Source organism: Leucobacter sp. USCH14, from assembly GCF_037619215.1.
GTDB lineage: Bacteria > Actinomycetota > Actinomycetes > Actinomycetales > Microbacteriaceae > Leucobacter.
Map to the genome: position 1 here is coordinate 1 of NZ_JAQPZP010000008.1, position 57671 is coordinate 57671.

Here is a 57671-nt window from a genome sequence, read left to right on the forward strand (position 1 = left end):
GAGTACGAGGCCATCATGAACGAGCAGGTCGCACTCGCTGCCTGACTAATCTGTCACCTAAACGTGCAGCAGACCCGATGGACCGGATTCCCCTGCGTCCAGTTGTGTGCTCATCGCTTCCGACAACACGGTTGCATGCTCGTTCGGCTACCATCTTTCCCTCGAGCAGCCGCCAGAAGTTCATCTACTGCGTCTTTCGGACGGTGGTCATCAAAGCATCCGAATTGATGATGCGCTCGACTTTTCCACAGTTGCCGCTACGCGAAACTCCTTCGTCACGCTCACAATCAACTCGGGTAGCGGAGACGTCTCAGTGACCGCATTCGAGTCCTCCGGACAGCGAGGGTGGTCCCGCGTAATCGACGAGGTAACCTTCGCAGACGGGCAGCCCCGCGACGCCTACGGCAACTATGCACGTGATTCGTACGACCTCTTCGCTACTTCTGATCACATCGTGGTGTCTGGTGCGGGCAATCGTTCAGTCGTACTCGATGCTTCGACGGGAGAACCACGCACACCAGCCGACTCTTCGGGACTGAACTTCGTCGACGGGCGTGGAGTTCAAGTCAGCGCGAATGCGCTTGCCATAGAGACCGCGGCGACCAACGCAGCGACCGTATACGTCGATGGTCAGACCGCCCCCTCGCTCGTTGAATTCACCATCGAGCCAGGTGAAGGGCACTTCATGGACTCTGCGTGCGGAGGAAGTGGATCTGATGACGGCCCCATCGTCCTGTGCAGAACGAACTGCGACCAAACCGAAGTGGTGATGTTTCTGCCCGGAAGCAGCGAACCGATGCGACGCGTACTCGATTGGGGGAACGCCTCTTTGACAGACGTATCCGAGTTCGGGGTGCTCGTTTCGTCCCGTGAAGATGAGAGCCTAACGATCCGACTTGATCCGGTCACAGGCGAAACAACGGAAACCGCGTGCCAACTTCGAGCTCTCGGCCCGGAGGGAACTGCTATCGAGGATGAGCACGGGTCATATCCCTGGACAACGGTTGGAGGATGTGACCACAACGGTAACATCTGGGAGACTCGTCTCACCGGCCAGTGGTACCTCCAGTACTACGGCTCGCGCATCACCTTGTTCTCTGAAAATGAGTTTACGGTGCTGAAGTGACAGACTCGAAGTTCCGAGATTTGGTGAGTGGCTCTGACCCTCGTAAGCGATTGACTATCCGACTTGCCGAGGGCTCCCACCGCGAGTGCGATGGGAACGGATGAAGAAGGGCGAGCTGTAGTTGCATCTCGAAATCGAATCTCGCTGACCGCGCGGGCGCGGCGGTGCTGCGCTTATGGGCGCTTCCCGCGCCTTACGTATGGGCCCTCTCACTATTTCGCGTCTTCCTCACTGGGCCCTACGAAGTAGAGCACGACCAGTCCGATGAGGAAGATGCCGATGCCGGCGAGGCCCAGCGGGCTGCGCACGGCCTGCACCACGGCACCGAGGTATGGGACGGTGAATTGCAGCAGTCCGGCTTCGGCGACCGTGGAGGGCTGCGGATCTGGCGACGCATTCGCGTCGCCCTGCAGCTTGAGCTGGGTGCCTCCCTCGGCTGCGGGCTCGATAGCGATGATGCGGTGCGTCACTGGTCCGAGTCCATCGGGTCTCGGCACCGTCACCACGTCGCCGACGGCAAGCTCCGACGCGGGAACGGTTGGCGTGAGGATAAGTGAACCCGTAGGGATCCCGGGCTCCATTGATCCCGAGATCACCACGAGCGGGCGCAGACCCGATGCCAGCGTGATGACGACGAGCAGTATCGAGAGCACGCCGATGACCGCGGCGAAGTTGAGGAGGATGGAGCGCACGACCTCGAAGGTTCGCAATGCCCTGCTCGCTCGTCTGGCGCTCACCGAGGTCATGAGTCAGCAGTCGCCGTCAGCGCGATCGACACGTTAAGCTCGCCGGCTTCCTGCGCGTGCAACTCGGGAGTATCGAGCAGATGCAGAAAGATGCGCAACGTCGTAGCACTCTCAACGGGGCCGGACCACGTGGCACCGTCGGGAAGTGGTCCCGCCTCGCGGGCCGCGAGCGGCACCACCGGGACCGCCGCATCGGTCAGTGCGACCCCGTCCTCAGGCGCGTCGGGGTCGCCGATGAGCATCTCCGTGCTGCCGTCTTCGCGCACCAGCGCCGCCGACACCCGCACCTCGGTGCTGACGTCGGCGACTCCCGCGAGCTGAGCGGTGAGGGCCATAGGAACCTGGGCGCTGTTGTTCCCGATGCGCAGCGACGTCACCGCTGTCGCACCCGGAACAAACGGCTCATCACCGGTAAGTTCTGCCTGAAGCCCGTCCGAGCCGAACCCGGTCACGCTCCCGTCGTCGTCGATATAGACGGCGTCGAATCGTGCTTCTGCGGAGATGCGCAGATCAGCGCGGTCTGTGTATGCGGCGACCGTGGACCCGACGGCCGCCATTACGACCGTCGTTGCTCCGATCATCGTCAGCAGCAGTGCCCCGACGGCGATGCCGCTTCTGCGGCGTCTCGCCACAGTTCCCCCATGGCTGGCGTTCACGGTCGACCTCGATTCTCGCTGGATCGCCGTCGCTGCAGCGCGGCCAGAAGCACGCACCCCCCGGCGCCGATGGTCGCAGAGGCTAACCAAACGAAGTCGGCACCGCCGGTGGTGGGCAGGTAGGGAGCGCTGGGCGGGTCTGCCGGAACCGGGGTTCAGCCGGGGTTGGTGTGGGCTCCCCCGACACGAAAGCGGAGAACTTCCAGTCGACGACCCCCGCGGCGGTGCGGTACTCGTCGCCGGCCTCGCTCGGCAGTAGAACTGAGGCGCCCAAGGAGATGCTCTCACCGGGGTCGACCTCGTCGACCCCGAACACCGTGCCGACGACGTCCGCGACCTGTCTCTGATACAGCACGTCGTTTCCGTTGGTCAGCGTGATAGTGGCGGGCGTGTCACCGGCGAAGATGTCGCCGGTGACGTTCGTCACTTCGAAGGTCGGCGCCACGGGGCTCGCAGCGACGTTTCGCGCACCCATCGACCATTCGACATCGTGTCCGGGGCCGATGACGCGTACCTCGACGCTCGCGGGGCCGTCGGGCGCGAGTACCTCAGCAGCGTGCGCCGGTTGCGCTCCGGCTCCGAGCAGCGCAAGCGCGAGAATCGCGGATGCGACTACACCGTTGCGTCTCATTGACGTCACGGGTGCTTCCCCGGTCGATGCGTTCCAGTGAGCCGCGCACCGCCTCGTCGAGCGACGTGTCGGGCGCGCCACAGCGGTGAGCATCCGTCCGAGTCAGAGGTCTGAGTCGCCGCTCGGCAAGAGCTGACGGTGAGGAGGTGGCGGTCAGGTGACTGTCACGAGTACCCGCTGCCAACCGCTCGACCCGTCGGGCGCGATCGGTGCGCGCTCCTCGATCTGGGTCTCGCCGTTCTTGTTGATGGCCCGCACCTCGACGTAATGGGTTCCGGCGGTGGCCTCCCACGGCATCATCCACTGCACCCAGGTGTCGGAGTTGATGGGATTCGAGAGGGTGGCGGACTGCCAGTCGCCGTCGTCGATCCGCACCTCGACGCGATCGATGCCGACGGTCTGGGCCCACGCGACGCCCGCGACGGCGACTGTACCCGCCTCGACCGGCTTTCCCGTACGAGGGGTGTCGACGCGCGAGGCGAATTTGATGGGCGCCTGCGCGGCGTATCCGCGCGGTGTCCAGTACGCCTCGTCGGCGTCGAACGTCGTGACCTTCAGCTCGGTGACCCACTTGGTCGCCGATACGTAGCCGTACAGGCCGGGCACGACCATGCGCACGGGGAAGCCGTGCTCAGGGGGCAGCGGCTCGCCGTTCATCGCGACAGCGAGGATCGCGTCGAGCCCGTCGTCGGTGAGCGATTCGAGCGGGGTGGATGCCGTGTAGCCGTCGACGCTGCGCGAGAGCACCATGTCGGCTCCTGTTTGCGGCCCGGCCATGTTCAGGATGTCGCGGATGGGGACGCCCTGCCAGATCGCGTTGCCGACGAGCCCGCCGCCGACCTCGTTGGAAACGCACGTAAGCGTGACTGCATACTCGTCGAGCCCCATGCCGACGAGGTCGTCGAAACTCAGCTCCACCCGCTCGCGGACCATCCCATCGATCACGAGCCGCCATGTGGCGGGGTCGACCGCGGGCACCGTCAAAGCCGTGTCGACGCGGTAGAAGTCGGCGTTGGGGGTGATCAGAGGTGACAGACCATCGACCTCGAACTCGGCGCCTTGGGGGATCGTGACGGTCGTCCGCGGCTCGGGCAGCCGCAACTCGCGGCGGGCGGCGTCAATGGAGGCGCTCGTGGCGTTGAGCATGCGAGCCCCGATGCCGACGACCACGGCCGACAGGCCGACAGCGCCCGTGACGATCAGGAACCACCGGCGGCCGACCTCGCGTGCTGCGGGTGGCTCGGCGTCGGGCGACCCGGTCCGAGCCGCGGAATCCACGACCACGTCACCCGACCACCCGCGCAGCCGTGTGATGAGCAGGATGAGCACGGCGCAGCCGACGAGGGTGCCCAGGATCGGCGGGGCGGCGGCGAGCACCGATGCACCGGCACGGGTGACGATCGCGGCGGTCGAGAGCGCTCCGGCGATGACGATGACGACGAGCCCGAACGGGCGCGCGAAGAACTGCAGGATGCCACCGATCGCGGCGGCGATGATGACCGCCAGGCCGAGACTGCAGAGCAGCACGACCTTGTCAGCTTCACCGAAGGTCGCGATCGCGAACTCCTTCATCGGCTGCGGCACGATGTCGATCACAAACGAACCGACGGCGAGGATCGGGCTGCTCTCAGGGGCGACGAGCAGAGCGGCGAGTTCGGCGACGGCGAGGAACGCCGCAGCGCTCACGATGCCGGCGAGCGCGCTCCACAGGGCCCAGACCCAGCGGCGGTTCTTCGACTTGGTCGCTGGAGCTGTCGATTTTGCCATCGTCGTCGCCTCTCGATCGGCACATCAGTTTCGCCGTGCATAGTGTGTTCGTCGCCGAGCACGCAACGGATGGAATTTCCGAGGCGCACCCAAGGACGTTGACCATTTGACGCCCGCGCGATCAACCGGAAACGATGCAAGGCGGGTTGTGGGCCGGATTGGTTTCAGTTGACGTGCTCCCGAAGCGTCCGCGAAAGTAGTAGGCGTCGCGCCCCTGTTCCGACTCGAACTGCTCGAGAAGGCGAGCGCCGTGTAACTTGTCACGTCTCGTCGCCAGAGGAATCATCGCCCGAGGAGCCGTCACGGGCGATGAGCTCGGGGCCCGTGTCGAAGAGGCCGAGTCGAGTGTGTGCGACGGGGTCGACGGCCGTGACCGTCACCCATCCGTCGGCCAGATGGGCGGCATCCGTTCCGGGCTCGGGACGATTCGGGAGGTCTTCGACCGCCAGTCGGATGTACTGCGCATCGTTTTCAGAGAGTGTCGTCTGAACGATTCCGAACGGTGCCAGGGCGGTCTCCATGTAGCCGCGATGGCTGCCGGCGTTGGGCACGTTGACATTCAGCGTGGTCCCGACAGGCAGCCGCAGCAATTGCGGTAACAACCCCACAGCCGCTTCGGCGGCCGTCTCCCAGTGGAACTCCCGTGGCTGCATCCCCACGTCCAGCGACACGGCTAGGCCGCGCGCCCCGTTCAGCGCCGCGGTGAGCGCTGCTCCCACCGTTCCGGAATGAAGAATCGCGCGTCCGACATTTGCTCCGTGGTTGGCGCCCGACAGCACCACGTCGGCCGGTTCGCCGAATGCTCCGCGTGCCGCGATCATGGCGATGAGGCCGGGTCCGCCGTGGACGGCGAACGCAGAGACGTGCGGGAGCTCATCGAACCCACGGCGGTCGACGGCGATCCGTCCGTCTTCGTCCTCGGCCATGATGGACGCGCTCGAACCGCTGGACTGCGTCGCCGGCGCGGCGATGGTGACGTCGTATCCCGCTGCGACTGCGGCTGCGGCGAGAGCCAGCAACCCCGGAGCATCAATGCCGTCGTCGTTGGTGACGAGAACGCGCGCCATCATTCGTCCCCCTCCGCGCGGGTATCCGCATCGTCCGTGCTCTCCCGGTTAGAGCGGCCTTCCGCGCGTTCCTCCGCACCGTCATCTACAATGCGAGTGGTAATCAGTTCCTGCAGTTTGGCGACGGCCCCGGCGTCGGCGGTTCCCAGGCCGTGCCGGGTGACATTCAATGCGCCCGCGGCAGCTCCGAGGATGACGGCCTCGCGTGCGCTCTGACCTCTCGACATGCCGGCGACGATGCCCGCGGTCAACGAGTCTCCGGCCCCGTGGGTGTCAGTGGTCTCGAGCTGCGGTGCGGTCACCTCCAGCACACCATGCTCGTCGTGGAAGAGCGAAGGATCGGAGGCCCGAGTGACGATCACGCATTCTGCCCCGCGGGAACGCAACGACCGCATCGCCGCGCAGATCTCCTCCTCCGTGGGCTCGGAGATGAGTCCTGCGTCGAGGAGCTCCTCATGGCTCACCTTCAGAACGTCCACACCTCCCGCCACAGCCGCATCCATTCGATCTCCGGCGAGATCGACGACCACCCTCGCGCCAACGGTCCGCAGATCACTGGCCAGTCGGCGATAGGTTTCTGCAGGAAGGACGTCGTCGCCCGCGGGACCACTCAACACGACCAACTTCGTCTCCAATCCTTCGCGGATCATGACGCTGTACAACTCGTCGAGCTCGTGCCTGCCGAGCGGATCGCCCTGCTCGGCAACAATCTCGCGCCGCTCACCGGCTCGCCGGTCGTGCACGTAAGCCGCTCCCCGCCCCTCACGTGCCACGGATACCAGCCGGAGGCCTTCATCCTCGATCAGATGCCGAAGCACGCCGCCCGTCTCGCCGCTGAGGACAGCGCACAGTGTCACCTCCATCCCCAGCCGTCGGAGCATCCGCGCCTGCCAGACCCCCTGTCCACCCGCGTGCACGTGCACCTCATTACCAGATGGATGATCCTCGACGGTCACAGTGAGAATCGGAGAAGGCGCGTAGATCGTCACATCACTCATACGCGTACCATATGCCGAGCATCAGCGCTTCGCTCGCCCCTTGCGCCGAACGCCATCTCAGTGAATCGAGGCGAGGTCGCAGGTTCAGATTCCGCACGCCCTGCTTCACCTGCCGTGCTCGCGGCGGGAGGCTTCTCGGGTACTGGCCGAGCCATCTCGATCTGCTCACCGCTGCCGGAACGCCGGTGAACGGCGTTTCGGTCACGGTCAGCGACCGGGCCGGGAAATACCCGAGCGCCGTCCGCCGGCACCGGGCTGCGATGCGGGCCCTGCGGCAGGACCGCACTTTTCGACAGGCTCGTACTCACCCGCCGAAATGGGCGAACGCAATGCCGACGAGTCCGGCGATCCTCCCGTCCACCCGCAGGCAACCTTCGCGCTACTCTGCTTCCCTACGCTGACCTGAGCGTCCGGCGGCCATGCAATTCAGTCTGAATGGCCGCACGTGCATTCCACACTCAAGAAAGGTCTGCGGCAACTCGTGTCTGTAATTAGACGAACACCCCTGAAAAGAACGCTCGCAGCCGGGCTCTGTCTCGGCATCGCTGTGAGCAGCATCGCTCTCGCTCCCGAATCCACACTGACGGCCAGCTACGCGTCACCCGACACCGGGGGCCTCGACCTCAGCGGCAGCGATTCGAGCCTGCTTCGCGCAGATACGCGGCAGCTCGCCCCGGGCCTGAAGGCCACAAGCTTCGACCGGCTGCAGGGCGAGGGCTGGGTGACTGGTGACGTGCTCGTTGCCGACCTCTCCACCCCGACGCTGTCGATGGACGTGCGCGACTCGGGCAGCCTCACGAAACCTGCCCCCGTCACCGAGCACACCCTCGGCGATCACGCCGTGGCCGCGGTCAACGGCTCGTTCTTCGACATCAACAACTCGGGTGTCGCTCAAGGCACCAATGTCTCGTCGAGCGAAGGCGTGAAGTCCACGAGCGGGTCACCGGTCGAGAGCTTCACGATCACCGAGGGCATCGCCGCGATCCAGGCGCTTACCTCGGCCGCCACTCTCGAGGTGTCGGGTACCACGCACGATGTGAGCACCGTCAACAACATCGGTATTCCCGCCGACGGTATCGGGTACTTCACTCCCATGTGGGGTGAGTATCCCATCGCGCGCGCCATCGGCGGGCCTTCGAACATCGATCCGAAGTTCCTGCGCGTTGAAGTGAACGACGGGATCGTGACGCGCACGTCGGACGATCTCGCTGAGATCACGGGGCCGACCGCCATCGCTGCGGGAACGGGCGTCGTGCTCGCGCGCGGGTCAGCCGTCGATCTCTTCGCAGACGTGAAGCCGGGCGATCCACTGCCGGTTACGGTCGCCACGAGCGCCGACGTCGATCTCGCGATCAGCGGCAACCAACGGCTTGTCGCTGATGGCGCAGCCGTGGGTGCTCCTGACAGGGGCGAGCCCCGAACCGCCGTCGGCGTGAGCGAGGACGGCAGCGAGGTTATCGTGGTCTCCCTCGACGGACGCCAGAGTCATTCCCGCGGCATGGCTCTCGACGAGCTCGGGGAGTTCATGGTCGAGCTCGGCGCGCATAATGCTGTGAACCTCGATGGTGGCGGATCCAGCACCCTTCTCATGCGCGAGCCGGGAACCAGCGAGCTCAGCGTTGGCAACGCGCCCTCCGACGGTCACCTGCGCAGCGTGCCCAACAGTCTGGTGTTCTCGTCGACTGCTCCCGACGCGGGACTCGTCGACGTCTTGGTCGCTCCCGAGTCGAAACTCGACGACGCAGACGCGGTGTTCCCCGGTTTCTCACGGACGGTCTCGGGCATCGGCCTCGACTCGAACCGCGGTGCACGTGCTACCTCGGGCGAATTCTCGGTCGCGGGAGGAAACGCGACGCTCGCAGCAGTTGACGGAGACACGGCCAAGGTCATCGGAGCCTCCCCGGGCACCGAGCTCGTCACGTTCACCGCCGAAGGCAAGTCAGCGACGAGCGAGATACGTGTGCTCGGCGACCTCGACAGACTCCGCGCGAGCCAGAGCGTCATCGCACTCGCCGACGAGAACGGCAGCGGAACGGTGACGATCACCGGCCTCGACAAGGACGGCTTCAGCGCACCCATCGAGGCCGCAGATCTTACGGTCTCGGCAGGTGCAGATGTCGCCGTTGAATCGCTCGACGGAAATACGTTCACGATCACCCCGCGTGCGGCATCGGGGGCAGCGACCGTGTCGTTCTCCGCGGGTGACCGCCGCGTCGACGTAGCGGTGACGATCGGCCTGGAAGAGGAGCCGGTGTCAGACCTCGCAAACGCGAAGGACTGGACCTTCCGCTCAGACCGGGCGACCGGTCACATCGCTGAAGCAACCGGACCGAACGGCGAGGCAGGGCTGAAACTCACCTACGACTTCGCTTCGTCCACGGGCACGCGCGGCGCATATGCCGTCGCACCGGAGCCCATCGAAATCGCGGGGCAGCCGAAGGCGATCAAGATGTGGGTGCACGGGGATGGCAATAGCACCTGGCCGCGCCTCCAGATGAAGACCGGTGCTGGCACGACCATGAACATCGACGGCGCTCACACGAGCTGGACGGGCTGGCAGGAGCTCACGTTCAACGTGCCGGTCGGCACCGCCTACCCGCTGAAGCTCGAGCGAGTGCGCATGATGGAAACCTCGGCAGCGAAGCAGTACCAGGGCGAAACCATGTTCGCCGGCATCCGCGCCGTCGTCGCACCCGAGGTGGCACAGCCGCAGGCGCCGGTCGAGCATGATCCGCTCGTCGTCACCAACGGCACTGTCGACGAGCGCGCACAGCGCATCGCGGTGATGAGCGACGCACAGTTCGTCGCCCGCAATCCCGAGGGGCCGAACGTACAGGGGGCTCGGCAGACGCTGCGCGAGATCCTCGCCGCGAAGCCCGAGATGTTCGTGATCAACGGTGACTTCGTCGATGAGGCTGCTCCCGAGGACTTCGCGCTCGCACGGAGAATCCTCGACGAGGAAATCGGCGACAAGCTGCCCTGGATCTACCTTCCAGGCAACCACGAAGTGATGGGCGGCTCGATCGACAACTTCATCGCGGAATTCGGGCCGACGAAGACGAAGCAGCAAGTGGGCGGCACGCTCGTCATCACCCTGAACACCGCGAACGGCTCATTCAACGGCTCTGACAAGCAACAGATGCGCTTCCTCGAAGACGCGCTCGCCGAGGCCGAGAAAGACTCGACGGTCACTGGCGTGCTCGTGTTCGCGCACCACCCGGTGGACGACCCGAAGAGCAGCAAGGACAGCCAGATCAGTGATCGCATCGAAGCGAAGCGATACCAGGATCGCCTCGCGGTGTTCCGAGCCGACACGGGCAAGTCGATCGCCTCGATCAACGCCCACGCGGGGGTGTTCCATGCGACGAGCCACGAGGGCGTATCGACGTTCCTCAGCGGCAATAGTGGCAAGGGGCCCTCGAGCACGCCCGATAAGGGTGGCTTCACCGGCTGGACGATGCTCGGCATCAACCCGAACTCGGGTGTCGTAGGTCACGACCCGGCCCCCGTGGCGAGCCGCACGAACTGGCTGCAGGCCGAAGTAAAGCCCCGTGTCGACGAGCTCACGCTCGGCGCGACGGCGGCGATTCCGGCGGCGATGACCGTCGGCGAGGCGGTGACCGTCGACGCCACCATCTCGCAGGACGGCGGGCGCATCGTTCCCGTGCAGTGGCCGATGAGCGCGGTGTGGGGCGGCGACGGCGTCGTGGTCGACGACGGATCGGTCGAGACCGATGAGCGAGGTCGTGCAGTGAGCGCGAGCGCGAGCGAGGCAGTCGACGAGAGCGTGCTCCGATTCAACCCGTCGACCGGGGCATTGACCGCGACCGGGGCGGGGGATGCAACGCTGAGGGTGACCGTGAACGGCGTCACCAACGAGCACGCGATCACGGTCGCGGAGGACGCGACCGGCCCTGCGGATCCGGGCGACCCTCTCGAGCCTGGCGCCCCTGTTGAGCCGGGAGACCCGAACGCACCGGGCAACCCGGTTGAGCCAGGAGACACGGGAGAACCCGGCAACGGCGGAGTCACCGGAACCGGAGACGGGGACGAGACCGCCCCTGGTGCCGCTGCCGCGGCCGAAACTGCAATCGGCTCCGACGGAAATCGGGTCCTTGCCGACACCGGTGGTTCCGAGCTTCAGTGGCCGCTCGCGATCGCGCTCATGAGCGCGCTCCTCGCCGCGGGCAGTCTGCTCCTCTTCTCGCGTCGCCGCTGGTCGGCCCCAGCCGGGCACGGGCCAGAACACCGTTAGAGGTGGCCGTCGCCGCGGGTACCAGCAGAGCGTTGCGGCCCGCGGCGACGTTCCCGGCGGCGAGCCCTGAACCTGGCGACCTTCGCCGGGCCCCAGCGCAGCACGGCGGGACGCCACGGTCTTCCGCGGAGCCGGGCACCGCCCACGAAGATCGTCTCAGGCTGCTCGCGAGTTGGAAGGCCCCAGTCGTGACAGATGTTTTGTGACGAATCCCCTCCGCCACTCGTCTTACCTGCGTAGCCCAGTTCCGCCCCTGCGCCCCCAACCCGTAGGAGCGAGCTGGGCTACACCTGCGTCTCACTCGTGCAGTGCGTCGCCGGCAGGCCGGGTGCCGCCGAGAGGGTCGAGCGCGACTACCGTGCCTACCGCGCCTGCCGCGCTCACCGCGGAGACACCCGCGGCATCGTGCCATCGGAAGCCGGCGAGCTCGCGCGACACCCGCGAAGAGCGGGACGCGAGCCGGAGGAGGCCGTAGCCGAGCATTCCGCCCGTGACGTTCCAGATGAAGTCGTTGACATCTGCGATGTCGCCGCCGGCGAAGAAGGCCTGGGCGGCGAGCTGCGCCGCTTCGATGCAGAAACTCGTCGTCGCCGCTGCCACCAGCACCTTCCACGCGGAGGGCCGCCGCATGAGCAGCGGTATGAGCACTCCCAGCGGCACGAACACACCGATGTTCATGAGCGCGTCGCCGACCTCGTAGTCGTTGAACGGCACGAGCGCCACATGCGGCGTCCACGGCTGGCCGATCCGTACCGGGTCCAGGTGAATGGGAAACACTGTGTTGGCGAAGATGCCCGCCGCATATATGGCCACCGCACCTCCGACAGCGGCACGGGGCCAGGTGAGTCTCCTCCGCCTTCCCAGGTGGATCAGCAGCAGAACGAGTACCGCAGCCGCAAAGGGAACCGCCACTGGAAGCACCGGGACAGTCTCGAATGGGTGGTCACTCATAGTCACGACACTATCGAGCACGTGCGGCGGCCCCACAATCTCGGGTGTGCAGGAGGTGAGCGATGCGGTACTCGTGCTCTTGCACAAAGAGACGGTGGCGCGTCGGGCGCGTGACGCGATGCCGCGAGGATCGCTCGCCCGTGCTCAGCTCAGACGCACGACGGCCTGCACCACGTCGCGCACGTACGCCCGATCGAGGTCGCGGCGTTCGAAGTACCGGTGCATCGGCCACCCTTCGATGAGGGCATCGAGGGCCTGCGCGGTGCGCTCGGGGAAGTGCAGTGACAGGGCCTCTCGACTCAGCGTCATCCATTCGTGGCAGTAGGCACGCACCGTCGCGTTGAAGCTGCCGAAGGAGTACATCTCGAACAGCGCCCGCATCTGCCTCTCGTCCATGTAGTCGCCCGTGATGAGGTCGGCGACGGCGTCGATCGCCGCATCCGTGCTCGCGACCTGCTCGAGTTTCACTCGATACTCCCGAGACATCGAGAGGTACATGTGCTCGAACGCCGCCTCGAAGATCTCGTGGAGGCCGCCGAAGTAGTAGGTGAGCGAGCCCGGCGGCACCGACGCCCGCGAGGCTATCGAGCGATGTGTCACGCGATGCAGTCCGAGCTCGATGATGTCGTCGATCGCCGCATTCACGATCTGCGATCTTCTGTCGGATACCTCGTCGGCCATCGCTCTCCTCGTGTACATTTGAACACATTCTGTATGTACATTTGTACACACTCGTCGGAGCTCGCGCCACTCCGCGTGGAGCGCCACCACATCTGGGAGCCGCTTTGCATTCAGTCCTGTCCCGTCGTCGTCTCGCCCTCTTCGCACTGTTCTTCATCCCCGGCGTCACGATCGCATCATGGGTCACTCGCACGCCGGCGATCCGGGATCTGCTGCAGCTCTAGACCGCAGAGATGGGGCTCGTGCTCTTCGGGCTGTCGGCGGGCTCCATGATCGGCATCCTCTCGTCGGGTCCGCTCGTGGCTCGGTTCGGCGCGCGCCCGCTCATCCTCGTCGGCACTGTCGGAGTGATTCTCAGCATGCCCACGATCGGTTGGGGGTCGGCGACCGGCGCGCCGCTCGTCGTCACCGCCGGGCTGTTCGTGTTCGGCCTCGGCATGGGCGGGAGTGAGATCGCGATGAATGTGGAGGGCGCCGACATCGAGCGCGGCTTCGGTCGGCCGGTGCTGCCCGCCCTGCACGGCTTCTTCAGTCTGGGAACGGTCGTCGGCGCGACGGCCGGCATCGGGTTCACCGCACTCGAGGTCCCGGTGGTCTGGCATCTCGGCGCGGTCGGCGCGATCGCGACCGCTGCGCTCGTCGCCGCGATCCCGCACGTCCCGCCGGGCGTCGGCATCGCGCAGCGCGATGCGTCGAAGTCGCGCGGGCGGGACCGGTTGCGCTCGGCGATGGACGGACGGCTGATCCTCATCGGCGTCGTCGTGCTCGCCATGGCCTTCGCCGAGGGAACGGCGAACGACTGGCTGCCACTCGTCATGGTCGACGGGCACGGCCTCGATCCCGCCTTCGGATCGGCGGTCTACGCGGTGTTCGCCGCATCGATGACGGTCGGCCGGTTCGCGGGCGGACCGTTCATCGAGCGCTTCGGCCGGCCCGCCGTGCTCTGCGCGAGCGCTGTCTCGGGCGTCATCGGACTCGCTATCGTCATCTTCGTCGATCACCAGATCGCGGCAGGTGCTGCGGTGATCCTTTGGGGGCTCGGCGCCTCCCTGGGTTTCCCCGTCGCCCTGTCGGTCGCGGGCGCGTCGGGGCAGGATCCCGCCACCCGCGTGGCGATCGTCGCCACTGTCGGCTATGTCGCGTTCCTCGTCGGCCCACCGCTCCTCGGCTTCATCGGCGAGCACGCCGGGCTGCGCACCGCCCTACTCGCGCCGCTCGTGCTCATGGCGGTCGCGATCTTCCTCGCTCCCCGCGTCGCCGAGCGCCGCAGCGCCGAACACCGGCGGACGGCGACACGGGCGTGAAACGCACTCGCGTGCGGCACGGCACCAGCCGCGCGAGGGCTCACGATCGCCAATTCTGCAGAGACGCTACCGGCGCCGGAGCGCGTTGACGACGACGAGCCCGAGCGGCGCGAGAGAGCCGAGCATGAACGCCGTGCTGAGTACCGTGTCGGCGTCGCGGATCAGCGCGCCGCTGATCAGGAGCGACCCGAAGAGGATCGCGGGGGTCTGATTCCGGCGCCGCGTCTCGCCCCGCCGCAGGCGCTGCTCGAGCTGCGGCGCGCGCACTTCGAGTTCTCCGCTGTCGATGCGGTCGAGTGTGGCACCGATGCGCGACGGGAGGACTGTGAAGGCGCGCGCCGCGTCGATCGCGCGTCGCGTCGCATCGGCGAGCACGTTGCCGCGTTCCTCGCGGATGAGCCGCTGAGCGTAGGGCTCGATCGCATCCCAGAGATTGAATTTCGGATCGAGGGTGCTGCACACTCCCGAGGTGAGCGAGATCGCGCGGATGATGAGCAGGAAGTTCTCGGGGAGCTGGAACGGAAGCGTGCGGATCACGTCGCTGAACTCGTGGCCGAAGTCGCTGAGTTCGCGCGGGTCGACGTTCCGGAGCTCGGCGAACCCCATGCCCCCGAACCGGGCGAAGAGCTGAATCATCGCGCGCTCGAGTTCCGCGACGTCGGCCGTCGGCAGGAGAACGCCGACGTCGCGCATGGCGGCGACGAGCCCGCGCCCGTCGCGGGTGGCCGCTGCGATCAGCAGAGATCGCAAGGCTCCCCGAGTGCCCGCCGGCACCTCGCCCATCATCCCGAAGTCGATGAAGGTGAGTCGCCACTCCCCCGGATCAGCGGCCTGTGACGGAGTGACGAAGACGTTGCCGGGATGGGGATCGGCGTGGAAGAAGGAGTGCGTGAACAACTGATCGAACATGACGGCGGCGAAGCGCAGCGCTACATCATGAGGATCGATTCCCGCCGCACGCAGTGCCTCCGTGTCCGACACCTTGATCGCCGAGACATCCTCGAGCGTCAGCACACGGCGACTCGTGCGCTCCCAGACCACCTCGGGTATCGATACCCCGGCCTGCTCGGCGAAGTTCTCGCGGAAGCGCTCCGCGTTCGCCGCCTCCTGCAGGTAGTCGATCTCCTCGAGACTCGTCGCCGCGAACTCCTCCACGAGCGCCGGCATGTCGACGCGGCGCGACACGAGACGCACATGACTCAGCCAGCGGCCGACCTTGCGCAGGGCAGCGAGGTCGACCGCGACGATGCCGTCGATGCCGGGGCGCTGCACCTTGAGCACTGCCCTGGAGAACCCTACATCTTCCGCCAGAGCCGGGGCGAGGATCGCCGAGTGCGCCTGCCCGAGCGACGCCGCCGCGAGCGGTGACTCGTTCACCTCCGAGAACACCGTTCCGAGCGGCACGCCGAGCTCGGCTTCGGCGAGACGTCGGATATCGGCGAAGGACTCCGGCGGCACCTCGTCCTGCAGACCTTCGAGCTCCGCGGTGATCTCCGGCGGCAAGACGTCCAGCCGGGAAGACATGAACTGGCCGACCTTGATCATCAGGCCGCCGAGCTCGACCGCGAGTCCGTGGAATGCGCGCGCGAACCTGCGCATCCGTCGCGGTCGCGTCCGCTCGGTGATTCGGTGCAGCCCGAGCCGCGGGAGCACCAGCTCGAACCACCAGGCGTGCGCGAGGTGCCGAGATGCGAACCGGAGTATGCGGCGATACCGAACCCGGTCGATGTCGATCGGGAGGTCGCCGCTCGAAGTGATCTCGAACGACACCCCGTTCAGCCCTGGGCGAGAATGCTGTACAGGCGACGACGCGCGTCTTCGAGCACCTCGACCGCTTCGGCCACCTGCCCGGAGTCGCCCGAACGCCCGACCTGCGCAGCTGCCTGCGCGAGCTCGAACCCGGCCTGCGCGAGCGCCCCGTGGCGCTTCGGCCCGCTCTTCGACGCAGTCTCCCAGGGCGCCGTCGCCTCCCCGGCCGCCACCGCTTCGCCTCCGGCATCGGTCAGGGCATATGTCTTGCGACCATTGGACTCCTCCGCGGAGATCAAGCCCTCGTCGGCGAGCATCTGCAGCGTCGGGTAGACCGACCCCGCGCTGGGCTTCCACGAACCTCCACTGCGCTGCTCGATCTCTCGAATGATCTGGTAACCGTGCATCGGCTCCTCGGCCAGCAGCGAGAGCACCGCCGCACGCACATCGCCGCGAGCCATGCGCGACCCCGCTCGTTTCTCGAAGCCCGTGCGAAGCTGATCCATCGCCTCCCAGAGCGACTCCCCCGCCGCTCCCGCTCCGAACCCGAATGAATTGAACGACTGATGCATGGCTGCCTCCGTGTCTCTCATGACCGTGGTGAACGATACTGGGCAATATACGCCGACACCCTGAGCGATACGTGGGTATCGCGTTGCCCTGCTCCGGTCTGCACTACCCCTTCTTCCGGGCAGCGGTCTTCTTCGCAGCAGCTTTCTTCTCCGTTGCCTTCCTGGCTGCAGGCTTCTTCGCAGCAGATCTCTTCTTCGTCGTCGACGGCTTCGGCGACGACCGCTTCGCAGTAGTTTTCTTCGCGGGCGCTCGTCTCCGCGCCGACTGCTTCGCCGATCGCGACCGCTGCACGCTCTCCTTCAGCGCTGCCATGAGATCGATGACCTCGGCATCGCCGTCATCGTCGTCGCCGGACGACCCGAAGGTCGCCTCGGTGTCGAGCGCGTCGCCCTCGGCAAGCTTCGCCTGAACGAGCTTCCGCAGTTCCTCCTGGTACTCGTCCCGGAAGTCGGCGGCGTCGAAGTCGCTCGAGAAGCTCTTCACGAGCGCCGCCGACAACTGCAGCTCCTTCGAGGTGATCCGCACGCGCTCGTCGAGCTCCGGGAACTCGGCCTCGCGCACCTCGTCCGGCCAGAGGAGGTTCTGCACGACGAGTACGTCGTCACGCACTCGCAGCGCCGCGATCCTCGTCTTCTGACGGAGCGCGAACTGCACGATGGCCGTCCGATCGGTCTGCTCGAGCGTTCGCCGCAGCAGAACGTACGCCTTCGACGATTTGCCGGCCGGGCGCAGAAAGTAGCTCTTCTCGAACATGATGGGGTCGAGCTGATCCGTGGGCACGAACTCGACCACGGATATCTCGCGATTGCGCTCCTGCGGAATCGATTCGAGTTCCTCCTTGGTGAGCACGACCGTCTCGTCGTCCTCGACGTAGGCGCGATCGATATCGGCGTAGTCCACGGCCTCCCCGCATACCTCGCAACGCCGCTGGTACCGGATCCTCCCGCCATCACGCGCGTGCACCTGATGCAGCTCCACATCGTGATCCTCGGTCGCGCTGAACAGCTTCACCGGCACATTGACGAGCCCGAAGGTGATCGCCCCGGTCCATATGGCTCTCATACGTACAGTAGAGCCGAATCGGATGTCAACGGGCTACGCCTTGTGCATCGGTGCGGGGATGCTGTAGCCCATGGCCGCTGCACAGCACTCGGTGCGCATCGACGGGCGGGCCATCCGTTTGTCGAACCTGGACAAGGTGCTGTACCCGGCGACCGGCACGACGAAGGGCGAAGTACTCGGCTACGTGAGCGCCATCGCGGAGACCATGATTCCGCACTGCAGGGATCGAGCGGCAACCCGCAAGCGCTGGCCCGACGGGGTCGGCGAGAACGGCGACGGGCCCAGTTTCTTTCAGAAGGACATCGGCGACGACGCCCCATCGTGGGTCGCGCGGGGCAGGATCGACCACCGCGATCATCGCAACGCGTACCCGATGGTGAACGACGAATCGACGCTGGTCTGGCTCACGCAGCTCGCCGCGCTCGAGATCCACGTGCCGCAGTGGAGGTTCGCCTCTGCGTCCGCCGGGTCGGGAGACGATTCCGACGATGCGCGCAGCGCCCCGGATCGGCTGGTGCTCGATCTCGATCCCGGTCCCGGTGTGGATCTGCGCCAGTGCGCTCGCGTCGCCTTCATCGTCCGCGACATCCTCGAGGGCATGGGGCTCGATTCCGTACCCGTCACGAGCGGCAGCAAGGGAATCCACATCTACGCGCCGCTGGATGGCGCGCAGACGTCGGAGGAGGTCTCCGCCGTCGCCAGGGAACTCGCCCGCGCTCTGGAGAAGGACCACCCCGACGAGATCGTCAGCAGCATGAAGCGCACTCTGCGAGCCGGAAAGGTGTTCATCGACTGGAGTCAGAACAACGGCAACAAGACGACGATCGCACCGTATTCGCTCCGCGGCCGCGCTCGACCCACCGTCGCCGCACCCCGCACCTGGAGAGAGCTCGCGTCGCCGCACCTGCGCCACCTCGAGTTCCGCGAAGTGCTCGAGCGCGTCGAGCGTCGCGGCGATCCTCTGGCGGAACTCACCCGCGCGAGCAGTGCGGCCCGCACCTCCGAGCGACTCGAGCTCTACCGCTCGAAGCGAGATGCGAATCGGACTCCCGAACCGGTGCCCGAGCCGCACCGACGAACCGCGTCGCGTCAGGGCAACGCAGGCGAGCCCGCACACGACCGCACTGCCGCGCCGGTCTTCGTGATCCAGCGCCACGAGGCCCGGCGCCTGCACTTCGATTTCCGGCTCGAGCACGACGGGGTGCTCGTGAGCTGGGCGCTTCCCAAAGGCGTGCCGACGGATGCGAAGCGCAACCATCTCGCGGTTCCGACCGAGGATCATCCCATGCAGTACCGCACCTTCGAGGGCACCATCCCGAAAGGAGAATACGGTGCAGGCACGGTGCGGATCTGGGACAGCGGAACCTTTGAGCTCGAGAAGTGGCGAGACGACGAGGTCATCGCCACGCTCACCGGCACACTCGAGGGAGGGATCGGCGGCACGCGCACGTACGTCCTCTTCCGCACCCAAGTGGATCCGCCGCAGTGGATGATCCATCTGAAGGGTGAGGCAGGCGATGGCGCGGGGTCGCCGTCGCGAGCCCGCGGGCGCCGAGCCTCGCAGGAGGCGCCGCTGCCCGATGCGACTCGGCCCATGCTCGCGACGCGATCCTCGGCCGCGTCTCTCGAGCATCTCGAAGCCGGAGCGTGGTCGTTCGAGATGAAGTGGGACGGGATGCGAGCCATCGTGCGCGTCGAGGATGGTCGCGTGACCGTGACCAGCAGATCGGGGCGCGATGTGACCGCGAGTTTTCCGGAGTTGCAGGAGGCGTCCGACGCGCTCGGAGTGGACTCCGCAGTGCTCGACGGCGAGATCGTCGCGCTCGGCTCGAACGGAGCACCGAGCTTCTCGCTGCTCCAGGAGCGCATGGGGCTCACGGGCGCGCGGGAGGTCGCGACCGCGCGACGCTCCGCGCCGACTCGCTTCTTCGCCTTCGACGTGCTCGCGGTCAACGGCACCGACTGCCATGCCCTCCCCTATGACGCGAGACGCGAGCTGCTGCACGAGATGCTCGAGATCGAAGCCGGGCGTAATGACGCGGCCGACACCGCGAGCGTGATCACGGTGCCGCCGGCCTTCGCAGACGATGCCGCCGCTGCCCTGCGAGCCAGCCACGACCTCGGTCTCGAGGGGGTCGTCGCCAAGCGACGCACGAGCCCGTATCGCGCGGGGAGGCGATCGCAGGATTGGCTCAAGGTGCCGCTCTTCGACACAGCCGAAGTCGTCGTGATCGGCTGGCGAACGAGCGACGCCGACCCTGCAGGATTCGCGTCGCTGCTCGTTGCGCTGCCGAGCAACCGCGGCCTGCAGTACGGAGGGCGCGTGGCGAGCGGCTTCACCGCTGCTGCTCGGCGAGGCGCGCGTCGTGAGTTGGAGGCTGCAGAGATCCCGGATCCGCCCCTCGACGTGCCGCGTGAGGCACGACGCGCCGCCCACTGGGTCGAGCCGAAGCTCGTCGGCGAGGTGACGTTCCGCGAGCGCACCCCCGAGGGACGGTTGCGTCACGCGGTGTGGCGAGGATGGAGGCCGGACCGGGATGCATCGGAGTTCCTCGACTCCCCGTAGAATCGTGCCTCGTGGCAATTGGATCAACGATGCACACCTTCGAGGTGGATCTCGCCGACGTCGACCGCGGAGTGTATGAGCAGTTCACACTGCGGGTCGCTCGGCACCCCTCCGAGACCGAGCCGTTCATGGTGACCCGGATTCTCGCGTATTGCCTCGAACACACCGAAGGCGTGGCGTTCGGTGGAGGCGTCTCCACGGTCGATGAACCCGCCGTGCTCGTGCGGGACCTCACCGGCGCGCTCTCCGCGTGGATCGAAGTCGGCGCACCCGATGCCCCGCGCGTCCATTCCGGTAGCAAGTCAGCCGATCGGGCCGTCGTCTACACTCACCGCGACGCCGAGAAGGTGCTCGCCAACTGGCGAGGGAAGACGATTCATCGAGCCTCCGAGATTCGGCTCTTCGCCATCGATCCGGCCCTCGTGAGCGGTGCCGTCGAAGCGCTCGAGCGACGGAATTCGCTCACCGTCTCGCGCACCGAGGGCCAGCTCTACGTAGACCTGAACGGCGTGAGCCTCATCGGTGCCGTGGCGGAGCACCGTCTCGAGGAGCCGCGCCGGTAGCCGTCACAGGATGATCGTCGTCGACCCCGGGTCGACGCGACGACGTCTCGCGGCGCCCCAGATGATCGCCACTCCGACGGCCGTGAGCACCAGTCCGCCGACGACCGCGGCGATCGACAGCGCCACTCCGGGCCAGAGCAGGGCGAGCACACCCCCTGCGAGCAGCACTACGCCGGGCACGATGCCGATGCTCGGGCGGCTTCGAGCGAACTTCATGCCGATGGCGAGCCAGAGTGCGCCGAACGCGATCATTCCGAACCCGGCGAAGCTGACAAGCGCACGCGCCGTGGCTCCGGTGAAGGCGAGCGCGATGACGCCGGCGACCACCAGCAGGATCCCGCCGATCGATCGCCCGCGCGCGAGCAGCACCGCGCCGTTCGCGATCAGCGCCGACGCGAAGAGCACGACGAGGATCCAGCTCGCCGAGAAGAACGGCCACACCACCAGCCCCAGGCCGATGAGCGCGACGATCGCACCGATCGCGATCACCGTGCCCTTCGGGAATGCGCGTGAGGCTCCTCCCGGTTCGTTCGAGCCGCCGCGCATGGGAATCGGCATGTGGGACTGGGACACGGAGACCTCCGAGCTCGAATGGGCGGGTGCGTGGCGTGCGCCGGCGGGCGGGTCGCTGCCATGCAGCCACTGTACGTCGCCCGGCTTCGGATTCTCCTCGAGCACCCCGGCTGATCGCCAGCGGCGCAACCCGTCGCGGCGGCGCTCGCTTCGGCGGCAGAATGGAAGCGATGATTCGCGAAGACTTCCTCCGGCCGGCTCTCGAGGTGGCACCGCAGCTGCTGGGTGCCCGGCTCACCGTGCACGCCCCTGAAGGGCCGGTCGCGATTCGCATCACCGAGGTCGAGGCGTACCACGGCGTCGGGGTGTCCGGTGTGCACGACGCGGGTTCTCATGCCCGCAACGGACGCACCGAGCGCAACGCCTCCATGTTCGGCCCGCCGGCGCACGCCTACGTCTACTTCAGCTACGGCATCCACTTCGCGTTGAATCTCGTGTGCTCGCCGGAGGGCACGGCGTCCGGCGTGCTCGTGCGCGCGGGCGAGGTGGTCGCCGGGGCGGCCCTCGCCGCTGAGCGCCGCAGCGCACGCCGTTCGAGTGCCGAACTGGCGGCACCGCATCTCGCCCGCGGCCCCGGCAACGTCGCGCAAGCGCTCGGCATTCGTCGCGAAACGCATGACGGGCTCTCGCTGTTCGCGGAGCCGTTCGCGCTCGAACTCCCCACCGGCACGGCAGAGCGCATCGCCGCGGGCCCGCGCGTCGGTGTCGCCGGCACCGCAGGCGGCCCGGAGTTCCCGTGGAGATTCTGGATTCCCGGTGACCCCACCGTCTCGACGTTCCGACCGGGGCGAAACGCCCCACGACTTCCGCGAAGCGCTTAGCGCTCGTCCTCCGCATCGGCGCTCGTCACCGTCGTGAGCGCCGAGACGCCGGTCTGCGGATGGAACTTCGCGAGGCCCACGACCCCGATGATCGCAATGGCCCCCGAGACCACGAAGGCGAGGATCGCCCACCCCGGAGCTCCCGCCGCTTCGTCGAGCACGACGATGCCGATGAGCACTGCAACAATCGGGTCGATCACTGTGAGGCCGGCGACGACGAGGTCCGGCGGCCCCGAGGAGTAGGCGTTCTGCACGAAGACGAGCCCGAGGACCGCACCGGCGAGCAGGGCGGCGACGCAGGCCCACGTCAACCACTCGAACTCGCCCTGCTGCAGACGCCCGATCACCGACTTCGCGAACGTCGCGACGAACCCGTAGAGCACGCCTGCGCCCACGATGTAGATGAGCGCGACGCCTCGATGACGGAAGACGAGTGTGAGCACCGCGATGATCGCGAAAACCACGCCGAAGGTGATGAGGATCTCGATGAGCTTGCCGTCGGTGACCGTCTGATCGGAGGCCGTGAATGCCGCCACGCTGACGAACACCACGATGCCGAGCACGGCGAGCCCGATCGACGTCTGCACTCGCTTTCCGAGCTTCACACCGCTGACGCGCGAGTTCAAGATCGAGGTGATGACCAGACCGACCACGCCGATCGGCTGCACGATGATGAGCGGCGACAGCGACAGCGAACCGATCTGGAATACGACCGCGAGGCCGAGGAACAGGGTTCCCGCCACCCAGGAGGGTCGCCGCAGGAGGCTCGCGACATGCCGGAACGAGAGGCCGGCTCCGGCGCTCTGCCCGGTGATGCGCTCGACCTTGTTCAACCCTCGCGACTGGTACTGAGCGCCGAACGCGAGGAGTGCGGCTCCGACGAGCGCGAGCGGGATGCCGATGAATTGCTTCGGGTCGAGCGACGTCATCTCGGTCACCGCATCGGTGAGACCCAGATCTCCCATGTGCCGTGCGGCGTCAATCAGGCTCGAATGCACAGGACCACCCTAGCGCGTGCGCAGACCGGTGCCGTGTCGAACGGAGGCGGATCGCGCCGACGTGTGCGGGCTACGCGTCGTTGCCCCGCATGAGCTCGACCAGGCGAGCCGCAGCGCGGGGCACCTCGTCGTTGACGATCACCTCGTCGAACTCGTCAGCCGCGGCGAGCTCGACCTTCGCGGTCTCGAGTCTGCGCGTGCGCTCCTCTTCGTCCTCGGTGCCGCGCCCGACAAGACGGTCGACCAGCTCCTCCCAGCTGGGCGGCGCGAGAAACACCAGACGCGCCTCGGGCATGCTCGCACGCACCTGGCGCGCACCCTGCAGATCGATCTCGAGCAGCATGAGGGCGCCCTGCTCGGCGGCTTCGAGTACCGGCCGACGAGGAGTGCCGTACCGCGATTTGTTGTGCACCGTCGCCCACTCGAGCAGCTCATCCGCCGCGAGCATTCGGTCGAAGCCCTCGTCGTCGATGAAGAAGTAGTGCCGACCGTGCTCCTCGCCCGGGCGCGGCGCCCGGGTTGTGGCCGAGACGGAGAGCTGCACCTCGGGATAGTGCTCGCGAATGTAGGTGGCGACCGTTCCCTTGCCGACCGCCGTCGGTCCCGCGAGCACCGTCAGTGGAGGGCGCGGCCCGACGCGACCGCTCCCCGTTCGCTCGCGCACGAACGATTCGAGGCGGTCCCGCTGCAGCTTGCCGAGGCCGCCGAGCCGTTTGCGGTCCGAGATCCCGAGATCCTCGCGCACGCGCTCCGCCTTCACCGCGCCGATCGCGGGGAACGAGAGGAGAAAGTCGGTGATCCGCAGCGATGCCGCGGGCGTGTCGGGCAGCCGCGACTGCTCGAGCACCCGGAAGGGAGACACCTCGCCCGAGCGCAGACGCCGCTTGAGATCGGCTCGCGCCTGTCGTGCTGCGATTGCAGCGCGGTTCGCCGCCACACGATCCACCTCCGGCATCGTCCGAGCAGTCGTCACCGTGTCACTCCCTCATCGTCTCACCGCACGTTCTGTGCGCAATGCGTCATAGCCTAGGCCGGTTCACCGCTCAATGCGAAGCGAACCGCTGCTGCGCGCTCCCGCACGCGCTCCGGCAGTCCGATCGGGCCGCCGCTCAGTATGCTGCGGGATTCGTTTGCAAGCAGGGCGTGCCCGATGCCTCCGAATACGCGGCCCGCGTCTTCGATGCGCGCCCCTTGATGCCCGAAGCCCGGTGCGAGCACCGGGAGGGCGGGGCCGGCGGGCCGTTCGGCGACGTCGATCTCGAACGATGCGAGATCGAGGGTAGCGCCGAGCACGACGCCGACACTGCCCACCGACGCGCGTGCGTTCGCCGCGTTCCACTCCGACGCGTCCTGCACCATCGCGGCGGCGACGGTCCGACCGTCGGCTCGACGCGCCCGCTGCACCTCCGCAGCCTCGGGGTTCGACGTCGCCGCGAGCACGAACAATCCTTTGCCGTGGTGCTCCACGTGAGCGAGCGCACCCTCGAGCGTGCCGAAGCCCTGATACGCCACGACCGTCATCGCATCCGCCTCGAGCGGCGAGCCCGGAGCCAGCCAGGTGTCGGCGTACGCCGCGAAACTCGACCCGATGTCGCCCCGCTTCACATCCGCCACCACGAGCAGCCCGGCATCACGCGCGTCGGCGAGCACTCGTTCCAGCGCGGCGAAGCCCGCCGATCCGAAGCGCTCGAAGAATGCGATCTGCGGTTTGACGCACGCGGCGACGCCGGCGGCGGCCGCGACCACATCGCGGCCCATCCGCTCGGCTCCGTCGGCATCATCGGCCGCATCCCAGCCCGCGAGAAGCGGGCCGTGCGGGTCGATTCCGGCGCAGAGATGCCGGCCCGCGGCGAACTCCGCCGCGAGCCGGTCTCCGAATGACGGTCGGGTCATCGCCCGGCCAGCGCTGCGTCTCGGTCGGCCTGGTACTCCTGCAGCGACTTCACGTCGAAGCCGCTCCGCTGCGCCGAGATGGCGCCGACGGCTGCCGAGAGCTCGGACACCGTCGTGAAGATCGGCTTGCCCGCCGCCACGGCCGCTGCGCGGATCTCGTAGCCGTCGGCGCGCGCCGAGCTGCCCGACGGCGTGTTGATGATCATGTCGATATCGCCGCGGTTGATGAGATCGACGATCGTGTCGCCCTCGGCCCCGGCGCTGTGCTTGCGCACGACCTCGGAGGCGATGCCGTTGCGCCCCAGCACCACCTGGGTGCCCTGCGTCGCGAGAATGCGGTAACCCAGCTCCTGCAGGCGGAGCGCGGGCAGCACGATCGACCGCTTGTCGCGGTCGGCGACCGAGAGGAACACCGTTCCGCTCTCCGGGAGCTCGCTTCCGGCGGCCGACTGGCTCTTCGCGAACGCGGTCGGGAAGTCCCGGTCCATGCCCATGACCTCGCCGGTCGAGCGCATCTCCGGTCCGAGCAGCGAATCGACGACCAGACCCTCGTGCGTGCGGAAGCGCTTGAACGGAAGCACGGCCTCCTTGACGGCGATGGGCGCGTCGATGGGAGCGCGCGATCCGTCGCGCTCGGGCAGCAGCCGCTTCTCGATCAGCTCGGCGATGGTCTCCCCCGCCATGATGCGCGAGGCGGCCTTCGCGAGCGGGATCCCGAGCGCCTTCGACACGAACGGCACCGTGCGCGAGGCGCGCGGGTTCGCCTCGAGCACGTAGAGCACCCCCTGGCCGATCGCGAACTGCACGTTCAGCAGACCGCGCACGCCGATGCCCTCGGCGATGCCGAGCGTCGCCTCGCGCACGCGAGCGATCTGATCGTGCCCGAGGGTGACCGGCGGAAGGGTGCAGCTCGAGTCGCCCGAGTGCACACCGGCCTCCTCGATGTGCTCCATCACGCCGCCCACGTACAGCTGCTCGCCGTCGTAGAGCGCGTCGACATCGATCTCGATCGCGTCGTCGAGGAACCGGTCCACGAGCAGCGGGTGGCCGGGGCCGACGAGGGCGTGGCCCTCGATGCGGCCGAAGTAGCCGCGCAGCGACTCGGTATCATACACGATCTCCATGCCGCGCCCGCCGAGCACGAACGAGGGGCGCACGAGCACGGGGTACCCGATCTCCTCCGCGATGCGGACCGCTCCCTCCTCGTCGATCGCCGTGCCGTTGCGCGGCGCGAGCAGACCCGCACGGTCGAGGATGCGGGAGAACGCGCCGCGCTCCTCAGCGAGATCGATCGCCTCCGGGGTGGTGCCGAGGATCGGCACTCCCGCGTCCTTCAGCGGCTGCGCGAGGCCCAGCGCCGTCTGCCCGCCGAGCTGCACGACGACCCCGAGCAGTTCGCCCGACGCCTGCTCGGCGTGAATGACCTCGAGCACATCCTCGAGCGTCAGCGGCTCGAAGTACAGGCGGTCGGAGGTGTCGTAATCCGTCGAGACGGTCTCCGGGTTGCAGTTGATCATGATCGTCTCGTACCCCGCGTCGGAGAGCGCGAAGGAGGCGTGGACGCAGGAGTAGTCGAACTCGACGCCCTGGCCGATGCGGTTCGGGCCCGAGCCGAGAATGACGATCTTCTTCCGATCGCTCGATGCGACCTCGGTCTCGGAGTCGTACGAGGAGTAGTGGTACGGGGTCAGCGCGGGGAACTCGCCCGCGCAGGTGTCGACCGTCTTGTAGACCGGGCGCAGGCCGAGCCCGTGGCGCAGGCCGCGGATCTCGGATTCGGAGACGCCGCGAAGCGCCGCGATCTGCACGTCGGAGAAGCCGTGATCCTTCGCCTCGCGCAGCACGTCGAGTGTGAGCTGGCCGGCGCGCTGCACGGTCTCGGCCACCTCGTTGATCAACTGGATCTGGTCGAGGAACCACGGGTCGATCGAGGTCGAGTCGAACACCTGCTCGATGCTCGCTCCGAGGCGCAGCGCCTGCTGCACGTCGATGATGCGCCCGTCCGTCGGGCGCTTGATGGTCTCGAGGATCTCTTCGATCGACCGCGTCTCCTCGCCCCAGTGGAAGGAGGAGCCCTTCTTCTCCAGCGAACGCAGCGACTTCTGCAGCGCGGTCGTGAAGTTGCGCCCGATCGCCATCGACTCGCCGACCGACTTCATGGTGGTCGTCAACGTGTCGTCCGCCGCCGGGAACTTCTCGAACGCGAACCGCGGCGTCTTCACGACGATGTAGTCGATCGACGGCTCGAAGCTCGCCGGGGTCTTCTGCGTGATGTCGTTCGGGATCTCGTCGAGCCGGTACCCGAGCGCGAGCTTCGCGGCGATCTTCGCGATCGGGAAGCCGGTGGCCTTGGACGCGAGCGCCGAGGAACGAGAGACGCGGGGGTTCATCTCGATGACGATGATGCGCCCGGTCGCGGGGTCGACCGCGTACTGGATGTTGCACCCGCCCGTGTCCACGCCCACGCGGCGGATGATGTCGATGCCGATGTCGCGCAGCTTCTGGTACTCGCGGTCGGTCAGCGTCAGCGCGGGAGCCACCGTGATCGAGTCGCCGGTGTGCACGCCCACCGCGTCGACGTTCTCGATCGAGCACACGACCACGGTGTTGTCCGCTGTGTCGCGCATCAGCTCGAGCTCGTATTCCTTCCACCCGAGGATCGACTCCTCGAGGAGCACCTCGCTGGTGGGGCTGTAGTGCAGCCCGTCTCCGGCGATCCGGATCAGGTCCTCCTCGGTGTAGGCGAAGCCCGAGCCGAGGCCGCCCATCGTGAACGAGGGGCGCACGACCAGCGGGTAGCCGAGATCCTTTGCGAACTCCTTCGCCTCCTCGAGCGTGTGCGCGATGTGCGATCGCGCGACATCCGCCCCCGACTCGATGACGAGATCCTTGAAGATCTGCCGATCCTCACCGCGTTGAATCGCCTCGACCTTCGCGCCGATGAGTTCGACGCCGTGCTTCTCGAGGATGCCGAGGTCGTGGAGCTGGATCGCCGCGTTGAGCGCGGTCTGGCCGCCCAGGGTCGGAAGGATCGCGTCGGGGCGCTCCTTGATGATGATCGACTCGATCACTTCGGGAGTGATCGGCTCGACGTACGTGGCGTCGGCGAAGTCGGGGTCGGTCATGATCGTGGCGGGGTTCGAGTTCACCAGGATGACGCGCACGCCCTCCTCTCGGAGCACGCGGCAGGCCTGGGTTCCCGAGTAGTCGAACTCGACGGCCTGACCGATGACGATCGGGCCCGATCCGATGACGAGTACCGAATTGATGTCTGAACGCTTGGGCATCGGGTCAGGCCTCCTGGGCGTGTGCGCCGGTCGAACGGGTGGAGCGGCTCGAGACCAGCTCGCGGAAACGGTTGAAGAGATAGAACGCGTCGTGCGGCCCCGCGGCCGCCTCGGGGTGGTACTGCACCGAGAACGCCGGGATATCGAGGCACTCGAGACCCTCGACGACCTGATCGTTCAGGCTGAAGTGGCTCACCTGCACGCGCCCGAAGCCCTCGGGGGCGTCGATCTCCCCGTCGATGGGGGCGTCGACCGCGAAGCCGTGGTTCTGCGCGGTGATCTCGACGCGTCCGGTGCGCTTGTCGAGCACCGGCTGGTTGATGCCGCGATGCCCGAAGGGCAGCTTGTACGTGCCGAAGCCGAGCGCCCGGCCGAGCAGCTGGTTGCCGAAGCAGATGCCGAAGTAGGGCACCCCGTCGCGCAGCAGCTCGCGGAGCACCATGACCTGCTGCTCACTCGCAGCGGGGTCGCCGGGACCGTTCGAGTAGAAGAGCGCGTCGGGGGCGATGGCGCGGATCTCGTCGAGCGGCGTCGACGCGGGCAGCACCGTGACGTCGAACCCGTGCTCCGACAGGTAGTGCACGGTCGCGCGCTTGATGCCCAGATCGAGCACCGCGATCGAGCCGACGCGATCCACCCCCTCCGCAGCGGGCACATCGTAGCGCTCGGGGGTCGTGACGAGCTCCGACAGGTTCTTCCCCGCCATCGGCTCCTGCGAGCGCACGAGCGCGAGCTGCTCATCTTCCGAGAGCTCGAAGTCGGGGCCCGAGAAGACGCCGGCGCGCATCGCTCCGGCGGAACGGATGTGACGGGTGATGGCGCGCGTGTCCACACCCGAGATGCCGACCACGCCGTCCTCGACGAGGTTCTCGTCGAGCGAGCGCTCGGCCCGGAAGTTCGAGACGCGTCGCGCAGGATCGCGCACGACGAATCCGGCCACCCAGATCTTGCGCGACTCCATGTCGTCGTCGTTCGCGCCCGTGTTGCCGATGTGCGGCGCCGTCATGAGCACGATCTGACCGGCGTACGAGGGATCGGTGAGCGTCTCCTGATACCCGGTCATCCCCGTCGAGAAGACGACCTCGCCGAGCGTTCGGCCGGTGGCCCCGTATGCGCGCCCCACGTATCGTCGCCCGTCTTCGAGCACCAGCACTGCCTTGCCCGTGGGCACAGCAGCAGCCGGGGGCGCGGTGACGCCATGCGGCGCCACGGCGTCGTTCGCCGTCTCTTCGGTCGTGTTCGTAGTCACGCATCCTCCTGGGTCGTGTGGGAAGTGGAATGGGTCTGCGAGCCGGGGGCGGGCGCCGCTCCGGCAGGAATGATCTGGGCGACGGCGTCGGCGAAGCGCCGGTGCTCTGCGGGCTGCGAGAACCTGAAGCTCGATTCGACCTCCGAGCCGTCGGCGGCGCGCCACTGCAGCACGGAGAGCCCGTCGCGCTCGACGGCCTTTCCGACTCGCCGGCTCGCGACGTCGCTGCCGAGCAGCCGCTCGACCGGCAGGTGGACCTCCGGCTCGCCGGTCACGGCGATCGTCGCGCCGTCCGCGCGCAGGATGAGGTCGGCGAATCCCTTGAACTGCAGCCCGGGGATAGACAGGCGGTCGAGCGGGGCACCGATGCGGGTCGTCGAGACGTAGCTGACCCGGGGAAAGGCGGCGATCACCGCGCCGACGAGCGCATCGCCGTTCTCGGCGAACGCGCGGTGCCGACGGGCGCGGCCGCGCCAGCCGAGCCACATCGCCAGCAGCACGACCGCGGCGATGGCGATCATTACGAGCGCGAAGGCGGTGCGGGTCATTGCGATGCTCCGACACGCCGAGCAGCGGCGGCGACGGACTCGGGTGCGACCAGCTTGCCCGCATCGAGGGTGAGGAACCCGCGACGCACCGTGTACGCGATACGGCCCGGAAGCTCCATGCCGAGGAACGGCGAGTTGACGCTCTGGCCACGAAGATGGTCCGTCGAGAACGTGCTCGTGCCCGACGGGTCGACGAGCACCAGATCCGCGGGCTGCCCGACCTCGATCGCGGTCGGATGCCCCTCGAGGCGCCCGATCTCGGCCGGCCGCTGCGAGAGCAGCGTTTCGAGTTCCGCCCAGCTGGCGTGGGCCTCCTGCACGAGTGTGAGCAGCGCGATCGGGAGCGCCGACTCGAGGCCGACCATGCCGAACGCCGCAGCGTCCCACTCGCAATCCTTGGCCTCGACCGGATGCGGCGCGTGGTCGGTCGCGATGATGTCGATGATGCCGTCGGCGACGGCGGTTCGGAGGGCGCGCACGTCCTCCTCGCGGCGGAGCGGCGGGTTCACCTTGTACCGCGCGTCGTAGCTGCGCGCGAGCTCCTCGGTGAGGATCAGGTGGTGCGGCGTGACCTCCGCGGTCACCTGCACCCCGCGGGCCTTCGCCCAACGGATGACCTCGACCGATCCGGCCGTCGAGAGGTGGCAGATGTGGAGGCGCGCCCCGATGTGCTCGGCGAGCAGCACGTCGCGGGCGATGATCGACTCCTCGGCGACCGCCGGCCATCCTTTGAGGCCCAGCTCGCTCGACAGTGCGCCCTCGTTCATCTGGGCGCCCTCGGTGAGACGAGGATCCTGCGCATGCTGGGCGATGACGCCGTCGAAGGTCTTCACGTACTCGAGCGCACGTCGCATGAGCAGCGGATCGTGCACGCACTTGCCGTCGTCGGAGAAGACGCGCACCGCGGCGCGCGACTCGGCCATCGCGCCGATCTCGCTGAGGCGCTCGCCCGCGAGGTCTTCCGTGACCGCGCCGATGGGACGCACGGTCGCGTAGCCCGCCGCGTCACCCAGCGCCTGCACCTGCTCGACCACGCCCGCCGTATCCTGCACCGGCAGCGTGTTCGCCATCGCGAACACACTTGTGAACCCGCCCGCGGCTGCCGCGCGGGTTCCGGTGAGCACCGTCTCGGACTGCTCGAAGCCCGGCTCGCGCAGATGGGTGTGCAGGTCGACGAGCCCGGTGAGCGCGACGAGCCCATCGGCCTCGATGATCCGCTCCCCATCGCGAGGCTCCAACCCGCCGGCGGCCTGCGTCGCGCGCTCGACGATGAAGCCGTCGGCGATGCGCAGATCCACCGCCGCGGCATCGGCGAATTGCTGCCCGCGCTCGGTAAGTGCAGCCGCGAGCCGTGCGCCGCGGATGAGCATCCCGTTCGTGGTCGTCGTGTTCGTCATACCTGCTCCGTTCGCTCGCCGGAAAGTAGAAGATAGAGTGCCGCCATCCGCACCGAGACGCCGTTCGCGACCTGCTCGAGCACGGTCGAGCGATCCGAGTCGGCGGCCTCCGAGGAGATCTCCAACCCGCGGTTCATCGGACCGGGATGCATCACGATCGCGCGATCCTGCAGGCCGGCGAGACGCGTCCCGTCGAGGCCCCAGACTCGCGCGTACTCGCGCTCGTTGGGGAAGAAGGCCGCGTGCATGCGCTCGCTCTGGATGCGCAGCATCATGACGACGTCCGGCCGATCCTCGCAGAGTGCGGTGTCGAATGAATGATGCACCTTCACGGGCCAGTCGCGCGCTCCGTAGGGCAGCAGCGTCTCGGGCGCGACGAAGCTCACGTGCGCACCCAGCGCGTTCAGCAGCCAGAGGTTCGACCGGGCCACCCGCGAGTGCGCGATGTCGCCGACGATGACGACCGATACGCCGTCGAGATCGCGGCCCCGGCTCGACTCGCCGAAGAGCCGGCGCCGCATGGTGAAGGCATCGAGCAGGGCTTGAGTCGGGTGCTCGTGCGTGCCGTCTCCCGCGTTCAGCACTCCGGCGTCGATCCAGTTGCTCGCGGCGAGCTTGGCCGGAGCGCCCGACGCGGGATGCCGGATCACCACACCATCCGCCCCGATCGCCTGCAGGGTCTGCGCCGTGTCTTTCAGCGACTCGCCTTTCGACACGGAGGAGCCTTTGGCGCTGAAGTTGATGACATCGGCGCTGAGACGCTTCGCCGCAGCTTCGAAGGAGATGCGGGTGCGCGTCGAATCCTCGAAGAAGAGGTTGACGACCGTCTTGCCGCGCAGCGTCGGCAGCTTCTTGATCTCGCGCTGCTGAGTCGCCGCCATCTCCTCGGCGGTATCCAGAATCAGGATCGCCTGCTCGCGCGAGAGGCTGCGCGTGTCGAGCAGGTGCCTCATGCGATGGGCTCCGTGCTCGCTCCCGGCTCGGCGCTCGCATGGGCGTCGGCGTGAGCGGCGGTGCTCGAGCGGTGGCCGGGCGCGTCCTGGTTCTCCGAGGTGATCGTGACCTCGTCGGCCCCATCATGCTCTTCGAGCCGGACTGCGATGCGCTCATGCTTCGCGCTCGGCAGGTTCTTGCCGATGAAGTCGGCCCGGATCGGAAGCTCGCGGTGACCCCGGTCGATGAGCGCCGCGAGGCGCACGACCTGCGGGCGTCCGTGATCATTCAGCGCGTCGAGGGCGGCGCGCACCGTACGGCCGGAGTAGAGCACGTCATCGACGAGCACGACCGTGGCTCCGTCGACGCCGGCTGCAGGCATCTCGGTGGGCCGCGGAGCGCGCGTGGGATTCTGCGCGAGGTCGTCGCGGTACATGGTGACGTCGAGGCTGCCCACGGGCACCTCGTGACCCTCGATACGCGAGATGATGTCGCCGATGCGGCGAGCCAGCAGGCTTCCGCGGGTCGGAATGCCCACGAGAACGAGCCCGTCGACGCCCTTGTTCGCTTCGATAATTTCGTGCGAGATTCGGGTCAGCGCGCGCGAGATCTCAGCACGTTCGAGTACTGTTCGCGTTCCCATAACCGAGCCCCCCTTCCCCGCCTCACGGGACGGAACTTAAAGAAAAGCTTGCAACCGCTCCAGTCTATCGCATGGCGGGCGGTGCCGCCGTTCGGCCCGGCGTCTCGGCGACTCGGCACTCCGTGTTTCGGCGTCTCGGACTCTGAGTGTTTCGGCATCTCGGCCTCTGCGTCTCAGCACTCTGCGTTGCGCTCGCTTTCCGCATTCGGCAACACGCACCACGCCCAGGCGGGGTTGCGCTGTGCAGATCACTGCGCCGGCCGCTGCGTCGATCGAGAATCGAGATTGCCGACCACAGGGCCGCTGAGCGGGCGAGAACGAGCACCTCTTCCCCGGTCGCGTCTTCTCCGCGCTCCCGCGCACCGGCCGCTGCAGACTGATCGCATGGCCCGTTCATCACATGCACCGCGTTTCCCCGCGGAAGGCGTCGCGCGCACCGCGGAGCTCCTCCGTTCCGGCTGGTCGCGCCACCACTTGGATCGCGCCGTGCGCGACGGCCGCCTCACGCGACCGAGAAGAGGGTGGGTCGCTCGACCCGACGCCGACCCCGCCCTGATCGAAGCCGCGCGTCGCGGCGTCGTGATCAGTTGCGTGTCGCAGGCTGCGCGACGCGGCTTATGGGTTCCCCGACACGAGCGGCCGCACGCCGCCGTGCGCGTGCCGGGAAGAACCGACGGAGGTCACACCGTGCTGCACTGGCGATCGCCCCTGCTCGAACGACAGCCGCACGCGCTCGAAGATCACCTCGAGAACGCCCTCGACCTCGTCGCACACTGTCTCCCGTTAGAAGACGCGGTCGCCGTGTGGGATTCCGCTGCACAACACGGACTCATCTCTCGGCAGCGGTGGGAACGGCTCCCCTTGCGCGGACGTGCGCGCGAGGTGCTCGCAGCGATGAGCCCCTTCGCCGATTCCGGCCTCGAGACCTATGTGCGCCTTCGCACCCGGTGGATGAACGTGCGATGCGTGCCGCAAGCGTGGATCGCCGGCCACCGGGTCGACTTCCTCTTCGGTGAGCGCCTGGTGCTCCAGATCGACGGGGGCACGCACGTCGGGCCGCAGCGCACCCGCGACAATGAGCACGATGCGCTGCTGCGCTTGCTCGGCTACACCGTGATCCGCGTCGGGTACACGCAGATGATGCACGACTGGCCCGCGGTGCAGCTCCTGCTGATGGAGGCGATCGCGCAGGGGCTTCATCGCGCCGATGGCATCGGGTGATGCCCGATGTGAGCGGATCACGCCGCCGAGCGCTGTCGAACGTTGTCGAGCACTGTTGGCCGCTGTCGACCGTTGCGGGGCCGTCACCGAGGTGGCGCGCAACGCAAGCGATCCGCCTTCCGCAAGCTCTCGACGATGCGAGTGGTCTTGCAGCAGGCGGATCGCTTGCGGAACGCGGATGCAGGTGCAGATGCAGATGCAGGTGCAGGTGCAGCGATGCCGGACTCAGGCGAATCAGGCTCCCGCGTGATCCGCGATCTTTCCGAGCACCCCGTTGACGAAACGGCCGGAGTCGTCGGTCGAGTACTCCTTGGCGAGTTCGACCGCCTCATCGATCGCGACCGCCGCGGGTACCTCGTCGTTGAAGAGGATCTCCCAAGACGCGAGGCGCAGCAGCGCACGATCGACGTGGGGCATGCGCTCGAGGGTCCACCCCTGCGCATAACTCATGATGAGCTCGTCGATGCGGTCGCGGTGATCGGTGACGCCGTCGACGATCTCCCGCGCGTACAACCAGGATGCGGCACGGTCGGGTTCTCCCGACGCGCGCTGCGCTTCCGCATTGACGATCGCCGCAATCGACTCCTCGCGCAGATCGGCCTGATAGAGCATGTCGAGCGCGCGTTTGCGCGCCTTGGTTCGAGCTGACACCGAGGACTAGTCGTTGACGCGACCGAGGTAGTCACCCGTGCGGGTGTCGACCTTGACCTTGGTGCCGGTCTCGAGGAACAGCGGCACCTGGATCTCAGCGCCCGTCTCCACGGTGGCCGGCTTCGTGCCGCCGGTCGAGCGGTCGCCCTGCAGACCGGGCTCCGTGTAGGTCACCTCGAGCACGACGGAAGCGGGAAGCTCGAGGTACAGCGGCTCGCCCTCGTGGAGCGCGATCTGCACCTGCAGGTTCTCGAGCATGAACTTCGCGGCGTCGCCCACAACCGCACCGGAGACGGTCAGCTGGTCGTAGTCCGACTGATCCATGAAGACGAAATCGGCACCGTCCTGGTACAGGTACTGGTAGTCGCGGCGATCGACGTTCGCGGTTTCGATCTTGGCGCCCGCGTTGTAGGTCTTGTCGATGATCTTGCCCGAGACCACGTTCTTCTGCTTCGTGCGAACGAAGGCCCCGCCCTTGCCCGGCTTCACGTGCTGAAACTCCACCACGCTCCAGAGCTGGCCGTTCTCCTTGATGACGGTGCCGTTCTTGATGTCGTTCGTGCTGGCCATGCAGTGATTCTCCGGATTCTGTAACGTTCGAGCGCCTGAATACGCGCCGCACCAGCATACACGGCGCAGGTTTTGCAGGTTCGGCACAATGGCAGGGCTCCGCCCTTGACGATCCCTCTAGGCTCTCCCCCATGCACATGTTCTTCCGCACGCTCTGGCACCAGTGGTTCATCGGGCGGCGCGGCCCGAAGCTCGGCTTCGAGGGCGTCTCCCGCTCGCGCTTCCGCGTCTGGCCGACCGACCTCGACATTCTGCGCCACATGAACAACGGCAAGTACCTCTCGATCATGGACGTCGCCAGGTTCGACCTCATTCAGCGCAACGGCGTCTGGGAGCTGTTCGCGCGCGAGCGCTGGTACCCGGTGGTCGTGGGGCAGACGATCTCGTACCGCAAATCTCTGAACCCCTGGCAACGGTTCTGGATCGAATCGCGCATTCTCGGATTCGACGAGCAAGCCGTGTACATGGAGCAGCGCTTCGTGCGGCCCGATCCGCAGCGCCGTCCGGAGATCTATGCCCGCGCCGTGGTTCGTGCGCGAATCCTGCGCCGCTCCGGGGGCGTCGTGCCGGTGGCGGAGATCATCGAGAAGAGCGGCGCCGATCCGAGCGCGCTCGTGGTGCCCGATGAGGTGCTCGAATGGGGCCGAACCACCCGGCTGCCGTCGACGCGAATCGATGCCGTCAGCGTCTGGGAGTAGGCGCGATCCGGATACGAGTAAACCGCACCCTCACCCGACCGGGGTGCGCGCCCCGAGGTGCGGGCCCTGGTTGCCGATCTCACGGCAGGTGATCCGGATCGCCCGTTCGCTCTCGTCGTACACGTGGCGCGCTGCGAGTCGGCCACCGGCGAGAGCCCCCTCGAGCCAGGTGAAGCTCGCGGAATCGATGGGCGGAGCGTCATCCGCGATCAGCATCAGTTGCAGCATGAGCATCTCGGGCAGAGTGACGTGGGGTCCGTGCGCGAAACCGAGACCCAGCACTGGAGGCCGCTCGCCCGCCGGGATCAATCGGAGCGTCCAGGTCACTCTCGCCGTAGTGACAGAGGGAGTATTCGCCGGCGCCGCGTCGAGCAGCTCGAATTCTCTCTCCGCCTCCGCGGCGAGCACGAGCGTCGAGCTCCCGGCGGCACCCGGCGCGAAGGCTCCCCGCCATGCGTCGGCTCCGCACCCGAACGGTGCTGGCACCGCGACCAACGCGGGCTCCGACGCCAGTGCCTCTCCGAGTCGTGCGAAATCGACGCCAGCCTCGGCGAAGGCTTCGGCCTCCGGCATCTCGACTCCGACCCATGCGCTCGCGACGCGGGCCGCGGCGAAACTGCGCTCGATCCTGCGCGCGGACTCGGGCTCTGCAACGTCGGCGAACGCCGCCTGCGGCAATAGGCGAGCCGCTGCCCCGTCGAGTCGTGCGTCGAGGGCCTCTGCAGCTCCCGGCACAACGTGTCGCGCAGCCGCCGCGTCGAGCTCACTCGCGAGGTCGGGGAACAGCGCGCGGATGAGTTCGAGGCGCTCGCCGGCACGGCTATGAGCGCGCACCCACGAACCCGCATCATTCCCACTCGTCATCGCCGCTCCTCACCCCTGGCCTGCCGCACCGCGTCGTCCGCACGGCGCTCCTCACGCTAGCGGATCCGGTCCCTCACGTCGTCGAGCACGAGCGCCTGCAGTACGTCGGGCAGCGTGCGCACATCGAGCACCGTCCGCCCCTGCGGCGCATACCGTGATTCCAGGTCTCCCGGCCCGATGCCGACGCCGTGCACCTCGACCCCGGCGTGTCGGAGGCGACGCAGCGCGTGCTCTGCAGCGACAGGGTCGTCCGATCCGCCGTCGCTCACGAGGATCACGATGCGCCGTCGCTCCACTCCGACGTCGGCCCCCGCCGGCCCGTGCTGCCCTGCCGTCGATTCGACCCCGCTCACACCGAGCTGTGCTGCGGCCGCGCGCAGTGCGGCGCCGTCGTTCGTCGAACCTCGCGGAGCTCGAATCGCGCCGTGGACGGCGCGACGCACGGAATCGTCGAGACCGCTGGAGAGAGGCTTGACGAGTTCCACTGCCGAGTCGAAGACGATGAGGGCAGTGCGAATGTCGAGGTCGAGTGACGACCCGGTCGCCCGCTCGGCCGCGTCGATATCGCGGGCGACCCCGGCGAGCGCCTCGGTCATGATGAGCATCGTGTCCGCCGCTGCTTCCGCTGCTGCACCCTGCATCGACGCCGAGCGGTCGACGAGCAGCACGTAGTCGGTGCTCCCGGAGCGGCGCGTGCGGCGCATCTTCAGGGCGCGCTCGCGGAAGGCCCGAGGGCGCGGCACGCCGGCGAGCGACTCCGCGACCGCTTCGGCGAGGGACTCGGCCGCGAGGTCGTCACCCTCGGAGCGGGGTCGTGCGCTCGCCACTCGACGGGGCGCTGTCCGGTCCGTGATCACACGCTCCCAGACCGCGCGCATCCGCTCAATCGCATCGGCCAGTTCGGCGGCGCGCCTGCGGTATTCAGCGAGTTCCGTGTCGGCGACTCCACCCGAAGCGCCTCCGCTCGAACCCTGGATCCTGCGCGGCGGGTCGGAGGAGTCGGGTTGGGGTGATTCATCGTTCGCCCGCTCGGGCATGCGGCCGCGGAAGTCCGAGAGTCCACCGCCGGGCATGGGAGTCGCCAGCACTCGGTCCATGAACCCGGCTTGTTCCGCAGCGAAGAGGTCGGCGCCTTCGGCAGTCTCGCGCCCATCACCCGCTCGTACCCGGTCGTCGTCGGCTTCCCCGCTCGCCTCGGCCTCATCCGGCGCCTGGGGATCCTCGTCCGCGCCCTGATCGTTTCCATCACGTCCGTCAGCGTCCGCATCCGCGCCGTTCGGGTGCTCTGCGCGCGATGACATCTCCGTCTGCGGAGCTGCGTCATCGCTCGCCGATCCACCTCCGCCCAGACCTCCGTCGAGCCCGCGGTCGAGAGCATCACGCGCCGCGAGCCGGTCGTACACGTCGAGGAGCCAGGCGACCGCGCGCTCGAAACGGTGCACTGCACTCCGGTTCGCATCGGGTGCCATCACCCGACGGAATAGGCCGAGGCCCACGTCCGAAGCGCTCGGGCCGAGCAACTCCCGCCATGCCGACTGCACATCGGGAACGGCCCCGATCGCGATGCCGTCTGCGTCAGAGGCTCCCGCGATACCGGCGCGCAGCACGACCGCGACCCACTGGAGTCGGCGGGGCCACGCGGTGACGTCATCCGGAACACTGCGGCGCATCGCTGCCGCCAGCGGCGTCCGCAGACCCGGCATCGCGGCGAGCAGTTCGAATACCGACTGCACACGATGGACCGCCTCGAACAGCGGTGCCGCATCGGGCCGCACCCGCTCGAACGAGTTGCGCCGCCGTGTGCGAGCCGGCTCGACCGCTGCGTTACGCGGCCCCTCCCAGAGGTGCAGCAGCGCGAGTGCAACGGCCTCCGCATCCGAGTGACCGCGAGCGCCGTACCAGCCGAGCCCCACCCGCAGCTCGGCATCGGTGAGCTCCCAAGTATCGTCATCGGTCACCCGGACCGATATGCCGATGATCGCTCCGGCAGCTTCGAGACGCGCACGCAGCTGCGCCCGACTCGAGTCCCGGTTCTCCGCCATTCCCTCACCCTATCCGGGCCCGCTCAGCCACACGCCCTGCGTGATAGCGTGACGCCATGCTCCCCGTCGATTCAGTACCCGTACTCGGAGAGGCCGTCTCGCTGCGCGCGGAACTGCGTCGGATTCGGCGGGCGATCGCCCTCGACGGTGATGCCTCGAGGGCTGAGCACGAACGCGACCTCGTCGACGTCTCGCGACGTCTCGATGCCCTCGCCGAAGATCCTGCGAACCGGGGTGTGCTCGAGGCGGCGCTCGACGCACGCGCCGCCTCGCTGCGCGTAGCGGTCTCTGCGCGACGCGCAGCGAAAGTCTCGGAATCGGAGCGCTCCGCCGCCGGGACGATCGTGTCGCGGGCGGTGCAGAGCGGCCGGCCGCTGACCGCGTCGGAATCAGATCGCGTGCGCGAACTGCGGGCGCGTCGACCCGATGAGACATGGATGTCGTCCATCGACACGGTCGAGCGCCGAGATGCCGTGCTCGAAGCGCTCGGTACTCTGCGCATCCGCGAAGCGCGTCAGCAGCTGCGCGACGGCCTGTTGCAGACCGCGCAGATGCGCGGCATCATCCGCGAAGCCGTGCCCGCACTTCGCCAGGGGGATCCCGTGCTGCTCGTCGGCGAGACGGGCGGGGCCAAGACCGCGCTCGCCGAGCACCTGGCTCGCGCCGGCCTCGGGCGAGAACCGGAGCTCGTCTCGGGCTACGGCGATATCATGAGCGCACAAGTCATCGGCACCCACGAGCTGCGGGCGGAGGCGGGAGCGACGGTGAGCGTATTCACCCCCGGTCCGCTGCTGCGCGCGATGCACGAAGGACGACCGGTGATCCTCGACGAGGTGAATGCGATGCCTCCGGAGTTCTTGAAGCGCCTCAACCGCATCCTGCAGTTGCGCCCGGGCGACTCGCTGAACGTGCAGGAGAACGCAGGGCGTCCCGTGACCATCGCACCGGGCTTCGCGATTCTGGCCACCGCGAACGAGCAGACGCCGCACCGCTACCGCGGGCTCGACCGATTGAGCGCCGAGCTGGTGAACCGCTTCGGGGCGAACGCGTACCGAGTGCACTACCCCGACACCGGGTGCGACTACGCGGCGTTCCCCGCTGAGAACGGGCTCCTGGCGGTCGCAGCGGTGACCGACCGACACGGTGCGCTCCCCGATCACCTCCCGCCGGACGCGCTGATCCGGGCCGCGCGAGCAGCGTTCATCAGTCAGCAGGTGTTCGCCGGTGAGCACGGTGCCGGCTTCGCCGACTACGTCAGCTCGGAACGCGAGATCGACGGGCGCCCGGGGCTCGAAGAGTCGGTCATCGCACCGCGCACGCTCGTCGCGATTCTGCGCAAGGTCGCTGGGAGTGCCGGTGAGATCGACCTCGATCGCGCATTCACCCGCTTCGTCGAAGGCATCATGCACCGCGAGGATCGGCGCGTGCTCGCGCTCATTCTCGAGGGCCAGGGCTTCCGGATCGCCTGAGTCTCGTCCACGCCGAAGGCCTCCGGGGAGCACCGCGCACGATTGCGCGCCTGCTCGCCCGGAGGCCGCTCAACCGGTCGACCTGGTCAGGTCGTTCGCAGCCTTACCGCGATCCCGCGCCTTTCAGGCGCCGCACGTGCCAACGAGCGGCGAAGACCAGCGCGCCGAGCACGGCCAGCGCCGCACCCATGCCGAGGAACGGGGCGATCTCGGACCCCGTCGTCGCCAGGCCGCCCGGTGTCTTCCCCGACGGCTCGGACGGCTTGGGGGTTGCCGAAGCCGGTGCAGGCTTCGCGGTGTCCGTATTCGGATCCGACGGCAGTGCGACCGGTGTGGTGGTCGTCGCCGAGCACTCGGACTCCACGACGCAGAACTCCCCGGGAACCGCGGCCGCGTTCACCAGGCTCAGGTCCCCCGCACCCGTGACCTCGACCGAATAGGTGAACGAAGCGGACGCTCCGACGGCGAGCGGGCCGCTCCACGTCAGCTTCGGCTCCGCGTACGCGATCTCACCTGTCTCCGATGCAGCATCGTTGTTGTAGGTCGCGTCATCGAGAACCGCGGTGAGATCGTCATGAGCGACCGCGGGCTCCGCTTCGGTGAACGCCACGCCTCCGGTGTTCTTCACCGTCACCGTGTACTCGACGCGGTCTCCGGGCACTGCAACGCCGGAGAACGAGGAGGTCTTCTCGATGCCGAGCGCGGGGATGCCGTGCACCGTGCAGTCCGCGCGTTCGCCTGAGGCGGGAGCGCAGGTCGAGGTCTCATCGCCCGGGTCTCCGAGGAAGTTCGCCAACGCCATGTCTCCGAGCTTCCCGGCCGGCTTCACCTTGACGGAATAGGCGACTTCGGCCTTCTGACCCGGCGCGAGCGAGCCCTCGATTGTGAAGCGCCCGTCCGTGATCGGCGATACCGTCAGACTCTCAGTGCTCGAGACCGGTGCCGAGACCACCTCGGCGTCGTCGAGTACGGCGCTCAAGTTGTCCTCTCGAAGCACTTCCACGGGTGCCGTACCCGTGCCCTCGAAGTGGAGCACGTAGTCGATCGTGTCTCCCGGGCGCACGGCCGACCCGCTGGCGGGTGTGCTCTCCTTCCAGTCCTCGAACGCGCCCAATCCCCGAATGCTCGCGCTCGCGCACGGCGAAGCCGGATCGGCGGCGAAATCGTCGAGGCAGACGGTGTTCACGAGGTGATAGTCGCCGGTCGCGTTCGGTGCCGCGGTCACGGAGTAGGTCACCGTCGCGGTCTCCCCCGCAGCGAGCGGACCCGACCAGGTCAGCTCGTGTCCTTCAAACGCGACTGAACCGGCGCTCGCCGATGCATCCTCGTTGTACGTCGCGTCGTCGAGCACGCCGGACATGTCGTCCGTGAACGAGCAGGGCCGCTCATCGGTGCAGTCGCCGGGGCCGTTGTTGGTCACGTCGATCGTGTACTCAACGGCTCCCCCGGCAGCGGGGAGTTCGGTCATGTTCGCCGACTTCTCGATCACGAGTTCAGGATCGAGTGGGGTCGCCGTGTTCGTCACGGTGCAATCGACCACGCTGCCGGGAAGCAGCGTTCCGGATTCGAGCACGAGCGAGGTCGCTCCATCGGCGGGTGCCAGCTCAGCGTCCGTCTCGCCGTCGACCGAGCACTGCCACGTCGGCCGGTAGCCGCTGAGGTCTGTCGCACCGTCGCCGGATTCCGCGAGCTCGACGCGAGTGTTGGCGAGCACGACGACGTCGCCCGTGGTCGCCGAGTCTTCACTGCCTGTAGAGGCCGACGCAAGCGCATTCCCGTTGCTCTGCGCCGCCACCGTGAACGAGTCCTCGGGAGCGACGCGGGAATCGACCTGCTTCGTGAGGCGCACCTTCGACGTCATGAGTCCGAATGCCACGGCCTGACGCGAGACGACCGATTCACCGAGCCGCTGCGTGAAGAAGGACGGGTCCGTGGCAGCCACCACCGTCGCGAGCGTCGCGCCGTTGGCGCCCCACGTCCCATCGCAGAGCACCTGAGTCGTTCCCTCGCCGACCATGGGATCGGGGCAACCGCCGGGGTTGCCCGCGCTCGTCTTCGGGCCTCGATCGATCACGTCGATCGGAGCATCGGAGCTCCAGGTGATCGTTTCGCCTCCGCTGAGTTGCGGGCCGTCCGTGACCTCGGCATCGGCGCCGACCACGGCGTAGCCGGTCACGACGTTGCCCGCCGGATCCTTGACCTCGATGTCTCGCAGGCTGAGGTAATTCACACCACGTACTCCGTCGCCGTCCGTCATCAGCGCGGGCTTGCCGGGAATGTCGTTGTACGTGCCCCCGCCGAGGGCTCCGCCGGTCGGCCCGCCGAGCGTCGGCACTTCGGCCGCGACGATGTCGCGATGCGTGTACACGACGTCCTCGGTGGGTTCCTCCGCGGTGTCCTTGATGTTGAAGGAGGCGGTGTACCCGCCATCAAGGGTGACGCTCATGTCCTGCCCGGCGGGTGACTTCGCAAGCGCGTCGTCGTAGCCGCTCATGTCGAGCCAGAAGATGGTGTCGGCGTGCTTCCCGCTCGACGCGTACCCTCCCCCGGCGGCTTCTCCGGCCGCGCTGGCCCCGTCCGGGGCGAACCCCACGAGCGACGTCCCGGCGATCGCAGCGCCGACGAGGAGTGCTCCCGCGGCTCTGCCCGGCCGACGAAGCCAGTGTTCCCTATTCGTGTGCATCATCTATCCTCTGAACCGCTATCTGACTCGTCGCAGGGCAGAACGATCTGCACGCTGCGCAACGACCAACTTCTCATCGGAATCGAGAGGGAAGCGATCGATTCGAGTGAAAGCAGTAGTGCAGGATCAGTTTTTACGCACATCGCCGCACCCGGCCGCATGCGGGAGGACGTTCGAACGCGAACGGGTGCGCTCAGTGCGCCGCTGTTAGTTGGCGATCTCCTGATAGGCGAACTGCAGCATGGACTCGTCGACGCCCGCGAGCACGCGCGGCTTGCCGATCTCGTCGAGCACGATGAACCGCAGCATGCCCGCACGCGCCTTCTTGTCGCGCTGCATCGTCGCGAGCAGTCCGGGCCAGCGCCCCGCCGGGTATGCGAGCGGGAGGGTGAGCGAGGCGAGGATCCGGCGGTGCCGCTCCACGGCTGCATCGGAGAGCGCGCCGGCGAGCCGGCCGAGCTCCGCCGCGTACATCATACCGATCGAGATCGCCACGCCGTGCCGCCACTGGTAGCGCTCGGCGTGCTCGATCGCGTGCCCGAGGGTGTGCCCGTAGTTCAGGATCTCGCGCAGGCCGCCCTCGCGGAAGTCCTCCGAGACGACCCGGGCTTTGACACCCACGGCGAGCTCCACCGCGCGCTGGAATTCCGGCGTGGTCGGGTCGGTCGCGCGATCCACATCGCGTTCGAGGATCTCGAGGATCTCGGGTTCGGCGATGAAGCCGCACTTCGCGACTTCGGCGAAGCCCGCGAGGATCTCGTTGCGCGGCAGCGTCTCCAGCAGGTCGAGGTCGCAGATCACCGCCGCCGGAGCGTAGAAGCTGCCGACGAGGTTCTTGCCCTCCGACGTGTTGATCCCGGTCTTTCCGCCGACCGAGGCGTCGACCATGCCGAGCACCGTCGTCGGGATCTGCACGAGTCGCACACCGCGGAGCCAGGTCGCCGCGACGAATCCGGCCAGGTCGGTGACCGCGCCGCCTCCGAGCCCGATCACGGCATCGGTGCGGGTGAAATCCGCCTGCCCGAGGATCTGCCAGCAGAACGCCGCGACCTCGACGCGCTTCGCAGACTCCGCGTCGGGAACCTCGGCGAGCAGCACCTGCGTGTAGCGCTCCTGCAGCTGTTCTCGCAGATCGTTCGCGAACTTGCCGACCGTCGGAGTGTGCACGATCAGCACTTTGGAGACGCGCTCTCCGAGCGCCTCGGGCACGCGATCGAGCACGCCGCGACCGATCGTGACGGTGTACGACGTCTCTCCGGTGATCGCGATCTCGGTCGCCGTCTCAGTCATGACTGCTCCTTCTCGCCACGGCGGGCGGTGCGCTGATGGCGTCCGCCGCCCCGGGCCCACTGGGCGACGCGACGGACGAGTTGTTCTTGGGTCGCTCGATCGGTGCGATAGGTCACGCTCGCGACGGCCTCGTAGAGCGGGCGGCGCTCCTGCAGGATGCGCCCCCACGCCTCCGGGTCGTCTCGCAGCAACGGCCGACGCGCGAGATTGGCGGTGCGCAGCACCGCTTCCTGGGTGGTCATGAGCAGCACGACCGGATGTTGTGCGAGCAGCTCCCGGGTGGATTCGGTCAGCACGGCGCCTCCGCCGAGTGCGACGATGCGGCACCCCTCGACCGCGAGCTCCTCCTTGATGACCTCAGCCTCGACCCGTCGGAACTCGGCCTCGCCGTGCGTGGCGAAGAACTCGGTGATCACCCCGTGGCGGCGTACGATCACGGCGTCGGTGTCGACGAATGGCACGCCGAGCTCGCGCGCGACGCGCTTTCCGAGACTCGTCTTGCCTGCCGCCATCGGACCGACGAAGACGATCGCCCGATCGGGAAGGCTTCCGCCCGAGCGACGGCGCCGGCGTCTGCGCTTGGACCTTGCCGGTTTCACCGCCTTGGCGGGTTTCTCCGCGTCAGCACTCGCACCGGGCGGAATCACCTGCAGCGGGCTGGTCGGGGGCGACGGTTTCGGCTTCGGCATCGGCGGGCCCGCGTCGCGAGCCACTCTGCGTCCACCGGTCATCGTGCGAGCCGCCTCACGATTCGATGACGGTCGACAGTCGCTCCGGAATGGCGGCAACATATGCTTCGAGGTTGCGACGAGTCTCTGCGACACTGTCGCCGCCGAACTTCTCGGTCACGGCATCGGCCAGCACCAGCGCGGTCATCGCCTCGGCGACGACCCCCGCAGCGGGCACCGCTGAGACGTCGCTGCGCTGATGGTGCGCCTTCGACTCCTCGCCCGTCGACACGTCGATGGTCGGCAACGCGTGCGGAACCGTCGCAATGGGCTTCATTCCGGCGCGCACTCGGAGCACCTGGCCCGTCGTCATACCGCCCTCGATGCCGCCGGCGCGAGACGTCTCTCGGGCGATCCGTCCGTCTTCGAGGTGCAGCTCGTCATGAGCCGCGGATCCCCGTCGTCGTGTGGTCTCGAAGCCGTCGCCGACCTCGACGCCCTTGATCGCCTGAATTCCCATGAGCGCTCCGGCCAGACGCGAATCGAGCCTGCGATCCCAGTGCACGTAGGATCCGAGCCCCGGGGGCAGTCCGTAGGCGAGCACCTCGACGATGCCGCCGAGTGTGTCCCCCGACTTCTTCGTGTCGTCGACCTCCGCGACCATGCGCTCGCTCGTCGCGGCGTCGAAGCAGCGCAGCGGATCCGCGTCCAGCGCAGCGACGTCCTCCGGTCGAGGCAGCGCAGCACCCGGAGGCACCGCGACGTCACCCATCGAGATGGTGTGACTGACGAGACGGATTCCGAGTTCCGCGAGGAATGCACGAGCCACGGCGCCGAGTGCCACGCGGGCCGCCGTCTCGCGCGCGCTCGCCCGTTCGAGCACCGGGCGCGCCTCGTCGAAGCCGTACTTCTGCATGCCGGTGAGATCAGCGTGGCCCGGTCGGGGACGCGTCAGCGGGGCGCCGCGGCCGCGCGATTTCTCGGACAGCTCCGTCGCCTCGGGCGACATCACCTCGGTCCACTTCGGCCATTCCGTGTTGCCGATGCGAATGGCGACGGGACCGCCGATCGAGACGCCCTGCACCACGCCTCCGGAGAGGTTGAGCTCGTCCTGCTCGAACTTCATTCGCGAGCCGCGGCCGTAGCCGAGTTTGCGACGCGCGAGATCAGCGCGGATCTCATCGAGCGATACCGGGACGCCAGCAGGCAGCCCTTCGAGGACGGCGATCAGTTCGGGGCCGTGAGATTCTCCGGCGGTCAGCCAACGCAGCATACCCGCTATCCTCCCACACCCGGCCGCCCGAGTCAGACCGCGCCGCGCATCGCGAGGCGCACAGCCTCCTCATCATCGAGCGGGCACGTCGGATCGCCATGGGTGAAGATGCGCACCTGCACGATCGCCTGTTCGACCAGCATCTCCGTACCGGGGTGCACGTCCCTCCCGCCCGCACGCCACCGCGCCGAGAGCGGGGAGGGCCAGGGGTCGTAGGCGACGTCGAAGAGCGGAGCCTCGAAGACCACCTCGGGGAGCGCGACCTCGGCGGATGCCGGGCCGGGCAGCGCCGAGACCACCAGCGACGGCGCAATCGGCCCGACCTCAGCGCTGATCCCTGCGCCACCGTAGACGACCTCCATCGATCGCCCGTGCTGGGCATCACTCGTGTTCGCGAACCGGGCGGCGAGTGCTCGGCCGGCGTCGGCGTTGCGCGCGAGGATCGTCACTCGCTCGGCACCCAGCTGCCGCACGGCGAGGATCGCGGATACCGCAGTCGCGCCGGAGCCGAGCACGACGGTGCGCCGGGCGTCGAGGCCGACACCCGCGACCGCCGCTGCGAGGCCCGGCACATCGGTGTTGGCGCCGAACCACCCGTCGTCGCGACGCAGCAGCGTGTTCACCACCCCGCTCTCGGCGGCCACCGGGTCGAGCACGCGCGCGATCCGATGAGCCTCGTTCTTGAGCGGCATGGTCACCGAGAACCCGCGCCAGTCGTCATCTCTGCTCGCGAGGAAACTCGCGAGCCCCGCTTCGCCGCAGCGCACCGACGAGTATCGCCAGTCGAGCCCGAGCGCCCGGTACGCCGCCGCGTGAATGCGGGGCGACCGGGAATGCTCGATCGGAGAGCCGAGTACGGCGAGACGCTGGGGCACCTAGCAGCCCTGACCCGGATTCGCGGCGCACCACTCGCGCAACTGACCGGTCGCTGCGTCATGCTCCTCGGGCGTCGTGGAGAAGACCGACTCCCCCGTTTCCAGGTTCACCGCGACGAAATAGATCCAGTCACCGGCCTCGGGGCTCAGCACCGCCGAGATCGCGTCGCGACCGGGGTTCGCGATCGGTCCCTGGGGCAGACCCTTGTGCACGTAGGTATTCCACGGGTTGTCATCGGCGAGCGCCTCGTCGGTCGACCATACGCTCCCCTCCGCGTGCTGTCCGTAGCCGTACTGCGCCGTCGAGTCCATCTGCAGCAGCATGTCCTGCGCCAGCCGGTTCTCGATCACGCGCGCGACCTTTGCGAAGTCCTCGATGCGGCCGCCCTCCCGCTGCACGATGGACGCCTTGGTGAGCACCTCTTCGCGCGACTCCGCGGGAACTCCCATCTCGTCGAGCACCTGGATCTGCGTGTCCACGAGCTTGGCGATCGCCTGGGCGCCGGTCGTCTCCTCCTCGAACTCGTACGTCGCCGGGAACAGCCAGCCCTCCAGGCTGTCGACCCCCTCGGGAAGCCCGTACGCCCTCACATCTGCGGCGGCCGCCTGCAGTTCCTCGAGCGGGATGTCCGCGCCCGCGGAGACCAGCTCGAGCGTCTGCTCGACCGTGTTGCCCTCCGGAATGATCGCGGTGAACGCCATCCGGTTCTCCGGGTTCTGCAGCGCGTCGAGCGCCGCCTGGGCGCTCATCTGCGACTTGACTCGGTATGAGCCGGGCAGGAAGGCGACCTCTTCGGGCTGCTCGAGCAGGAGGCTGTAGAAGGCGTCGGAGGTCTTCACCACGTCCGCCTCCTCGAGCGAATCCGCGATGTCCTGGCCGATCTCGCCCTCGGTGATCACCACGACCACCTCGCCGGTGCCCTCTCCCTCGTAATCGTTCGAGGTCCATCCGAAGGCCTGCGAGAGGCCTTCGCCGTAGTGCGACCAGAGGTATGCTCCGGCACCGGCCAAGCCTCCGAGCAGCAGCACGGTCACGAGCAACGAGATGAGGATCCGTCGGCCCGTGCGTCGTCTGTCTTCACGCGTGCGTGCATTCATTCCGTGGCCTCCCCGGTCCCGGTCGGTGTCGCATCAGCTGCGTATCCCGGTGCTGCGCCGCTGGATCGTTCGATATCGAGGGCGTGCTGGAGGATCACCACCGCAGCCGCCTGGTCGATGATCGTTCTGCTCTGCTTCGTCCGTTTGCCGGCCGCCCGGAGCTGGCCCTGCGCCGAAACCGTGGACAGGCGCTCGTCGACGAGTCTCACCGATACGCCTGTCCGGGCGAGGTGCGCGGCAAGACGGTGCGCGAACTGCTCCGCGTTCTCGGTCGAGAGCGTGCGCTCCCCCCGGAGGTTGAGCGGCAGCCCGACCACCGCTTCGAACGCCTCGTGCTCAGCCGCGATCTCGGCGATCCGCATCATGTCGGCGCGCCCGTCCGCAGCACGCGGAACCGTCTCGACGGGCGTCGCCAGCATCCCGTGCGGATCACTGCGAGCGACGCCGATGCGGGCCTTCCCCACATCGACGCCGAGCCGAATGCCGCTTCGCACGGTCAGCCGCCGAGCGTGCGACGGATCTCTGCGAGCGCCGCATCGATCTGCGCCGCATCGGTTCCGCCGCCCTGCGCCAGGTCGTCCTTGCCGCCCCCGCCGCCGCCGAGAACGCGGGCTCCGGTGCGCACTAGCGCGCCGGCTCGAGCCCCGGCCTCGCGACCCGCAGCAGTCGTCGCCGCGATGACGACCGGCTTGCCTCCGGCTTCGCCCGCCAGCACCACCACGCCCGGCTGCGAGCCGAGCTGCTCGCGGAGCGTCAGCGCGAGCGCGCGAATGTCGTCGGCGGACCCGACGGCTCCGAGCGAGGCGAGCACGGCCCGCACCCCACCGAGCTGCTCCGCGCTCTCAAGCAGCTGCGGCACGCGCTCGCGCAGCTTCTCGGCCTCCAATGCGGCGATCTTCTTCTCGGCCGCGCGCAACTGCGCGCCGAGATCCTGCACCTTGGTCACCAGCTCGGCGCGCGGCACCTTGAGTCCGCCCGTGAGCTGCTGCACGATCGCGCGCTCGGCGGCGAAGTTGCGGAACGCCTCGATCCCGACCAGTGATTCCACGCGGCGATTGGTCGAACCCACCGAGCTCTCGGAGATCAGGTTGATCATCCCGATCTCCGCCGAGCTCGTGACGTGCGTGCCCGCGCAGAGCTCACGCGACCACGGGCCGCCGATGTCGACGACGCGCACGCGATCGCCGTACTTCTCGCCGAAGAGCGCCATGGCGCCCAGCGCTTTCGCCTCGTCGAGCGGCATCTCGCGCGTTACCACCTCGTAGTCCGAGCGGATTGCGAGGTTCGAGATCTCCTCGATCTCGCTCTTCGTCTCGCTCGAAAGCGCGTCGGTGTGCGAGAAGTCGAGTCGCAAGTACCCGGCCTTGTTGTAGGAGCCCGTCTGATGGGCGGTCTGACCGAGCACGTCGCGCAGGGCCGCGTGCACGATGTGGGTGCCCGAGTGCGCCTGAGTGGCGCCTCGACGGTAGTCCGCATCCACGCGCGTCTCGGCCCGCATATCCAGCCCGATCGTTCCGATCACCACGCGCACCGTGTGCACGATCAGACCGGCGACGGGCTTCTGCACGTCGAGCACCTCGGCTTCGAAGCCGTCGCCGATGATCACCCCCTGATCCGCGTCCTGCCCTCCGGATTCCGCGAACAGCGATGTCTCCGAGAGCACGAGTTCGGCGATGTCGCCCTCGTGCGCCTCCCGCACCGGCGCACCGTCGACCACGATGCCGAGCACGCGCCCCTCGTGGACGAGCTCGTCATAGCCCGTGAAGAGCGTCTCGCCCAGACCGCGCAGCTCCTTGTAGATGGAGAGGTCTGCGCGCTGGCCCTTCTTGGCCTTCGCGTCGGCCTTCGCCCGGTCGCGCTGCTCCTGCATCAGGGAGGTGAACACTTCGGCGTCGACGGGCACCCCGGCCTCTTCGGCGATCTCCAGCGTGAGTTCGATCGGGAAGCCGTGGGTGTCGTGCAGCAGGAACGCGGTATCGCCGGGCACCGCGGCGCCCGCCGACTTCGCGGAGCCGACCGCGGCGTCGAGAATCTGAATACCGGAGGCGAGCGTGCGCAGGAACGTCTTCTCCTCCGCGTACGCGGCGCGCGCGATGAACTCGAAGTCTTCGGCGACTGCGGGGTACGCGGCACTCATCGCGTCGCGGGAGACCGGGAAGAGCTCTGCGAAACTCGGCCCCTCCACTCCCAGCAGACGCATCGACAGCGTTACGCGACGCAGCAGACGGCGCAGGATGTACCCGCGTCCTTCGTTCGAAGGTGTGACCCCATCGGCGATGAGCATGAGCCCGCTGCGCACGTGATCCGCGATGACGCGCAGGCGCACGTCATCAGCGTGATCCTCGCCGTACGTCTTGCCCGCGATCTCCGCTGCGCGATCGAGCACCGGCCGCACCTGGTCGATCTCGTACATGTTCTGCACACCCTGCTTGATGAAGGCGACGCGCTCGAGGCCGAGACCCGTGTCGATGTTCTTCCGGGGCAGCTCGCCCAGAATCGTGAAGTCGGTCTTCGAGCGCACGTCGGCGACCTCGTACTGCATGAAGACCAGATTCCAGATCTCCACGTACCGGTCGTCGTCCGTCGCCGGCCCGCCGTCGACTCCGTGCTCCGGCCCCAGGTCGTAGAAGATCTCGGAGCACGGGCCCGCGGGGCCCGGCTGCCCGGTCGACCAGTAGTTCGTATCCTTGCCGAGTCGCTGAATCCGCTCGTCGGGGAGTGTCGAGTGCTCGCGCCAGAGCGCGATCGCCTCCTCGTCCTCCTCGTAGACGGTGACCCAGAGATCCTCCGGCTCGAACCCGAGACCGCCGTCGGCCTCGCTCGTCGTCAGCAGCTCCCAGGCGAAGCGGATGGCTCCCTCTTTGAAGTAGTCGCCGAAGGAGAAGTTTCCGCACATCTGGAAGAAGGTGCCGTGGCGGGGCGTCTTGCCGACCTCTTCGATGTCGTTGGTGCGGATGCACTTCTGCACGCTCGTCGCCCGGTCGAAGGGCGCCGGCACGAGACCGCTCAGGTAGGGCACGAAGGGCACCATGCCGGCGACCGTGAACATCAGGCTCGGGTCATCGCTGACGAGCGAGGCGGAAGGAACTACGGTGTGCCCCTTCTTCTCGAAGAAGTCGAGCCAACGGCGATGGATTTCGGCGGTCTTCATCCGGGGTCTTTCTCTGGGAATCGGTCGATTGCGTGCGGGCGGGCGAGGGTCAGCCGCGCTCGCGGATGGCGGCACTCAGCGCTGCAGCATCGGCCTCGGCTTCGTCATCGGCGTCGGCCTCCCGATAGCCCGACGCGAAGGCGCGCCCGAGCTCATCCATGCCGCGGTTCACGCGCGTGAAGAATCGCCGCCCCTCGGTCGTCTGGTTCACGAAGTGCGCTCCCACGAATCCCACCGCGACTCCGGTGATCAGCCAGAACAGCTTGCCCATATTTCGGTCCTCCCGTCGGCGTCGGAGCGCGACCGCACGGCCGCGCGTGCTCGAGCACTCGACAAGCTTAGCGGGTGACCCCTGTCGGGAAGCGCGGTCCGGGAACGGCGAACGGGGCGCCGGATTCGATCCGACGCCCCGTTCCATTCGCGAGTGCGAGTGCTCAGCGGCCCGAGTAGTACTCGACGACGAGCTGCACTTCGCAGGTCACGGGAACCTCGGCGCGCTTGGGGCGGCGCACCAGGCGAGCCTGGAGCTTGTCGAGCTCGACCTCGAGGTAGCCCGGAACGTTCGGGAGCACCTCGGCGTGACCGCCGGCCGCTGCGACCTGGAACGGCTCCATCGCCTCGGAGCGGGCCTTGACGTGGATGAGCTGACCCGGCTTCACGCGGAAGGAGGGGCGGTCGACGATCTTGCCGTCGACGAGGATGTGACGGTGCACGACCATCTGACGAGCCTGAGCCGTCGTGCGCGCGAAGCCCGCACGGAGCACGAGCGCGTCGAGGCGCATCTCGAGCAGCTCGACGAGGTTCTCACCAGTCAGACCGTCCTGGCGACGGGCTTCCTTGAACGCGATGGTGAGCTGCTTCTCGCGGATGCCGTACTGGGCGCGGAGACGCTGCTTCTCGCGCAGACGGACGGCGTAGTCGCTGTCGCTCTTGCGCTTGGTGCGGCCGTGCTGGCCGGGTCCGTAGGGGCGCTTCTCGAGGTAGCGCGCCGCCTTCGGCGTCAGTGCGATGCCGAGCGAGCGCGACAGGCGGGTCTGGGAACGGGTACGCGACGTAGTCGACACGTGGGTCCTTTCGAGTTTCTGAATGATGACAGCGCGATCAGGTGTTCGGATCGCGCAGGTTCTCTCGGCCAGGCTGCGCCCGCATCAACCAGTGATGCACGCGACGCAGCGAACCGTTGTTCGGTGAGGGAACGACCAGTGCAGAAACCCGGCTACAGGGCGACTGCCATCCGGCCCCCGCGTGCAGCCAGCGGCGGGGGTGGTGTTGGCCAGCGGCTAGCTTATCACTTTCCCGACCGGAACGCCTGCCGCGACGCTCCCGCGCCTCACGACGGTGCGTCGTTCGAGCCTCGGGTGATCCGCCGGATCTTCTCCAGCCGATCGGACACCTCGCGCTCATTGCCGTGCTGCGTCGGTTCGTAGTAGACGCGGTCGCGCAGTTCGTCTGGCAGGTACTGCTGCTGCGACACCCCTCGCGGGTCGCTGTGGGGATAGCGATAGCCCCTCCCGTGCCCCATCCGCTTCGCGCCCGGGTAATGCGCGTCGCGCAGATGCTTCGGCACCAGACCGAACCGTCCGGCTTTCACGTCGGCGATGGCCGCGTCGATGGCCGTGATCACCGCGTTCGATTTCGGAGCCGTCGCGATGTATATGGTCGCCTCCGCAAGCGGGATGCGCGCCTCCGGAAGTCCGATCAGTTGCGTCGCCTCGGCCGCGGCGACCGCGATCGGGAGCGCCTGCGGATCCGCCATGCCGACGTCCTCCGCCGCGTGCACCATGAGCCTGCGCGCGATGAATCGAGGATCCTCGCCCGCCTCGATCATGCGTGCAAGGTAGTGAATCGCCGCGTCGGGGTCCGATCCCCGCATCGACTTGATGAACGCGCTGATCACGTCGTAATGCTGGTCGCCGTTCTTGTCGTACCGCAGCAGCGCGCGGTCGATCGATACGGCGACCGTCTCCCCGGTCACCACCGGAGCCGCATCATCGGCGGCGCTCGCGACGGCCGAGGCAGCTGCGGCTTCGAGCCCGGTGAGCGCGCGTCGCGCATCACCCGAGGCGACCTGGACGAGCGCCTCGAAGGCCTCGTCGGTCACTTCGACCCCGCCGGCGAGCCCACGCGGGTCGTCGACCGCACGCTCGAGCAGACTCCTGAGGTCGGGATCGGCCAGCGGCTCGAGCGTCAGCAGGAGCGAGCGCGAGAGCAGGGGGCTGATCACCGAGAACGAAGGATTCTCGGTGGTCGCCGCCACGAGGGTGACCCATCCGTTCTCGACGCCCGGCAGCAGCGCGTCCTGCTGCGCCTTCGTGAATCGATGGATCTCGTCGAGGAAGAGCACCGTCGCGATGTCGTAGAGGTCGCGATCGTTCAGCGCCCGCTCCATCACGGTGCGCACGTCTTTGATGCCTGCCGTCACTGCGGAGAGCTCGACGAAGCGTCGCCCGCTCGAATGCGCGATCGCCTGAGCGAGGGTCGTCTTCCCCGTTCCCGGCGGCCCCCAGAGGATCACGGAGACCGCTCCCCCGCCACCCGCCGCGTCTGAGGCGAGGGTGCGCAACGGCGAGCCCGGTTTCAGCAAGTGCTGCTGCCCGACGACCTCGTCGAGCGATCGCGGGCGCATGCGCACCGCGAGCGGTGCCGTCTGCGCGGGCACTGGTCTCGAATCCACGCCTCCATCGTATCGACCGAGCACCCCGAGACCTCGGCCCTGCACTGTGGCATAGTGGTGGTGACTATTCCGTCCGGTCGGTGCGCCGACCCCACTACACGACAGGTGAGCACAATCGTGAGCGAAGCGAGCAACGAGACGTCCTGGGGGCGAGTCGACGAGGACCGCACCGTCTATGTGCGCGAGGGCGATGCAGAACGTGTCGTCGGGTCGTTCCCCGACGGAACTCCTGAAGAGGCGCTCGCCTACTTCACGCGCAAGTTCGCCGACCTCGAGGGTCAGGTCACCCTGCTCGAAGCACGCATCGCCCGCGGCACGGCCGATGCGTCGGCGGCCGATACCGTGGCGAAGCTTCGCGAGCAGCTCGTCGAACCCGCAGCCGTCGGCGATGTCGCATCGCTGCGCGAGCGCGTGGACAAGCTCGGCTCCAAGACGGCAGAGCTGAGCGAGAAGCAGAACGCGGAGCGCGAGGCCGCTCGTTCGGAAGCCGTCGCGAAGCGCGAGGCGATTGCCGCCGAGGCGGAGCGGCTCGCCGCGCAGCCGGCCGCCTCCATCCGCTGGAAGGACACGAGTCAGGCGTTCGAGCAGCTCTTCACCGACTGGCAGACCGCTCAGCGCACGGGCCCGCAGATTCCGAAGTCTCAGGCGGACGCGCTGTGGAAGCGATTCCGCTCGGCTCGGCAGTCGTTCGACTCCGCACGCCGCGCGCACTTCGCGCAGATGGACGCGACGAACAAGGACGTCAAGCAGCGCAAGGAGCGCATCATCGCGTCTGCCGAGGCCCTCGCGCCCCGCGGCGTCGAGGGCATCCCCGCGTATCGCGCCCTCCTCGACGACTGGAAGGCCGCCGGCCGCGCGAGCCGCAAGCTCGACGACCAGCTGTGGGCACGGTTCAAAGCCGCCGGCGACGTGCTCTACGAGGCGAAGGCCGCGGAAGCGGCTCAGACGAACGAGGAGTACGCGGAGAACCTGACCGCGAAGCAGGCACTGCTCGATGAAGCAGCTCCCATTCTCGAGGTGCAGGATCACGCGACAGCTCGCAAGCAGCTCACCGCGATCCAGTTGCGCTGGGACGAGCTCGGACGCGTGCCCCGCGAGGCTCTGCGTGAGATCGAGGGGCGTCTGCGCAAGATCGAGGACCACGTGAAGCAGCTGGAGGACGAGCACTGGAGCAAGACGAATCCCGAGACGAAGGCGCGCAGCGAGGGCCTTCGCGGGCAGCTCGAGGCATCGATCGCGGACCTCACCTCCGAACTCGAGGCAGCTCGAGCCGCGGGTGACGACCGCAAGGCGAAGGACGCCGAGGAGAAGCTCGCCACCCAGCAATCGTGGCTCGCCGCCATCGGCGACTGACGATCGCTCACCGCGCGGCGAGCGCGCGAACCACGCGAGTTCTCCACAGAGCGCTCGCGAAACGCAGCGGGCGGATCAGCATTCCTCCACGATGGGAGTATGCCCGGCCCGCAGTTCCACGTATTCGACGACTCCACTGACCTCGGTTCCAGCGAGTTCGCGCCCACTGACCTCGGTTCTCCCGTCCTCGGTTCTCGCGATCTCGCTTCACCCGTGCACGACTGGCTACCGCACGGGCCGCGGCGTCGCCCCCGCCTGGACGTTCCCCGCACCCATGAGTGGGCGCAAGCGGTCCGTTCCGTAGAACGGATGCGGGGCTCGCTCGTTCGATGCGGGCCAGGCCTTCGGCCCGTCGCCTGGCCCGAGACTCCGCGCGTGCGGCTCTCCGCGCTCGCCCCGTGGCTGGGCGAGCAGTACGTAGCGATCGGCATGACGGCCGCCTGGGTCTGGGGCGTGGGGCGCGAACCGGGTGACCCGCTGCAGTGCTCGACGATCGGACGGAAGCGCCCGCCGTTGCGCGCCTCGGCCGAAGTGTCCGTGCACGAGCGCTCCCTCGCCGAGGAGGACTTCGTTCGCGTGGGGCGAGGATGCGTGACGACCCAGACGCGAACCCTGTGCGATCTCCTCAGGTCTCCGAGTCCGCTGACCGTCGCGATGCGCGTCGCGTGCCGCCTGCTGCTGCTGCGGCACTCCGGCGGCAGATCCGAAGTGCAGTCGGCCCTCGACGCAGGCGCGCGCCGCTACCGGCGGATTGCGACGGCGCGCTTGAGTGCACTGTGACGTCCGGCCACGAGCGCGGCGTCGTGCGCACCGACTGTCCGGAGACCAAGTGCTCAGTTCGTGATGCGGTAGACGTCGTACACCCCGTCGATCCGTCTTACGGCGTTCAACACGTGCTCGAGGTGCGTCGCGTTCGCCATCTCGAAGACGAACTTGCTGATCGCCAGACGAGAGCTCGAGGTGTTTACCGACGCGGAGAGAATGTTGACGTGGTGCTCCGACAGGGTCCGCGTCACATCCGAGAGCAGACCCGCGCGGTCCAACGCCTCCACCTGAATCTGCACCAGGAAGACGCTCTTCGACGTAGGGGCCCACTGCACGCCGACGACGCGATCCTCCTGCGCACGCAGCGACATGAAGTTGTGGCAGTCGACGCGGTGCACGGAGACACCCTGCCCCTTAGTGACGTACCCGAGAATCTCATCACCCGGCACCGGCGTGCAGCATTTCGCGAGCTTCGCCAGCACGTCGGATGCGCCGGCGACCACCACTCCGCTCGAGTCCGTCGTCTTCGGTGTGCGCGGAGCCTCGATGATGGGCAGCGTGGCGAGCGCCGGTTCGGTCGAGGTCTGCTCGTCGAACACGAGCGCCGTCACCTTCTCGACGACCGACTGCGCGGAGACGTGCCCCTCGCCCACCGCCGCATAGAGCGCGGTGACGTCGAGATAGCGCAGTTGCAGCGCGATCTGCTGCAGCGCCGAGGAGTTCATCACCCGATGCAGCGGGAGCCCCTGCTTGCGCAGCGCCTTCGTGATCTCGACCTTGCCGGTCTCCGCGGCCTCCTCGCGCCGCTCCTTCGTGAACCACTGCCGGATCTTGTTCTGGGCCCGCTTGCTCTGCACGAAGGAGAGCCAGTCCTGATTCGGCCCCGCGTTCGGATCCTTCGACGTGAACACCTCGACGACGTCGCCGTTCTGGAGCGCGGTCTCCAGCGGCACCAGGCGGCCGTTCACGCGGGCGCCCATCGTGCGGTGCCCGACCTCCGTGTGCACGGCATAGGCGAAATCGACAGTGGTTCCGCCGTCGGGCAAGCCGATCACGCGACCCTTCGGCGTGAAGACGTACACCTCTTTGGCGCCGATCTCGTAGCGGAGCGCATCGAGGAACTCGCTCGGATCCTCCGTCTCCGCCTGCCAGTCGGAGATGTGGGCGAGCCAGGCCATGTCGTTGGACGACTGGCCCTGGTTCTGCTGCCGCTGCTTGTACTTCCAATGCGCCGCGACGCCGTACTCGGCCCGTTGGTGCATCTCAACCGTGCGGATCTGGATCTCGAC

Annotated in this window: 48 protein-coding genes (1 of these 48 running past the window's edge); 11 read left to right on the forward strand and 37 right to left on the reverse strand. The window is 67.9% G+C overall.

Annotated features, from left to right (window positions below):
* Nucleotides 1–106 precede the first annotated feature (106 nt).
* On the forward strand, nt 107–1126 hold the full coding sequence (locus tag PQI23_RS09215; RefSeq protein WP_339973808.1) for a hypothetical protein: 1020 nt from the start codon (nt 107–109) through the stop codon (nt 1124–1126).
* A 212-nt stretch (nt 1127–1338) separates the two neighbouring features.
* Here PQI23_RS09215 and PQI23_RS09220 read toward each other — a convergent pair whose 3' ends face one another.
* From PQI23_RS09220 to PQI23_RS09245, 6 genes are all read right to left on the reverse strand, one after another.
* Nucleotides 1339–1872 carry a signal peptidase I gene (locus PQI23_RS09220; protein ID WP_339973810.1) on the reverse strand — a complete coding sequence of 178 codons (534 nt, stop codon included), beginning with the start codon at nt 1870–1872 and terminating at the stop codon, nt 1339–1341.
* Nucleotides 1869–2528, reverse strand: a complete 660-nt coding sequence (locus tag PQI23_RS09225) for a hypothetical protein (RefSeq protein ID WP_339973811.1) — start codon at nt 2526–2528, stop codon at nt 1869–1871. Before PQI23_RS09225 ends, PQI23_RS09220 begins: the two co-directional genes overlap by 4 nt.
* 82 nt (nt 2529–2610) lie before the next feature.
* Entirely contained in the window at nt 2611–3168 is a 558-nt protein-coding gene (locus PQI23_RS09230) for a hypothetical protein (protein ID WP_339973813.1), read from the reverse strand.
* Between the two features lie 144 nt (nt 3169–3312).
* Nucleotides 3313–4926 (reverse strand): molybdopterin-dependent oxidoreductase, encoded by a 1614-nt coding sequence (locus tag PQI23_RS09235; RefSeq protein WP_339973815.1) that lies wholly within the window; start codon nt 4924–4926, stop codon nt 3313–3315.
* Nucleotides 4927–5186: 260 nt separating this feature from the next.
* Nucleotides 5187–5996, reverse strand: a complete 810-nt coding sequence (surE, locus tag PQI23_RS09240; protein WP_339973817.1) for a 5'/3'-nucleotidase SurE — start codon at nt 5994–5996, stop codon at nt 5187–5189.
* Nucleotides 5993–6991, reverse strand: a complete 999-nt coding sequence (locus PQI23_RS09245; RefSeq protein ID WP_339973819.1) for a 1-phosphofructokinase family hexose kinase — start codon at nt 6989–6991, stop codon at nt 5993–5995. Before PQI23_RS09245 ends, surE begins: the two co-directional genes overlap by 4 nt.
* A 547-nt stretch (nt 6992–7538) precedes the next feature.
* Between PQI23_RS09245 and PQI23_RS09250 the strand changes: the two genes are divergently transcribed.
* Complete coding sequence (locus PQI23_RS09250) at nt 7539–11246, forward strand: phosphodiester glycosidase family protein (RefSeq protein ID WP_339973821.1); 3708 nt, start codon at nt 7539–7541, stop codon at nt 11244–11246.
* Nucleotides 11247–11543: 297 nt separating this feature from the next.
* Here PQI23_RS09250 and PQI23_RS09255 read toward each other — a convergent pair whose 3' ends face one another.
* A complete protein-coding gene (locus PQI23_RS09255) occupies nt 11544–12059 on the reverse strand; it encodes a VanZ family protein (protein ID WP_339973823.1) in 516 nt (171 codons plus the stop codon).
* A 282-nt stretch (nt 12060–12341) separates the two neighbouring features.
* The gene (locus PQI23_RS09260) at nt 12342–12878 is read right to left on the reverse strand and encodes a TetR/AcrR family transcriptional regulator (RefSeq protein WP_339973825.1); all 537 of its coding nucleotides are present in this window, start codon (nt 12876–12878) and stop codon (nt 12342–12344) included.
* Nucleotides 12879–13111: 233 nt separating this feature from the next.
* On the opposite strand from PQI23_RS09260, the gene PQI23_RS09265 reads away from it, so the two are divergent.
* Nucleotides 13112–14182, forward strand: coding sequence for an MFS transporter (locus PQI23_RS09265; RefSeq protein WP_339973826.1), 1071 nt, complete (start codon nt 13112–13114; stop codon nt 14180–14182).
* A gap of 66 nt (nt 14183–14248) precedes the next feature.
* On the opposite strand, the gene PQI23_RS09270 is transcribed toward PQI23_RS09265, so the two are convergent.
* From PQI23_RS09270 to ku, 3 genes are all read right to left on the reverse strand, one after another.
* The gene (locus tag PQI23_RS09270; RefSeq protein ID WP_339973828.1) at nt 14249–15952 is read right to left on the reverse strand and encodes an ABC1 kinase family protein; all 1704 of its coding nucleotides are present in this window, start codon (nt 15950–15952) and stop codon (nt 14249–14251) included.
* A 5-nt stretch (nt 15953–15957) separates the two neighbouring features.
* Nucleotides 15958–16503 (reverse strand): PadR family transcriptional regulator, encoded by a 546-nt coding sequence (locus PQI23_RS09275; RefSeq protein WP_339973830.1) that lies wholly within the window; start codon nt 16501–16503, stop codon nt 15958–15960.
* 103 nt (nt 16504–16606) lie between these two features.
* On the reverse strand, nt 16607–17566 hold the full coding sequence (gene ku, locus PQI23_RS09280; protein WP_339973832.1) for a non-homologous end joining protein Ku: 960 nt from the start codon (nt 17564–17566) through the stop codon (nt 16607–16609).
* 70 nt (nt 17567–17636) lie between these two features.
* Between ku and PQI23_RS09285 the strand changes: the two genes are divergently transcribed.
* Nucleotides 17637–20132 (forward strand): ATP-dependent DNA ligase, encoded by a 2496-nt coding sequence (locus tag PQI23_RS09285; protein ID WP_339973834.1) that lies wholly within the window; start codon nt 17637–17639, stop codon nt 20130–20132.
* Between the two features lie 11 nt (nt 20133–20143).
* Nucleotides 20144–20695, forward strand: a complete 552-nt coding sequence (locus PQI23_RS09290) for a YaeQ family protein (RefSeq protein ID WP_339973836.1) — start codon at nt 20144–20146, stop codon at nt 20693–20695.
* A gap of 3 nt (nt 20696–20698) precedes the next feature.
* Here the strand turns inward: PQI23_RS09290 and PQI23_RS09295 are convergent, their stop codons facing one another.
* Nucleotides 20699–21268 (reverse strand): DUF308 domain-containing protein, encoded by a 570-nt coding sequence (locus tag PQI23_RS09295; RefSeq protein ID WP_339973838.1) that lies wholly within the window; start codon nt 21266–21268, stop codon nt 20699–20701.
* 170 nt (nt 21269–21438) lie between these two features.
* On the opposite strand from PQI23_RS09295, the gene PQI23_RS09300 reads away from it, so the two are divergent.
* A complete protein-coding gene (locus tag PQI23_RS09300) occupies nt 21439–22089 on the forward strand; it encodes a DNA-3-methyladenine glycosylase (protein ID WP_339973840.1) in 651 nt (216 codons plus the stop codon).
* On the opposite strand, the gene PQI23_RS09305 is transcribed toward PQI23_RS09300, so the two are convergent.
* The 9 genes from PQI23_RS09305 to pyrR all read right to left on the reverse strand — a co-directional run bounded on the left by PQI23_RS09305 (nt 22086) and on the right by pyrR (nt 33037).
* Nucleotides 22086–23087 (reverse strand): DMT family transporter, encoded by a 1002-nt coding sequence (locus PQI23_RS09305; RefSeq protein ID WP_339973842.1) that lies wholly within the window; start codon nt 23085–23087, stop codon nt 22086–22088. The two genes, PQI23_RS09300 and PQI23_RS09305, sit on opposite strands and share 4 nt — an antisense overlap.
* Nucleotides 23088–23157: 70 nt before the next feature.
* On the reverse strand, nt 23158–24042 hold the full coding sequence (gene gmk, locus PQI23_RS09310; RefSeq protein WP_339974059.1) for a guanylate kinase: 885 nt from the start codon (nt 24040–24042) through the stop codon (nt 23158–23160).
* Between the two features lie 71 nt (nt 24043–24113).
* On the reverse strand, nt 24114–24980 hold the full coding sequence (gene pyrF / locus PQI23_RS09315) for an orotidine-5'-phosphate decarboxylase (protein WP_339973844.1): 867 nt from the start codon (nt 24978–24980) through the stop codon (nt 24114–24116).
* Entirely contained in the window at nt 24977–28267 is a 3291-nt protein-coding gene (gene carB / locus PQI23_RS09320; RefSeq protein WP_339973846.1) for a carbamoyl-phosphate synthase large subunit, read from the reverse strand. Before carB ends, pyrF begins: the two co-directional genes overlap by 4 nt.
* A gap of 4 nt (nt 28268–28271) precedes the next feature.
* Nucleotides 28272–29477, reverse strand: coding sequence for a glutamine-hydrolyzing carbamoyl-phosphate synthase small subunit (gene carA / locus PQI23_RS09325; protein ID WP_339974061.1), 1206 nt, complete (start codon nt 29475–29477; stop codon nt 28272–28274).
* 35 nt (nt 29478–29512) lie between these two features.
* A complete protein-coding gene (locus PQI23_RS09330; protein WP_339973848.1) occupies nt 29513–30064 on the reverse strand; it encodes a PH-like domain-containing protein in 552 nt (183 codons plus the stop codon).
* Nucleotides 30061–31434, reverse strand: a complete 1374-nt coding sequence (locus PQI23_RS09335; RefSeq protein ID WP_445238419.1) for a dihydroorotase — start codon at nt 31432–31434, stop codon at nt 30061–30063. Before PQI23_RS09335 ends, PQI23_RS09330 begins: the two co-directional genes overlap by 4 nt.
* Nucleotides 31435–31457: 23 nt before the next feature.
* Nucleotides 31458–32414 carry an aspartate carbamoyltransferase catalytic subunit gene (locus PQI23_RS09340; RefSeq protein WP_339973852.1) on the reverse strand — a complete coding sequence of 319 codons (957 nt, stop codon included), beginning with the start codon at nt 32412–32414 and terminating at the stop codon, nt 31458–31460.
* Nucleotides 32411–33037, reverse strand: coding sequence for a bifunctional pyr operon transcriptional regulator/uracil phosphoribosyltransferase PyrR (gene pyrR / locus PQI23_RS09345; protein WP_339973854.1), 627 nt, complete (start codon nt 33035–33037; stop codon nt 32411–32413). The genes PQI23_RS09340 and pyrR overlap by 4 nt, the downstream gene beginning before the upstream one ends.
* 384 nt (nt 33038–33421) lie before the next feature.
* On the opposite strand from pyrR, the gene PQI23_RS09350 reads away from it, so the two are divergent.
* A complete protein-coding gene (locus tag PQI23_RS09350; RefSeq protein WP_339973856.1) occupies nt 33422–34258 on the forward strand; it encodes a DUF559 domain-containing protein in 837 nt (278 codons plus the stop codon).
* A gap of 234 nt (nt 34259–34492) precedes the next feature.
* Here PQI23_RS09350 and nusB read toward each other — a convergent pair whose 3' ends face one another.
* Nucleotides 34493–34909 (reverse strand): transcription antitermination factor NusB, encoded by a 417-nt coding sequence (nusB, locus tag PQI23_RS09355; RefSeq protein ID WP_339973857.1) that lies wholly within the window; start codon nt 34907–34909, stop codon nt 34493–34495.
* Nucleotides 34910–34915: 6 nt separating this feature from the next.
* Nucleotides 34916–35479 carry an elongation factor P gene (efp, locus tag PQI23_RS09360; RefSeq protein ID WP_010156967.1) on the reverse strand — a complete coding sequence of 188 codons (564 nt, stop codon included), beginning with the start codon at nt 35477–35479 and terminating at the stop codon, nt 34916–34918.
* Nucleotides 35480–35610: 131 nt separating this feature from the next.
* On the opposite strand from efp, the gene PQI23_RS09365 reads away from it, so the two are divergent.
* Nucleotides 35611–36177, forward strand: coding sequence for a thioesterase family protein (locus PQI23_RS09365; protein WP_339973863.1), 567 nt, complete (start codon nt 35611–35613; stop codon nt 36175–36177).
* A 30-nt stretch (nt 36178–36207) separates the two neighbouring features.
* On the opposite strand, the gene PQI23_RS09370 is transcribed toward PQI23_RS09365, so the two are convergent.
* Entirely contained in the window at nt 36208–37041 is an 834-nt protein-coding gene (locus tag PQI23_RS09370; RefSeq protein ID WP_339973865.1) for a hypothetical protein, read from the reverse strand.
* A gap of 56 nt (nt 37042–37097) precedes the next feature.
* Complete coding sequence (locus PQI23_RS09375) at nt 37098–39083, reverse strand: vWA domain-containing protein (protein WP_339973866.1); 1986 nt, start codon at nt 39081–39083, stop codon at nt 37098–37100.
* Nucleotides 39084–39139: 56 nt separating this feature from the next.
* Between PQI23_RS09375 and PQI23_RS09380 the strand changes: the two genes are divergently transcribed.
* Nucleotides 39140–40552 (forward strand): AAA family ATPase, encoded by a 1413-nt coding sequence (locus tag PQI23_RS09380; RefSeq protein WP_339973868.1) that lies wholly within the window; start codon nt 39140–39142, stop codon nt 40550–40552.
* Nucleotides 40553–40655: 103 nt separating this feature from the next.
* Here PQI23_RS09380 and PQI23_RS09385 read toward each other — a convergent pair whose 3' ends face one another.
* The 11 genes from PQI23_RS09385 to PQI23_RS09435 all read right to left on the reverse strand — a co-directional run bounded on the left by PQI23_RS09385 (nt 40656) and on the right by PQI23_RS09435 (nt 54216).
* Nucleotides 40656–43238 (reverse strand): DUF7927 domain-containing protein, encoded by a 2583-nt coding sequence (locus PQI23_RS09385; RefSeq protein ID WP_339973870.1) that lies wholly within the window; start codon nt 43236–43238, stop codon nt 40656–40658.
* Between the two features lie 204 nt (nt 43239–43442).
* Nucleotides 43443–44525, reverse strand: coding sequence for a 3-dehydroquinate synthase (gene aroB / locus PQI23_RS09390; RefSeq protein ID WP_339973872.1), 1083 nt, complete (start codon nt 44523–44525; stop codon nt 43443–43445).
* Nucleotides 44522–45256, reverse strand: coding sequence for a shikimate kinase (locus PQI23_RS09395; protein ID WP_339973874.1), 735 nt, complete (start codon nt 45254–45256; stop codon nt 44522–44524). The genes aroB and PQI23_RS09395 overlap by 4 nt, the downstream gene beginning before the upstream one ends.
* A gap of 13 nt (nt 45257–45269) precedes the next feature.
* Nucleotides 45270–46466: a chorismate synthase gene (gene aroC, locus PQI23_RS09400; protein ID WP_339973876.1), complete on the reverse strand. Its 1197-nt coding sequence runs from the start codon at nt 46464–46466 to the stop codon at nt 45270–45272.
* 32 nt (nt 46467–46498) lie between these two features.
* Nucleotides 46499–47341 carry a shikimate dehydrogenase family protein gene (locus tag PQI23_RS09405; protein ID WP_339973877.1) on the reverse strand — a complete coding sequence of 281 codons (843 nt, stop codon included), beginning with the start codon at nt 47339–47341 and terminating at the stop codon, nt 46499–46501.
* Entirely contained in the window at nt 47342–48439 is a 1098-nt protein-coding gene (mltG, locus tag PQI23_RS09410; protein ID WP_339973879.1) for an endolytic transglycosylase MltG, read from the reverse strand.
* Nucleotides 48436–48933 carry a Holliday junction resolvase RuvX gene (gene ruvX, locus PQI23_RS09415; RefSeq protein WP_339973881.1) on the reverse strand — a complete coding sequence of 166 codons (498 nt, stop codon included), beginning with the start codon at nt 48931–48933 and terminating at the stop codon, nt 48436–48438. Before ruvX ends, mltG begins: the two co-directional genes overlap by 4 nt.
* A 2-nt stretch (nt 48934–48935) precedes the next feature.
* Nucleotides 48936–51590, reverse strand: coding sequence for an alanine--tRNA ligase (gene alaS, locus PQI23_RS09420; RefSeq protein WP_339973883.1), 2655 nt, complete (start codon nt 51588–51590; stop codon nt 48936–48938).
* Nucleotides 51591–51639: 49 nt separating this feature from the next.
* The gene (locus PQI23_RS09425; protein ID WP_339973885.1) at nt 51640–51861 is read right to left on the reverse strand and encodes a hypothetical protein; all 222 of its coding nucleotides are present in this window, start codon (nt 51859–51861) and stop codon (nt 51640–51642) included.
* Nucleotides 51862–52024: 163 nt separating this feature from the next.
* The gene (gene rpsD / locus PQI23_RS09430) at nt 52025–52654 is read right to left on the reverse strand and encodes a 30S ribosomal protein S4 (protein ID WP_058593051.1); all 630 of its coding nucleotides are present in this window, start codon (nt 52652–52654) and stop codon (nt 52025–52027) included.
* 266 nt (nt 52655–52920) lie between these two features.
* Nucleotides 52921–54216 (reverse strand): replication-associated recombination protein A, encoded by a 1296-nt coding sequence (locus tag PQI23_RS09435; protein WP_339974063.1) that lies wholly within the window; start codon nt 54214–54216, stop codon nt 52921–52923.
* Between the two features lie 165 nt (nt 54217–54381).
* On the opposite strand from PQI23_RS09435, the gene PQI23_RS09440 reads away from it, so the two are divergent.
* Both PQI23_RS09440 and PQI23_RS09445 read left to right on the forward strand, forming a co-directional pair.
* On the forward strand, nt 54382–55617 hold the full coding sequence (locus PQI23_RS09440) for a DUF349 domain-containing protein (protein ID WP_339973889.1): 1236 nt from the start codon (nt 54382–54384) through the stop codon (nt 55615–55617).
* 375 nt (nt 55618–55992) lie between these two features.
* Nucleotides 55993–56397, forward strand: a complete 405-nt coding sequence (locus PQI23_RS09445) for a hypothetical protein (protein WP_339973891.1) — start codon at nt 55993–55995, stop codon at nt 56395–56397.
* A gap of 53 nt (nt 56398–56450) precedes the next feature.
* Here PQI23_RS09445 and PQI23_RS09450 read toward each other — a convergent pair whose 3' ends face one another.
* Nucleotides 56451–57671 carry the 3' portion of a RelA/SpoT family protein gene (locus PQI23_RS09450; RefSeq protein WP_339973893.1) on the reverse strand. Its footprint extends 1029 nt past the window's final position, so the window shows 1221 of its 2250 coding nt (coding positions 1030–2250); the start codon falls outside the window, past its right edge; it ends in the stop codon at nt 56451–56453.

Coding starts and splice junctions, on each gene's coding strand:
- alaS (WP_339973883.1), bottom strand. CDS start 51,590: ATGAAGACCGCCGAAATCCATCGCCGTTGGCTCGACTTCTTCGAGAAG.
- gmk (WP_339974059.1), bottom strand. CDS start 24,042: ATGCCGGAGGTGGATCGTGTGGCGGCGAACCGCGCTGCAATCGCAGCA.
- PQI23_RS09425 (WP_339973885.1), bottom strand. CDS start 51,861: ATGGGCAAGCTGTTCTGGCTGATCACCGGAGTCGCGGTGGGATTCGTG.
- PQI23_RS09375 (WP_339973866.1), bottom strand. CDS start 39,083: ATGGCGGAGAACCGGGACTCGAGTCGGGCGCAGCTGCGTGCGCGTCTC.
- carB (WP_339973846.1), bottom strand. CDS start 28,267: ATGCCCAAGCGTTCAGACATCAATTCGGTACTCGTCATCGGATCGGGC.
- PQI23_RS09370 (WP_339973865.1), bottom strand. CDS start 37,041: ATGACGAGTGGGAATGATGCGGGTTCGTGGGTGCGCGCTCATAGCCGT.
- PQI23_RS09340 (WP_339973852.1), bottom strand. CDS start 32,414: ATGAGGCACCTGCTCGACACGCGCAGCCTCTCGCGCGAGCAGGCGATC.
- aroC (WP_339973876.1), bottom strand. CDS start 46,466: ATGCTGCGTTGGCTGACCGCCGGAGAATCTCACGGCCCCGAACTGATC.
- PQI23_RS09245 (WP_339973819.1), bottom strand. CDS start 6,991: ATGAGTGATGTGACGATCTACGCGCCTTCTCCGATTCTCACTGTGACC.
- PQI23_RS09275 (WP_339973830.1), bottom strand. CDS start 16,503: ATGCATCAGTCGTTCAATTCATTCGGGTTCGGAGCGGGAGCGGCGGGG.
- PQI23_RS09285 (WP_339973834.1), top strand. CDS start 17,637: ATGGCCGCTGCACAGCACTCGGTGCGCATCGACGGGCGGGCCATCCGT.
- efp (WP_010156967.1), bottom strand. CDS start 35,479: ATGGCCAGCACGAACGACATCAAGAACGGCACCGTCATCAAGGAGAAC.
- PQI23_RS09235 (WP_339973815.1), bottom strand. CDS start 4,926: ATGGCAAAATCGACAGCTCCAGCGACCAAGTCGAAGAACCGCCGCTGG.
- PQI23_RS09265 (WP_339973826.1), top strand. CDS start 13,112: ATGGGGCTCGTGCTCTTCGGGCTGTCGGCGGGCTCCATGATCGGCATC.
- aroB (WP_339973872.1), bottom strand. CDS start 44,525: ATGACTGAGACGGCGACCGAGATCGCGATCACCGGAGAGACGTCGTAC.
- PQI23_RS09350 (WP_339973856.1), top strand. CDS start 33,422: ATGGCCCGTTCATCACATGCACCGCGTTTCCCCGCGGAAGGCGTCGCG.
- PQI23_RS09260 (WP_339973825.1), bottom strand. CDS start 12,878: ATGGCCGACGAGGTATCCGACAGAAGATCGCAGATCGTGAATGCGGCG.
- mltG (WP_339973879.1), bottom strand. CDS start 48,439: ATGAATGCACGCACGCGTGAAGACAGACGACGCACGGGCCGACGGATC.
- PQI23_RS09335 (WP_445238419.1), bottom strand. CDS start 31,434: ATGCTCATCCGCGGCGCACGGCTCGCGGCTGCACTTACCGAGCGCGGG.
- pyrF (WP_339973844.1), bottom strand. CDS start 24,980: ATGACCCGACCGTCATTCGGAGACCGGCTCGCGGCGGAGTTCGCCGCG.
- PQI23_RS09300 (WP_339973840.1), top strand. CDS start 21,439: ATGATTCGCGAAGACTTCCTCCGGCCGGCTCTCGAGGTGGCACCGCAG.
- surE (WP_339973817.1), bottom strand. CDS start 5,996: ATGATGGCGCGCGTTCTCGTCACCAACGACGACGGCATTGATGCTCCG.
- PQI23_RS09385 (WP_339973870.1), bottom strand. CDS start 43,238: ATGATGCACACGAATAGGGAACACTGGCTTCGTCGGCCGGGCAGAGCC.
- PQI23_RS09435 (WP_339974063.1), bottom strand. CDS start 54,216: ATGCGCCCGCGATCGCTCGACGAGGTCGTCGGGCAGCAGCACTTGCTG.
- pyrR (WP_339973854.1), bottom strand. CDS start 33,037: ATGGGAACGCGAACAGTACTCGAACGTGCTGAGATCTCGCGCGCGCTG.
- PQI23_RS09330 (WP_339973848.1), bottom strand. CDS start 30,064: ATGACCCGCACCGCCTTCGCGCTCGTAATGATCGCCATCGCCGCGGTC.
- PQI23_RS09380 (WP_339973868.1), top strand. CDS start 39,140: ATGCTCCCCGTCGATTCAGTACCCGTACTCGGAGAGGCCGTCTCGCTG.
- PQI23_RS09395 (WP_339973874.1), bottom strand. CDS start 45,256: ATGACCGGTGGACGCAGAGTGGCTCGCGACGCGGGCCCGCCGATGCCG.
- ku (WP_339973832.1), bottom strand. CDS start 17,566: ATGAGAGCCATATGGACCGGGGCGATCACCTTCGGGCTCGTCAATGTG.
- PQI23_RS09220 (WP_339973810.1), bottom strand. CDS start 1,872: ATGACCTCGGTGAGCGCCAGACGAGCGAGCAGGGCATTGCGAACCTTC.
- PQI23_RS09365 (WP_339973863.1), top strand. CDS start 35,611: ATGCACATGTTCTTCCGCACGCTCTGGCACCAGTGGTTCATCGGGCGG.